Raw genomic sequence first — 56,306 nt, 5'->3', positions numbered from 1 at the left:
TCGGCGTCGGCCAGCACCGCGAGGCAGGCGCCCCTTCCGGCCGCCGTCACGAACAGGAACGCCGACTCCATCTCCACGATGGTCTGCCGGACGGCGCCGCCGCCGAACGACTCGCCGGCGCCCCGCGCCAGGCTCTGGAAGCTCGCGGCCACCGCCGACAGGTGGTCCGACTCCTCCCTGGCCAGGCCCCGGGACGCGGCGATGCGCAGCCCATCGCTGGACAGCACGGCGGCGTTCTGTACCTGGGCCACCCGCTGCACCATGCTGTCGAGCAACCAGTTCAGATCGCCGCCCGTTCCTGTGGCGTCTCCGGCTGCCTGCTGAGCTTCGGTCATGCGGTGTCGTCCTCCTCGGCTGTGGACTTCCCGGCGTCGGCCTGCGCGGCCTCCGCCTGTCCTGATTCCATCCGGCCGCGCTCCCAGCCACGTTGCATCGAGGACATGAGGGAGCGCAGTTCTTCGGGTCTGCGCGGGCTCGGCTCCGGCCCCGCCGCGTCGGGCGCGGCGGTCTCGGGCGCGGCCGGATCGGGCGCGGCCGGATCGGAGGCGACCGTGCCGGGCGCGGCCGGCTCCGGTGGCGGTCCCGGATCCACAGCGCCCTGGGCGTGCCCGGGCGGGTTCAGGTCCGCCGGGTCCCAGCCTCTGGGGTTCGTGACCGTGGGGGCGGCGTGCGGGCCTGTGGCGCCGGGTACGGGGCGCCCCTCGGCGGCCAGGTCGGCGTCCACGCGTTCGCGGAGCTGCGGCGCCAGATGCGTCTGCCGCCTGCGCTTCGGAAGCCCGGCGTCGGACAGCGGCGGATCCGCCTCCGCCTGCGAACCGCTCTCAGCCTCGGGCTCCGGCTCCCGTACGGGCTCCGGCTCTCGTACGGGCTGAGCGGCCTGTGGTGGCGCCGGCTCGGGTGGGGGCTCCGGGGCGTCGGTACGCCGGTGCGCGCCGCCGCGCGGTTCCCTCCGTTCCGGCTCGCCGGGTACGGCGTCGTTCCGGCGCGGGAGGCCGGGCAGCCCCGGATCGGACGGCCGCTCAGGCTCGGGCTCGGCCACCAGCCGGACCGGCCCGGAACCGTTCCCCCGCGCCGCGACACCGGCGGGCTGGCCCACGGCGGCCATCGCCCCGGTGGAACGCCGGCCGACCTGGTCGGGCTCGGGCATGTCCACGATGAGCGAGCCGGGGATCAGCGCGATCGCCGTCGTACCGCCGTACGGGGACTGGCGCAGCGTGACCGTGATGCCGTGCCGGCGCGCGAGCCGCGCGACGACGAACAGGCCCAGCCGCGCGCTGTCGGCCGGGTCGAAGTCGGGCGGGTCGGCCAGCCGCTCGTTCGCCGACCGCAGCTCCTCGGCGGTCATCCCGAGCCCGCGATCCTCCACCTCGACGACGAAGCCGTTGGCCACGCCGTGGCCGCTGACCCGTACCGGTGCCTGCGGCGGCGAGTACGTGGTCGCGTTCTCCACGATCTCGGCCAGCAGGTGGATCGTGTCCGCGACCGCGATGCCCCGCAGCGCGAGCCGGGGCAGCGGCTGCACCCGGACCCGCGGATAGTCCTCGACCTCGGCCACCGCGCCGCGGACCACGTCGACCAGCGGCACCGGCCGGCGCCAGCCGCGGCCGGCCGACTTGCCCGCCAGGATGACCAGGCCCTCGGCGTGCCGGCGCATCCGGGTCGCCAGGTGGTCGAGCCGGAACAGGTCCGACAGCTCGGCCGGGTCCTCGGTACGGCGCTCCATGGTGTCCAGCAGGCTGAGCTGGCGGTGCAGCAGCGCCTGGTTGCGCCGGGCCAGGTTGACGAAGACCTCGCTGAGCCCGCCGCGGATCGCCATCTCGCGCGCGGCGCCGGTCAGCACCGCCTCGCGGGCGCGGACGAACGACTCCGAGATCTGCCGGATCTCGCGGATCCGGTACTCCCGGTCGGGGACGTCCACGAGGTCGTCGATCCGGTTCCCGTCGCGGACCTGCTCGGCCAGCGCGGGCAGCGCCCGCTGGGTGAAGTGGACGACGCCGTTGGCCAGCGTGCGGCACTCGTCCAGCAGCCGGCGCGACACCCGGACCGCGACCACGATCGAGACGATGATCGCCAGCAGGCCGAGCCCGCCGGCCAGCGCCAGCCGCCGCACCACGCCGAGCGCGATGCCCTCGGCGCGCGTCGTCAGGTCGTCCAGGGCCGTGTTCTCGAACTCGAAGAGCCGCCCGGTGACGGTGTCGATGCTCGCCCGCCAGTCGGCGGGGGTCACGTGGAGCGTCTTGGCCGTGCTCGCGGTCTCCCCCGCCGCCGGCCGCTCGCCCGGCTCGGCGCCCCGGATCAGCAGGTCCTCCAGCTTGCGCAGCCGGCCGTGCTCGGGCGTCGCGCCCAGCCGCGTCAGCTGGTCGCGCTGCGCGGTGCGCAGGCCGAAGGAGTTGTCGGAGTACAGGTGCCGCTGCGCGCCGACGAGCTGCGCGAACTGCGCGCGCTCGGCGGCCGTGAACCGGCCGCCCGGCGCGGCGCCGCTGAACAGCGCGTCCTCCCGGGACAGGAACTCCCGGGCCCGGCCCATGGTGATGAGCGTGCGCCCCTGGACCGCGATCTCCCCGTCCGCCGGGGCCACCGATGCGTAGATCGTGAACGCCGAGTCGATGAGCCCGGAGTACTCCTCCAGGACCCCGCCGCGGTCGGCGGCCTGGCCGTCCACGCTGCGGCGCACCAGCTCCAGCGAGCCGAGCCGGCTCACGAACGCGTCGATGCGCTCGCGCACCGGTGGGTCGATCGCCCCGCGCAGCCGCTTGTCCTTGCTGTGCCGCCGCACCACCGTGCGCGCCTCGTCGGTGTCCCGCCGCTGCGCGGTCAGCGCGGCGGTGCCGGCCGTACGGTCGCCGCCGAGCCGGCCCATCGACAGCCGGCGCTCCTTCTGCAGCGCCGCGATCAGCCGCTGGGTGGGCAGCAGCGACTTCTCCTGGAACTGGTTGCTCTGCTGCAGCTGCCGGGCGTCGCCGTACGTGATGTCGGTGGCGAAGCCCCACAGGGCGGCGAGAGAGATGAGCGGGACCAGGATCAGCAGGATGATCCTCGTCCGGATCGAGGAGAAGCGCCGGGACATCACCGTGGGTGAACCCTCCACCCGTCCGATGCGCTGGTTCGCCGGAGGCGCGACATGCGGGGAAAACCTCTCGATATAGGGGGTCGTGGACTGCCGGAGCCTACTACGCCGCCTCGTGGTCGCCCACTCAACCGGTCGGTGCGGGGGCCTCCGGCGGCGCGCCGGAGGCCGTTTCCTGCCAGCTCAGCACGTGCTCGACCAGGCGGATCAGGACCTCCTTGGCGGAGTCCCGCCGACGGACGTCGCACAGCACCACCGGCACGCCCGGATCGAGGTCGAGCGCCTTCGCGATGGCGTCCGCGTCGTGCCGCCGGGCACCGTCGAAACAGTTGACCGCGACGACGAAGGGCGTGCCGCGCTGCTCGAAGTAGTCGATGGACGGGAAGCACCCGGCGAGCCGCCGGGTGTCGGCCAGCACCACCGCGCCGAGCGCGCCGAACGCCAGCTCGTCCCACATGAACCAGAACCGGTCCTGCCCGGGCGTGCCGAACAGGTAGAGCACCAGCCGCTCGGTCAGCGTGATGCGGCCGAAGTCCATGGCCACGGTCGTGCTGACCTTGCGCTCCACCCCGGCGACGTCGTCCACGCCGATGCCGCGGTCGGTCAGCAACTCCTCGGTGTGCAGCGGACGGATCTCGCTGACCGCCCCGACCATCGTGGTCTTGCCGGCACCGAAGCCGCCCGCGACCAGGATCTTGGTGGTGACCAGCGGGCCGCCGGGCACGCTCATGCCCGGTCAGCTCCCGTCGAAGCCCGTACCGGCGAACCGGGGGCTGGCCTGCAGGTGCTGACCCACCCGCTTGACGAGGACCGCCATCTCGTACGCGATCAGGCCGGCGTCGGCGTCCGCCGTGGCCAGCACGGCCAGGCAGGTGCCGTTCCCGGCCGCGGTCACGAACAGCAGCATGGAGTCCATCTCGATGATGGTCTGCCGTACGTTGCCGCCGCCGAAGTGCCGGCCGGCACCGCGCGCCAGGCTCTGCACGCCGGCCGCCAGAGCGGACAGGTGCTCGGCGTCCTCGCGGCCCAGCTCCTGCGACGCGGCGACGGCGAGCCCGTCGCGCGAGAGGATCACGGCCTGCCGGACCGTCGGGACGCGCCCGGCGAAGTCGTTCAGCAGCCAGTTCAGTTCACCGGTCGCGGTGTTGTGCATCATCGGCCTTCCCCATCACCCTGATCCGGCGCTCGTCCGCGCCGCCATCCTTGCTGTATCGACGCCATCATCGAACGGGCCTCCTCGGGCGACCGGACGACGATGCCGCCCTGCCGCTGTCGCACCGCCGGTGCCGACGGTGTTCCGTTCCTCCCCTGCTGTTGGCGCAGCCGCGGCGCCAGGCCGGCCCTGCGCCGCCGCCGGGGCAGACCGTCGTACGTTCCGGCGGGTCCGCTCCGCTCGACGGCGTCACCGCCCGCACCCGAACCGGTCGCGGGAGTGATGACGTCATCGAACCAAGGATTGCCCGCCGGCACGACATTCGCAGCCGGAATACCACTTTCAGGAGCATGTTGGTCGTTCTTGGGCATCGTCCCACCCACCGGGACCGCCTCGTCCCGTCCGGGCTCTCCCGTCTCCTCCGCCTCCTCCGGCACTCGTTCCTCGGGTACGTCCGGCGCTTCCGGCTCGTCCGGCGCGGGGGCTTCGAGCGCGGGCTCGTCCAGCATCTCGGGTGGCAGCAGCACGATCGCGGTGGTGCCGCCGTACGGGGAGGGACGCAGCGAGACCGCGATGCCGTGCCGGGCCGCCAGCCGCGCGACCACCAGGAGCCCGAGCCGGTCGGTGTCGACCAGATCGGGCGGCGGCGGCCCGGCCAGCAGCTCGTTCAGCGCGGCCAGTTCCGCCGGGGCCACGCCGAGCCCGCGGTCCTCGACCTCGATCACGAATCCGGTGCCCACCCGGCCGGCCATCACGCGGACGGCGGTGTGGGGCGGCGAGTACGCGGCCGCGTTCTCCAGCAGCTCGGCGACCAGGTGGATCACGTCCGTCGCCACGGCGCCGGACAGCCGCTCCCCTGCCAGGGTCTGGACCTCCACCCGGGTCTGGTCCTCGATCTCCGTCACGGCGCCATGCAGCACGTCGACCACCGGTACCGGGTGGCGCGCGCCGCGCCCGCCGGCCGCGCCGGACAGCACGATCAGGCTCTCGGCGTGCCGCCGCATCCGGGTGGTCAGGAGGTCCACTCGCGCCAGCCGATCGCGTTCCGCCGGCGAGGCGCCGTCGGCCAGCTCGCCGAGCATGTCCAGCTGGCGGTGCAGCAGCGACTGGTTGCGGCGCGCCACGTTCAGGAAGATGCGGCGCACACCGGAGCGCAGGTCGGCCCGGCCGGCGGACGCCTCGATCGCCGACCGCTGCACCACACCGAACGCCTCGGCGACCTCCTGGATCTCGGTGGTGCCGCTGGCGGGCGGGCGGGTCGCCTCGGCGTCTGCGTCGATGGGCTCGCCGTCCGCCAGCCGTGCGAGCACGCGCGGCAGGCGCCGGTCGGCCAGGTCGCGTGCCGAGGTACGCAGGGCGACCACCTCGTGGACGAGCCCCCGGCCGTACCGCAGCGACGTCCCGAGGGAGAACAGCACGGCGAGCATGCCGAGTCCGCCGGCCAGGCCCAGCCGCAGCAGGAGCCCTCGCCCATGGGCGTCCTGCTCCTCGCCCAGCATCCGCGCGCCGCTCACGTGCGCCGAGTTCAGTGAGCTGAGGACGGGCTGAACGGTCGCGTCCCACCGGACGGCGTCGACCCTCGCCTCGCCGGGCTCGTCCCCGGCGGCGTCCTCCTCCAGGGTGCGCAGCTCGGCGAAGCCGGACGACTGGAGCAGGGGGCGGATCGCGCGGTCGTGGACGCCGGGGTCCATCCCCGCGCGCTGCTGGTCCCATAGCCGCCGCTGTACGCCGACCAGCTCGACGAACGCGCGGTGCTCGGCCCCGGTCAGCCGGCCGTCGCCGGCGGAGGCGCCCGCGATCAGCGCTCCCTCGCGCCCGACGACGTCCATCGCGCGCGCTCCCGCGATCAGCGCCAGGTCGGAGTGGTGCAGGGCCGGGTCGTCGGAGGGGACGAGCCGCTCGGCGTAGGCGTACATCGCGTCCACCGGGACGCTGTACGCGGTGATCGCGGCGAGCTGGTCCATGCCACGGGAGTCGACGGTGGCGCGGACGATCGGCAGCCGCTCCAGCTCTTTGAGCACCTGGTCGAGCTTGCGGATCTGGACCGGATCGTCGGCGCCGCCCAGGACGCCGGGCAGATCTGGAAGGCCGGGGATTCCGGTGGCGTCCAGCTCGTCCTGGGCACGATTCCGGAACGTTCCCGCAGCGGCGTCCGTACGGGCGCGGGCGGCGTCGACCTCCTGGCGCGGGGACGATTCAGGCCCGCGCAGGAACGCGGCGGTGGCGCGGCGCTCGGAGCCGAGGGCGAGGACCGCGCCCTGGACGGCGTCCCGCATCCGGTCGCCGGACTCCCCGGCCCGGTGGTGTTCCAGGGACCGGTCCATGGTGAGATTCGCGGCGTAGGCCCACAGCGCGGTCAGGGACAGCAGCGGAACCAGCAGCAACAGCGCGATCTTCGACCGGATCGATCGCGTTCGAGGAATCATGACACCTCGTGGCTGGTCGGGCGGCCCCCGGCGTGCGGATGCCGCCGATCATAGAGGGTGCGGGTTCGGCCCCCGCAAGTTCTCGACAAAACAGGACAAATGCCCTGGCCCGCCCGCTAAAGGCGATGCGTCGATCACGACTCGTTACAGGAACAAAGAGCCAGGGAATCACCGATGTGCCCGTTACGGCGTTACGATTCCCGCCGTGAGTCCCGAAAGCCAGGCATCCGAGGCACTTCCGTCACGGCGCCGCCGAACCCCCCGGGGCGGCCGGCACCGCGGCGACGAATCCTTCCTGCTGCCCCACGGCTCCCCCGTCCTCGTTCTCGCCGTTCCCGGTACCGTCCGGGACGCCGGCGGGGTCCCCGAGGAGCTCGCCAGGCTCATCGAGCTCGAGCACACCGGCCAGCCCACGCTGGTCGGTTACCTGGAGGGGGACGAGGGGAATCTGGGCGCGGTGCTCGCCGCGCTGGAGCAGCAGCGACCCGACGAACCAGGGGCGGTGGTCGTACCACTGGTCACCGGCCCCGATCCCGAGACCGAGGGGGCGATCGGCAAGTCGGTCGCCGACGCCCCGATCCGGGCGGTGGCGGCCGAGCCGCTGGGCCCGCACCCGCTGATCGCCGAGGCCCTGCACGACCGGCTGGCCGACGCCGGGCTGGCCCGCGCCGACCGGATCCGGATGATGACCATGGTGACCGCCGCCGGCGGCGTCATCGTCGTCACCCCGGGCGACGCGTTCGCGGTCCGGCAGGCGGAGGTGAGCAGCGTGCTGCTGGCCTCCCGGCTGGCCTCGCCGGTGTTCACCGCCCGGGTGGACGACCACGCCTCCGTCCAGGCGGCCGCCGCGCAGCTGCGCGGATCCGGCGTCGCCCGGCTGGCGGTGGCACCGCAGCTGATCGGCTTCGAACCCGGCGCACGGCAGATCGCCGCCGCGGCCGCGGCGGCGGGCGCGGAGCACTCCGCCCCGCTGGGAGCGCACAACGCGCTGGCCCGGCTGGCGTCCCTGCGCTACGTCGAAGCGCTTTCCAGCGCCCTGTCGGACTGACGGCGCCCCGCCGGGCCCGCGCAGGGCCCGGGCGGGGGCGCGGCGCGCTAGAGGGCGACCGGCTCGATCAGCGCCGCGCGCAGCCGGGCCAGGACGTCCGGGCCCGCGCCCAGGGAGTCCAGCAGGCCGGCCATGCCGCCGTGCCGCGCCCGCAGGTCGGCGATCAGCTCGCCCATCGTCGCGGCGTCGGCGGTCATCACGTCGCGCGGCACGTACGCGGCGGTCCGCCCGTACGCGGCGTTCCCGGCCAGCCGCGCCTCGATCCTGGCCAGGTTGCGCCCGGTCAGGGCGTAGTCGGCGATGACGTCCTCGTCGGCCACCCCGAGGACGCCGAGCACCACGGCGCTGACCATCCCGGTCCGGTCCTTGCCCGCGGCGCAGTGGAAGACCGCGGCGCCGGGCGCGGCGGCGATCGCGCGCACCGTGTCGGCCAGCGCCGTGCCGGAGCTCTCCATGATCCGCGCGTACCGCTGCGCCAGGCTCAGCGAGGTGTCGCCCATGACGACGCCGTTGTGGCGGTCGATGACGGGCGCCTCGATGATGTCGGCGATCCCGGCGAGCGGATGCGGGCCGCCGCCGTCGTGCGAGCGCTCGAAGTCCGAGCGCAGGTCGATGACCGTGCTGAGGCCGAGGTCGCGCAGCGCGGCCACGTCGGGCCCGGTCAGCTCGTGCAGCGCGTCGCTGCGGAACAGCCGCCGCCACCGGACCTGGCCGCCCTCGGCGATGTAGCCGCCGAGATCACGGAAGTTCACACAGCCGTCGAGGACGATCTCACGCCGCACGCTGGCCCCCTCTTTCTTCGACCGCGGCGCGCCGCCCGGGGGGACGGCACGCCGCAAGTCAACAGGACGGGTCAGCGATTCCTGAACTCGGGGGGACGCTTCTCCATCGTCGCGGCCATCCCCTCGACGAGGTCCTCGGTGAAGAACGCCATCGTCTGGACGCCGGTCTCCATCGCCAGCTGCTGCCGCAGGCCCGGTGCGTCCAGGGAGACGTTCAGCAGCTCCTTGGTACGCCGCAGCCCGTACGGCGACTTGGCGAGCAGCTCCCCGGCGAGCGCGAGCGCGCCCTCCAGGTCCTTGCCCTGCTCGGTGACCTCGGTGATGAGCCCGAGCTCGCGGACCTGCTCCAGGTCCAGCCGCTGCGCCCGGTAGAAGATCTCGGCCGCCTTGGCCGGTCCCACCAGCCGGGGCAGCAGCCACGACAGCCCGCAGTCGCCCGCCGACAGCCCGAGGTTGGTGAACGGGACCACGAACCGGGTCGTCGGGTCGGCGACCCGCAGATCGCAGGCCAGCGCCCAGGAGACGCCCATCCCGGCGACCGGGCCGTGCAGCGCCGCGATGACCGGCTGCGGGATCTCCCGCAGCCGGGCGGTCACCTCGCCGCCGCGCGCGATGCCCTGGTAGATCCGCTGGATCCGCCCCTGGCCCTCCGCGCCGCCGTCGCCGGCCGCGCCGCCCTGCAGGTCCATCCCCGAGCAGAACCCGCGCCCCTCGCCGGTGAGCACCACCACGTGCGTCGACGAGTCGCGCATCAGCTCGTTCAGGACGTCGAGCATCTCCTCGGTGAGCGCGTCGGTGACGGCGTTGAGCCGCTCCGGGCGGGTCAGGGTGATGGTGAGCACCCCGTCCAGCCGGTCGATCCGCAGGTCAGCCATCGAGAGCCTCCGTCACGAGCTCAGCTGCTGGATGAGCGGGCCCATCTGCTCCCCGACGTTGGCGGGCACGATCTGCGGCTCGGCCGCGTTGATCGCCGCCCAGTTGTCCCGGATGTCCTCGACCGACAGGGTCTCCTGCTGGCCGTACCCGGGGCCCTCGGCCACCAGGATCCGCGCCACCCGGCCGCCGCCGACCGTGTAGACCTCGCCGGACTCCTCGACGCTGTCGTGCACGAGGTAGGCCACCAGGGGGGTGACCTGCTCGACGCTCAGCTTCTCGGCGAAGTCGGCCGGCAGCAGGTCCTCGGTCATCCGGGTCCACGCGACCGGGGCGATCGCGTTGGCCTTGATGTTGTACTTCTTGCCCTCCTGGGCGAGGGTCTTGGTGAAGCCCACCAGGCCCATCTTGGCCGTGCTGTAGTTCGCCTGGCCGAAGTTGCCGAACAGGCCCGCCGGGGACGAGGTGTTGACGATCCGGCCGTAGCCCTGCTCGCGCAGGTGCGTCCAGGCGGCGTTGGCCACCAGGAAGGACCCGCGCAGGTGCACGGCGATGACCTGGTCGAAGTCCTGCGGCGCCATGTTCTTGAACGACTTGTCGCGCAGGATCCCGGCATTGTTGATCACGATGTCGACCTTGCCGAAGCTGTCCAGCGCGGTCTGGATGATCGCGGCGGCGCCCTCCGGGGTGGCGACGTTGTCGGGGTTGGCGACGGCCTCGCCGCCGTTCTTCGTGATCTCCTCGACCACGTCCTGGGCCGGTCCGGCCGAGGCCCCGCCGCCGGCGCGGTCGCCGCCGAGGTCGTTGACGACGACCTTGGCGCCACGGGCGGCCAGTTCCAGCGCGTGCTGCCGGCCGAGGCCGTGCCCGGCTCCGGTCACGACGGCGACGCGACCGTCGTAGCGCAGTTCCGACATCCTGTCTCCTAACATCGCAGCGGCTGCGGCCCGGGTGAGGCACCCGGGAGTCTTAGGTAATCACCCGAGGGTTACCCAGTGGTACCACCTAACCGAATCCCGCTCGGATTCGCCCCCCGAGCCCGCCCCCGCGGTCCCGATTCCTCCGCCAAAGGGCCGCTTCTCCGGAGAAACTTCAGCAAATAGGGCTTTCCGTGAACGATCGGCGTATGCTCCACCACCATCGAACGGCTTTCCCCGTCCCAGCGTTGAGCACGGAGGATCGTCCATGAGCACTCGCCCGTACCGCGTCGTGCAGTGGGCCACCGGGGCCCTCGGCCGCGCGGTCATCCGCGGGGTCCTGGAGCGCCCGGACCTCGAACTGGCCGGAGCGCTGGTGTACGACCCGGCCAAGGTCGGCATGGACGCCGGCACGCTGGCCGGCCGCCCCGCGACCGGGATCGGCGCGACCGCCGACCCGCAGGAGATCCTCGATCTGGACGCCGACTGCGTGGTGTACGCCCCCGGCCCCGACGGCGACCCGTTCAGCGGTATCGAGACCGTCTGCGCGCTGCTGGCGTCCGGCAAGAACGTGATCGCCACGCACGGCTACGTCTACCCCCGCGCGCACGGCCCGCACATGGTCGCCGAGCTGGAGGACGCCTGCAAGCGCGGCGGGACCTCCGTGCACGGCACCGGCGTCAGCCCCGGTTTCATGTCCGACCTCATGCCGCTGACGCTCACCCGGCTGACCCGAGGCATCAACCACGTGTACGTCCGGGAGTGCTCGGACTTCTCCGGCCATCCGTCCCGGCGGATGGTGCACCAGATGCTCGGGTTCGGCAAGAGCGAGGAGGCGTTCCTGCGGGCCATGCGCACGACGCGCGGCGCGATGCGGACGCTGGCCTCCGAGAGCCTGCACCTGGTGGCCGCCGGGCTCGGCCTGGAGCTGGACGAGATCGACACCGACATGGACCACCGGCTCGCCCCGGCCGACTTCACGATCGCCGCCGGACCCGTGGCGCGCGGCACCGTCGCCGCGTCCCGGTGGACGTTCAGCGCGATGGCCGGCGGCCGGCCGGTGATCACCATCGAGCAGATCCACAAGGCCGACGCCGCCCGGATCGCCGAGTGGGGCGCCCCCGGCTACTCGATCCGGGTGGACGGCCGCCCCTCGATCGCGCTGAGCACCGACGAGGACTGGGTCTCCAACGCCATCTCCGCCGCCGCGGCGCACGCCCTCAACGCCGTCCCGATCGTGTGCGCGGCCGAGCCGGGCATCCGCACGTTCCTGGACCTGCCGCCGATCTTCGGCCGGCTGTCCGCCCGGCACGCCCCCGGCGGCGCCGGGTAGATTCCGGATATGACCTCGGTCGAGAAGGAGATCGCCGGCGGGAGCTTCGTCCGGCAGCCCAACCGCTTCACCGCGAAGATCACCGCCGCCGGCACCGACCACCCGGCCGTGCCGGGCCGCTACCGGCTGCTGGTCTCCTACGCCTGCCCCTGGGCCCACCGGACGCTGATCGTCCGGAAGCTGCTGGGCCTGGAGGACGCCATCGGCGTCGGCGTGGTGGACCCGATCCGCGACGAGCGCGGCTGGCGCTTCCCCGAGCCCGACCCGGTGACCGGCGCGACGTTCCTCTCCGAGCTCTACAAGGCCACCGACCCCACGTTCGACGGCCGCTACACGGTCCCCTGCATCTGGGACACCGAGACCCGGCAACTGGTCACCAACGACTACCCGGCCATCACGATCACGATGGAAACCGAGTTCGCCCACGCCCCGGATGCCCCCGACCTGTACCCCGAACGCCTCCGCCCCGAGATCGACGCCCTGAACGAGCGGATCTACGAGACCGTCAACAACGGCGTCTACAAGGCCGGGTTCGCCACCGCCCAAGCCCCGTACGACGAGGCGGTGGAAGCCCTCTTCACCACACTGGACACCCTCGAAGAGCGCCTGGCGGCCAGCCGCTACCTCTTCGGCGACGACCTCACCGAGGCCGACATCCGCCTCTACCCCACGCTGGCGCGCTTCGACGCGGTCTACCACGGCCACTTCAAGTGCAATCTGAAGCGCCTGGTCGACTACCCCAACCTGTGGGGGTACGCGCGCGATCTCTACTCCCTGCCCGCGTTCCGCGAGACCACGGACTTCGACCACATCAAGCGGCACTACTACGTGACGCAGCGCATGATCAACCCGTCCGGCGTCGTCCCGCGCGGCCCGCTGCTCGACTGGGACGCCCCGCACGGCCGGGAGGCCGTCCGGATTGCCCCAACCGAGCGATAGCTACGAGACTGGCCGCGACCTGTCGTTATGCTGGCGGGTCGCATGGGGAGGTCACACCTCCACGACGCACGCAGCGTCACCCCCGAAGCGAAGAAAGGCCCGACCGCAATGCGCAGCAGCTTCTTCAACAACATGGACCAGGGCCAGCAGTTGCCCGGTCACTTCGCCCTGCAGAACTCCAAGATGCTCCGGATCCACCTCAACGGTGACGTCCTGGCCCGGCAGGGCTCCATGGTCGCCTTCCAGGGCCAGATGGAGTTCGACTACGAGGGCTCCGGCGGCATGGGCAAGTTCCTCAAGAAGGCCCTGACGGGCGAGGGCGTCCCCACGATGCGCGTCAAGGGCCAGGGCCTGCTGTTCGTCGCCAACAACGCCGACGACATCCACCTGTTCTACCTGGAGAACGAGGGCCTGACGGTCAACGGCGCCAACATCCTGGGCTACGACGCCCACCTGCAGTCCGACATCCAGCGGGTGCAGGGCGCGGGCATCGCCGCGGGCGGCCTGTTCAACACCACCCTGACCGGCACCGGCTGGGTGGCGCTCACCACCCACGGCACCCCCGTCATGCTGGACTGCAGCCGCGCCGCGACGTTCGTCGACGGCCAGTCCGCGGTGGCGTGGAGCACCAGCCTGCACGTGGGCGTCAACAAGACGTTCAAGGCCGGAGCCCTCATCGGCCGCGGCAGCGGCGAGGCCATGCAGCTCGCCTTCCAGGGCCAGGGCTTCGTCCTGGTCCAGGCCAGCGAAGGCCCCACAGTCGCTCCCCACACCCACTGAATTTATTGCAATGCCCTTGGCGTCAGGCGTAGAACGCCTTCCTTCGGCGGGCACTGCGGCGATCGCTGCATCGCTTCGTCTCGCCTGGCGGCTCGCTGCGCGATCAGGTTCTCGCTTCGCTCGAACCTGGCTTCGCACGCGATCGCAACGCCTGGGGTATCTGATGGCTTAGGCCGATGGTTGAGGTTGGTGACCGTCGGCCTGAGCCACCGCCCAACATCAACCACCATCGACCGAAACGTTGCGATCGCGTGCGAAGCCAGATCGAGCCTGCGAAGATCTGATCGCGAAGCGAGCCCCCCGGGCGAGCCGGAGCGATGCCAGCGATCGCCGAGTGCCCGCCGAAGGAGGGCCTTCAAGGCCCGACGCCAAGGGCACTCAAACAAAGCGAGTAGCCTTGTCTCGTCTCAGAACTCACCTGCGAGCTGCGGAAGAGGGCGATCTCCGCCGTGTCGACAGAGTCGTCGCAATCTAGTGCCGACCCCAAGATGACCGATTTCGGTGCCAACGAGTGGCTGGTCGACGAGCTGTACCAGAAGTACCTCGAAGACCCCAACTCCGTTGACGAGGCCTGGTGGAATTTCTTCGCGGACTACCAGCCGGACTCCCGGCCGTCCGCGACCCCGGCCTCGCCCGGGGCTCCCCAGGCCACCGACGGTGCGGCGAAGGCCGCCAACGGCACGGCGGCGGCTCCGCCGACACCTGCCGAACCGGTAGCACCGGCGACGCCGCCCAAGGCGGCTCCCGCCGCGAAGGCGGACGGCAAGGCCAAGCCCGCCGAGAAGGCGAGGCCGGCCCCGCCCGCGGTGCCCGCGGGCGCCGAGGAGGTACGGCTGCGCGGCGTGGCGGCCAAGACGGCCACCAACATGGAGGCCAGCCTGGGGGTGCCGACCGCGACGAGCGTGCGCGCGGTCGCCGCCAAGCTTCTGATCGACAACCGCATCGTCATCAACAACCATCTCAAGCGCGGGCGCGGCGGGAAGGTGTCGTTCACGCACCTGATCGGCTACGCGATCGTCCGGGCGCTGGCGTCGATGCCGGAGATGAACTCCTCGTTCACCGAGGTCGACGGCAAGCCGGTGCTGGTCAGGCCCGAGCACGTCAACTTCGGCCTGGCGATCGACCTGCAGAAGCCCGACGGCCAGCGGCAGCTGGTGGTGCCGAGCATCAAGGCGGCCGACTCCCTCGACTTCCGCCAGTTCTGGGCGGCCTACGAGGAGATCGTCCGCAAGGCGCGCAATAACAAGCTGACCCTTGAGGACCACCTCGGCGCCACGATCAGTTTGACCAACCCCGGCACGATCGGCACCGTGCACTCGGTGCCGCGGCTGATGCCCGGCCAGGGCACCATCATCGGCGTCGGCGCGATGGAGTACCCCGCCGAGTTCGCCGGCGCCTCCGCGGAGACGCTGTCGCGGATGGGGATCAGCAAGGTCATGACGCTGACCTCGACCTACGACCACCGGATCATCCAGGGCGCCCAGTCGGGCGACTTCCTGCGCCGGATCAACCAGCTGCTGCTGGGCGAGGACGGCTTCTACGACGAGATCTTCGAGGCGCTGCGGATCCCGTACGAGCCGGTCCGCTGGGTGAAGGACATCTCCGCCACCCACGAAGAGGACGTCGCCAAGGTCGCGCGGGTCCACGAGCTGATCCACGCCTACCGGGTCCGCGGCCACCTGATGGCCGACACCGACCCGCTGGAGTACAAGCAGCGCCGCCACCCCGACCTGGACATCCTGCAGCACGGCCTCACCCTGTGGGACCTGGAGCGCGAGTTCGCCACCGGCGGGTTCGGCGGCCGGCCGACGATGAAGCTGCGCGAGATCCTCGGTGTGCTGCGGATGGCGTACTGCCGTACGGTCGGCATCGAGTACATGCACATGCAGGACCCCGAGGAGCGCGCCTGGATCCAGGAGCGCGTCGAGGTCCCGCACGACAAGCCCTCGCGCGAGGAGCAGCTGCACGTGCTGCGGCGGCTCAACAGCGCCGAGGCGTTCGAGACGTTCCTGCAGACCAAGTTCGTGGGGCAGAAGCGGTTCTCGCTGGAGGGCGGCGAGTCGGTCATCCCGCTGCTCGACTCGGTGATCTCCGCGGCCGCCACCGCGCACTTGGACGAGGTCGTCATCGGGATGGCGCACCGCGGCCGGCTGAACGTGCTGGCCAACATCGTCGGCAAGTCGTACGCGCAGATCTTCGGCGAGTTCGAGGGCAACCTCGACCCGCGCAGCGCGCAGGGCTCCGGTGACGTCAAGTACCACCTGGGCGCCGAGGGCGACTTCGTGGCCGCCGACGGCTCCCGGATCCACACCGAGCTGGTCGCCAACCCGTCCCACCTGGAGACGGTCGACCCGGTGCTGGAGGGCGTCGTCCGCGCCAAGCAGGACCTGCTGGACGTCGGCGAGGCCGGCTTCAGCGTGCTGCCGGTGCTGCTGCACGGCGACGCCGCGTTCGCCGGGCAGGGCGTGGTCGCCGAGACCCTCAACCTGTCCCAGCTGCGCGGCTACCGCACCGGCGGCACCGTGCACGTGGTGATCAACAACCAGGTCGGGTTCACCACCGCGCCGGAGTACTCGCGCTCCAGCGTCTACTCCACCGACGTGGCCCGGATGATCCAGGCGCCGATCTTCCACGTCAACGGCGACGACCCCGAGGCCTGCGCCCGGGTCGCCCGGCTGGCCTTCGAGTACCGCCAGACGTTCAAGAAGGACGTCGTCATCGACATGGTCTGCTACCGGCGGCGGGGCCACAACGAGGGCGAGAACCCCTCGTTCACCCAGCCGCTGATGTACGACCTGATCGACGCCAAGCGCTCGGTGCGCAAGCTCTACACCGAGGCGCTGATCGGCCGCGGCGACATCACGGTCGAGGAGGCCGAGGCGTCGCTGCGCGACTACCAGCTGCAGCTGGAGCGGGCGTTCACCGAGACCCGCGAGGCGGTCAAGAAGCCGCAGGAGCCCGGCTCGGTGGTCAAGCCCGACGTCGAGGAGCGGATCCCGATCGACCACGGCTCGGCCGGGTCGGCGATCACCGGCGAGACGGTCAAGCGGATCATCGAGTCGCAGCTGAGCCTGCCGGAGGGCTTCAACGTCCATCCGCGGCTGCAGCCGATCCTGCAGCGCCGGGTGCAGTCGGTCGAGGACGACGCGATCGACTGGGCCACCGGCGAGCTGCTGGCGCTGGGCTCGCTGCTGATCGACGGCCGCCCGGTGCGGCTGGTCGGCCAGGACACCCGGCGCGGCACGTTCGGCCAGCGGCACGCGGTGCTGGTCGACCGCAAGACCGGCGAGGAGTACACCCCGCTCAAGCAGTTCGGGCAGGGCGTGTCGAAGTTCTACGCGCACGACTCGCTGCTCAGCGAGTACGCCGCGATGGGCTTCGAGTACGGCTACTCCATGACCCGCCCGGACGCGCTGGTGGCCTGGGAGGCCCAGTTCGGCGACTTCGCCAACGGCGCCCAGTCGATCGTGGACGAGTACATCTCCTCCGGCGAGCAGAAGTGGGGCCAGCACTCCAGCGTCGTGCTGCTGCTGCCGCACGGCTACGAGGGCCAGGGTCCCGACCACTCCTCCGCCCGCATCGAGCGCTTCCTGCAGATGTGCGCGCAGGACAACATGACGGTGGTCTACCCGACCACCCCGGCCAACTACTTCCACCTGCTGCGCTGGCAGGTGCTGTCGGGCCGGGGCAAGCCGCTCATCGTGTTCACGCCCAAGTCGCTGCTGCGGCTCAAGGCGGCCACGTCCGCGGTCGAGGAGTTCACCGGCGGCGCGTTCAAGCCGGTGATCCCGGACGCCGACCCGGCGATCGAGCCGGCCGGCGTGCGCCGGGTGCTGCTGACCACCGGCAAGATCTACTACGACGTGGTCAACGCCCGTAAGGCCGCCGGGGTCACCGACACCGCCGTGGTCCGGGTGGAGCGGCTCTACCCGCCGCCGGTCGACGAGATCAAGGCGGAGCTGGCCAGGTACCCGGCCGGCGCCGAGGTCGTGTGGGTCCAGGACGAGCCCGCCAACATGGGCGCCTGGCCGTTCATGGCGCTCAAGCTCTCGCACCACATCGAGGGCCTGGACATGAAGCGCGTCTCGCGTCCGGCGTCGTCGTCCCCGGCCGTGGGTTCCGGCAAGCTCCACCAGGCGGAGCAGGAGGCCCTGATGGCCCGCCTGTTCGGCGAGCGGAAGTAGGACGGAGAACGGCCCGAGGGCTCCGGCGCCACGGCGCGCCGGGGCCCTCGGCTTATCGCGAGGCAGAGGGAAGCGGCGGACATGTACTTCACCGACCGAGGGGTCGAGGAGCTGGCGGACCGGCGCGGCCGCGAGGACGTCAGCCTGGGCTGGCTGGCCGAGCGGCTGCGCGAGTTCGTGGATCTGAACCCCGAGTTCGAGGTTCCGGTCGAACGGCTGGCGACCTGGCTGGCCCGGCTGGACGATGAGGACGAGGACGACTGAAGCGTCCCGGCGACGGCCGGACCGCCCGGCCGGGACGCGATACATCTTGACTTTCCGATAACGCGACATATCGTGTGTATCGGGGCTCAGTGACTCAGGCGCTCGGAAAGGCAGGGCACGATGTCGCGCTGGACGATCGACGAACCCGCGACCCTCGACTTCGACGGCGTGGTCGCGTTCAAGGCCACCCTGATCGCCGGGAGCATCTCGGTGCTGGCCTCCGACGAGCGGCCGTCGGTGCTGATCGGGGAGGTCGAGGGGCCGCCGCTGGTGATCGGGCATGAGGCCGGGATGCTCACGATCACCCACGAGTCGCTGTGGGAGGGCATGCTGAGCTGGCTGCGTACCCACAAGTGCCGGGCCGCGATCACCGTGACGGTGCCGCGCGACTGCCCGGTCACGCTGAACCTGGTCTCGGCCGACGCGGTGGTGACCGGGATGACCGCGCGGACCTCGATCCGCAGCGCGGCCGGGGACGTGACGCTGGACGGGGTCACCGGAGACATCGACGCCAACACGGTGTCGGGGGCGATCGAGGCGCAGGGACTGGACGGCAAGGTCTCGTTCACGTCGGTGTCCGGCGATCTGGCCCTGGCGGGCGGGGCCGTGGAGACGCTGGGGGCCCGTACGGTCAGCGGCAGGATCGCGGCCGACGTGGACCTGGCGGCCAAGGGCCGGATCGACGTCAACACGGTCTCCGGGGAGGTCGCGCTGCGGATCCCGGAGTCGGTCGGCGCCGAGGTCTCGCTGCACTCGGCGGCCGGCCGGATCGAGACGTCGTTCGAGGAGCTGGGCCGCGCGGAGCGGGCCGTGACCAAGAGCGTGACCGGCTCGCTGGGCGACGGCTCCGGCCGGCTGTCGGTCAACACGGTGTCCGGAAGCGTCGCGCTGCTCGGCCGGGGCGACCCCTCCGAGATCACCACACCCCGAATGGAGAAGTGAGTTGAGCCCCGTCTTCGGCCACGGCCGCCTGCGGCTGTACCTGCTCAAGCTGCTGGAGGAGAGCCCGCGGCACGGCTACGAGGTCATCCGGCTGCTGCAGGACCGCTTCCTCGGGGTCTACTCGCCCTCCCCCGGCACGATCTACCCCCGGCTGGCGCGGCTGGAGGCCGAGGGCCTGGTCAGCCACGAGGTCGTCAAGGGCAAGAAGGTCTACTCCCTCACCGACAAGGGCCGGGAGGAACTAGAACGCCGGATGGACGAGCTGGCCGACCTGGAGGACGAGATCTCCGCCTCGGCCCAGGAGTTCGCGCGCGAGGTCCAGCAGGACGTCCGGCAGACCGTGCGGACGCTGCGCGAGGAGCTCACCCAGGCCGCCCGTACGATGCGCGACCAGTCCCGTACGGCGTCCAAGGACGCCTGGAAGGACACCACCGACCGGCAGAAGGACGAGTGGCGCCGGCAGCGCGACCACTGGCGCGAGCAGACCCAGGCCTGGAAGGAAGAGTGGCGCGGGACCTGGGAGGACGCCTGGAAGACCGCGACCGGCTCCCGGGAGGACCTCGCCCGGCTCAAGCTGGAGCGGCTGCTGCACTCCTTCGTCGACGACGTCCGTACCGGAGCCGAGGGCACCCGCCTGGACGACGACGACCTGGCCGCCGTCCAGGCCATCCTGGACGAGACCCGGGAACGGATCCGGGACCGCGCCACCGGCTGACCCGGGCCGGCCCGGGCTACGGGGTGAAGACGATCTTTCCGAAGAGGTCGCCCTCGTTCATCGCGGCGAAGCCCTTGGCGGCCTCGGCCAGCGGCAACTCGCGGTCGATCCGCGGCCGGACACCGCTCTTGACCAGGAAGCGGGCGAGCCGTTCCAGCTGGTCGCGGGTGCCCATCGTGGAACCGACCACCGACAGCTGCAGGAAGAAGACCCGGTTCAGCTCGGCCGGCGGCACCTGGCCGCTGGTGGCGCCGGAGACCACGATCCGGCCGCCGGGGCGCAGCGACTTCAGCGAGTGCGACCAGGTCGCCTCGCCGACCGTCTCCATCACCGCGTCGACCCGGTCCGGCAGCCGCGCGCCGGTCTCGAACGCCGCGTCCGCGCCCAGCTCCAGCGCCCGCTCGCGCTTGCCCTCGCTGCGGCTGGTCGCCCAGACCCGGTAGCCGGCGGCCGAGCCCAGCGCGATCAGCGCGGTGGCGACGCCGCCGCCCGCGCCCTGCACCAGGACGGTCGAGCCCGGCTGCAGGCCCGCCTTGTCGAAGAGCATCCGGTACGCGGTGAGCCAGGCGGTCGGCAGGCAGGCGGCCTCGGCGAACGACAGCTCGGCCGGCTTCGGTACGAGGTTGCGGCGCGGCACCGCGACCCGCTCGGCGAACGTGCCGTCGTGGGACTCCGACAGCAGCGAGCGCTTGGGGTCGAGCGTCTCGTCGCCGCCGCCCCGGTCCGGGTCGCCGATCACCGAGTGGACGATGACCTCGTTGCCGTCCTCGTCCACTCCGGCCGCGTCGCAGCCCAGGATGATCGGGAGCCGGTCCGCGCGCAGGCCCACGCCCTTCAGCGACCACAGGTCATGGTGGTTGAGCGCGGTCGCCTTCACCCTGACGGTGGTCCACCCGGCGGGGGCCTCGGGCTCGGGCCGTTCTCCGAGCGTCAGGCCGTTGAGCGGATTGTCTGCGTCGAATTGCGTAGCCGTGACTGCGAACATGTCCGCACCCTATTCCGCGCCACGTGAGCACGCTCACGTAGGGGCGGCGCAGAACGAGGGCCTGCGGGACACGGGCCTGCGGAACACCGGCCCATGAACACGGGCCCATGAACACGGGCCTATGGAACACGGGCCGCAGGACCTGGTCCGTCACAGGACCTTGGAGAGGAAGTCCTGCGTACGGGGATGCTGCGGGTTGCTCAGCACGTCGCGCGGCGTCCCCTGCTCGACGATCGCGCCGTCGTCCATGAAGACCAGCGAGTCGCCGACCTCGCGCGCGAAGCCGATCTCGTGTGTGACGACGACCATCGTCATGCCGTCCAGCGCCAGCTGCTTCATGACCTCCAGGACCTCGCCGACCAGCTCGGGGTCCAGCGCGGAGGTGGGCTCGTCGAACAGCATCAGCTTGGGCTGCATCGCCAGCGCGCGGGCGATCGCCACCCGCTGCTGCTGGCCGCCCGACAGCTGGACGGGATAGCTGTGCACCTTGTCGGCCAGCCCGACCCGTTCCATCATCTGCATCGCCCGCTCGCGGACCTGCGCCTTGGGCTCGCGCTTCACCCGGCACGGCGCCTCCATGACGTTCTCCAGCGCCGTCATGTGCGGGAACAGGTTGAACCGCTGGAAGACCATGCCGATCTCCCGGCGCTGCGCCGCCACCTCGCGGTCCCGCAGCTCGTAGAGCTTGTCGCCCTTCTGCCGGTAGCCGACCAGATGGCCGGCCACCCACAGCCGCCCCGCGTCGACCTTCTCCAGATGGTTGATGCAGCGCAGGAACGTCGACTTGCCGGAGCCGGACGGGCCGATGACGCACATCACCTCGCCGGGCCGTACCTCCAGGTCGATGCCCTTGAGCACCTCCAGCCGGCCGAAGCTCTTGTGCACCCGCTCGGCCCGGACCATGAAGTCGTCGGTGATCTCGATGGCGTCGGTGTCGTCCATGGACGGTTCCTTCACGGCCCCTCCCCCTTCTTCAGGTCGATGCCGGCGCCCACCGGTACCGGATCGGGATCCGGTCCCCGCCGCTGCCGCCGCGGCCGGCCGCCGGCCGAGCCGCGCGAGAAGTGGCGCTCGATGTAGTACTGCCCCACCAGCAGGAAGCTGGTCAGGATGAGGTACCAGATGCACGCGGCCACCAGCATCGGGAACACCTGGAACGTCCGGTTGCCGACCGCCTGGAGCTGGAAGAACAGCTCGTTGCTGACCGGCACGAAGGCCACCAGCGAGGTGTCCTTCAGCATCGCGATCGTCTCGTTGCCGGTCGGCGGGATGATCACCCGCATCGCCTGCGGCAGCACGATCCGGCGCAGCGTCTGGAAGCGGGACATCCCCAGCGCCGACGCGGCCTCGCTCTGGCCCGGGTCGACCGACAGGATCCCGGCCCGGACGATCTCGGCCATGTACGCGGCCTCCGACAGCGCCAGCGCCAGCAGGCCGGCCATGAAGCCGGTGAGCAGCGTCCGCGCGTCCAGGCTGAACAGCGTGCCGGTGATGTCGACGCCCAGCAGGTCGCTGAACTGCGCCGCGAACGGCACGCCGCCGATGTCGTACTGGGCGTACAGGATGCCCATGTTGCCGAACAGGATCGCCAGCACCAGCCGGGGCACGGCGCGGAAGAACCAGGTATAGAGCCAGGCCACCCCGCTGAGCACCGGATTGGGCGACAGCCGCATGATCGCCAGCCCGACGCCCATCAGCACGCCGATGATCATGGCCAGTACGGTCAGCGCGATGGTCGTGTAGACGCCACGGATGATGTTGGGCCGGAACGCGTTGTCGATGATGAACGACCACTGGAACTTCTCGTTCGTCACCAGCATGTGGACGAACATCGCGGTCAGCACCGCGATGACCCCCACCGTGACCCAGCGCCCCGGGTGCCGGACGGGCACGGCCGTGATGGTCTCCGGCCGTGCCCGTGCCGCCGAGGAGTCCTCGGTTGAATGCGTCATGGGATCAGGGGTTCACTGCCGAGTCGTTGATGGCGCCCGCCTGGACGTTCCACTTCTCCAGGATCTTCTTGTACGTGCCGTCGGCCATCAGCGCCTTGGTGGCCTCGGAGACGGCCTGGGCGAACTGGGCCTCCTCCTTCTTGACGAGGAACCCGTACGGCGCGGCCTCGTAGATCTCGCCCAGCAGCTCGAGCTGGCCGTTGGTCTGCTTGACCGCGTACGCGGTGATCGGCGAGTCGGCCAGGCCGGCGTCGTCCTTGCCGGACACGATCGCCGCCGTGGCCTGGTCCTGCCCCTGGTACTGGTCGATCTGGATCTTCGGCTTGCCGGCCTTCTCGCAGGCGTCGGACTTCTTCTCCACGTCCCCGACCTGGACGGTGCCCTTCTGCACGGCCACCTTCTTGCCGCAGGCGTTGTCCGGCTGGATCCCGGCCGGGTTGCCCTTCTTGGTGGTCCACTGGGTACCGGCGTTGAAGTAGCTCACCATCGAGACCTGCTGCTTGCGCTCAGGGTTGATGGTGAACGAGGACACGCCCGCCTCGTACTTGCCGGACTGCACGCCCGGGATGATGTCGTCGAACTTGGAGGTGACCCACTCACCCTTGAGGCCGAGCTTGGTCGCCACCGCGTCGAACAGTTCGCGGTCCCAGCCGACGACGGTCTTGCCGTCGGGGTCGAGGAACTCGTTCGGCGGGTAAGTGGAGTCCACGCCGACAAGGATCTTGCCGTCAGCCTTGATCGCGGCCGGCACCATGCCCGCCAGCCGGGCGTCGGCGCCACCGGTCGGGGTGATCTTCTCGCCCGCACCGGGGTCGTCCTTCTTCTCACCACACGCCGACAGGGCGAGGGCGCCCGTCAGCACAAGCGCACTCGCCGTGATGGCGCGTCGGCGCAGAGAACCAGTGATCACAGGTCCCCCTCCAAGTTGTATCGGTGGATCGCGTTGGATCCGAACGGTGTTGCACAGTGTCGCGTACACCAGGCGTGATCTGGATAAAGGCTCCGAAACAATCGCACAACAAGGCTATTCGGGCGGCGCGCACACCGATCAAGATCCTCTCACGCCCTGCCCTGACGTCCTTACCCTGTGTCACGAACGTGATGGCCACCACCCCTCCCGGCCCCTGGGCGGCGGCGCGGGCTGTGGCACAATCGGACAACGGGTGACCCCCGTACGTCGCGAGATGTCCTCCAGGTGACCGGCCACCACGCCACACCACCGCGGCGGCATCGCCCGAAATCCCACATTTCACTGACAGGGGTCGCTGTGGCTGCTGAGCCCAATTCCACCGAACCGCATTCTTACGACGACGACCCGGCGTTCCCGCTGCACCGCGGCGGCAAGCTGGAGGTCCGTTCGACCATCCCGGTGCGCAATGCGGACGACCTGTCCCTGGCCTACACCCCCGGCGTGGCGCGCGTCTGCATGGCGATCGCCGAGCGCCCGGAGCTGGCGTACGAGTACACCTGGACCTCCAAGGTCGTCGCCGTCGTCACCGACGGAACCGCCGTGCTCGGCCTGGGCGACATCGGCCCGGCCGCCTCCATGCCCGTGATGGAGGGCAAGTCCCTGCTGTTCAAGGAGTTCGCCGGCGTCGACTCGGTGCCGATCGCGCTCGCCTGCACCGGGGTCGACGAGATCGTCGAGACCGTGATCCGGCTGGCGCCGAGCTTCGGCGGCATCAACCTCGAGGACATCAGCGCCCCGCGCTGCTTCGAGATCGAGGACCGGCTGCGCGCCGCCCTGGACATCCCGGTCTTCCACGACGACCAGCACGGCACCGCGATCGTCGCGCTGGCGGCGCTCAAGAACGCCGCCCGGCTGACCGGCCGCCCGCTGTCGGACCTGCGCGCGGTGGTGGCCGGCGCCGGCGCGTCCGGCGTGGCCGTGACCCGGATGCTGCTGAACGCCGGCATCGGCGACATCGCGGTGTCCGACAGCAAGGGCCTGATCTACCAGGGCCGGGACGGGCTCAACCCGATCAAGGAGGCGCTGGCCGCCGACACCAACAAGGCCGGGCTCAAGGGCTCGACCGAGGAGGCGCTGCGCGGCGCCGACGTGTTCATCGGCCTGTCGGGCAGCACCGTCCAGGAGTCCTGCATCGCCACCATGGCCGACGACGCGATCGTCTTCGCGCTGTCGAACCCCACCCCCGAGGTGCAGCCGGACGTGGCGCGGCGGCACGCGCGCGTGGTCGCGACCGGCCGCAGCGACTACCCCAACCAGATCAACAACGTGCTCGCCTTCCCGGGCATCTTCAAGGGCGCGCTGCAGGTCCGGGCGCACACGATCACCGAGGGCATGAAGCTGGCGGCGGCCGACGCGCTGGCCGCCATCGTCGGCGACGACCTGTCGGCCGACTACGTGATCCCCGGCCCGTTCGACGAGCGGGTCGCCCCCGCCGTCACCGCGGCGGTGGCCGAGCAGGCCCGCGTCGAGGGCGTCAACCGGATCTGATCCGGAGCCGATTCAGGGATTTCGGCCCGTGTCCCCTCGTTCGAGGGGACACGGGCCGTCATCATGAGCGGGCCCCGGCCCGCCGCGGCAGGACCGCGAAACCTGCGGCCACCTGACGTTTCCACGTGGATTCTGGCGCATTGGCCCGGTCCCGGCCGGACGATGTTTCCTCTCGCGCCCAACTCGCGCCTGACCGATTCGACGTACAGGGTGTAATACTCGGGGCGGGGGAATGACCGTACGTCCGATCAGGGTCGACTCCATCAGGAGCGCACGTGGATCTCGCCTCTTATGCCGACCTGGCGATCGAGCTCGTGAACACCCGGGACCGCGGCGGGGACGCCCTGCGGGATCTCCAGGGACTGGACACGCTGCTCGCGGATCGCCCGCATCTGGGCGGCCGTATCGGTCACCGCGACCTCGACACCATGCGGAGCCTGCGCGACCAGTTCCGCGCGATCTTCGCCGCGGCCGGCGCGGGCGACGGCGACGAGGCCGTCGACCGCCTCAACACGCTGCTGATCCAGCATCCGGTCCATCCGCAGCTGTCCCGGCACGACGACCGGGACTGGCACGTGCACCTCAACGAGGGCGGCTCGATCCCCGACCGGTACGCCGCGCGCGCCGCGATGGGGCTGGCCGTCAGGATCGGCGAGCAGGGCGTCGACCGGCTCGGCCTCTGCGCCGCCGACGGCTGCGGCCGGGTCTTCTTCGACACGACCACCGGCCGCTCGCGCCGCTACTGCTCCGACCGCTGCGCGGCCGGTCGGCACGGCGTCGCCGCCGCCGACCGTCCCCCGCAGGCCCGGGTGACCGAGCCGCTGCTGCACCGGCACAACGGCCGCCCGAACGGCCAGAACAGCGGTCAGAACGGCGCTCAGGACGGCGCAGACCGTCCCGCCGGGAAGACCGCCAACCGCGACGGCGGCCAGTAGCGCGCCATCGCGCGCCCCACCACGAGCCGGTCCGGGACCGCGCCGAAGTCCCAGCTGTCCTGCCGGCCCGGCGCACGCTGGTTGTCGCTCTCCAGCCACCACCCGTCCTCGGCGCGATGCCCGGCCCGCTTGACGGTGAGCAGCCCGGGCCGTTCCGGGTGCAGGGCGACCACCAGATCACCGGCGCGCACCCGGGCGCCGATCCGTACCAGCAGCAGGTCTCCGGGCCGCAGCGCGGGCAGCATCGACTCCCCCGCGACCGCCATCGCCCGTACCGGGAACCGCACGCGCGCATACCTCGCCCTCGATCGGTGAAACACCTCACAGCAGCGGCCGGACCTAGGCCGAAATACCGAGTGCCCTGGCCGTACGGGGCCAAGGCCACAAGGGTAATGTCAGTGCCCTGAGCATGATCCGAAACGAGGGAAGGGAACGCAGGTGCTCGTCAACCTTCTGCGCCCGAAGACCACGGTCTCCGCGCACTGCGACCTGCCGTGCGGTGTCTACGACCCGGCGCAGGCCCGTATCGAAGCCGAGTCCGTCAAGGCGATCTGCGAGAAGTACGCCGGCAACGAGGACCCGGTCTTCCGCGCGCGTGCCATCAACATCAAGGAGCAGCGCTCGGAACTGGTCAAGGAGCACCTCTGGGTGCTGTGGACCGACTACTTCAAGCCGCCGCACTTCGAGAAGTACCCGCAGCTGCACGACCTGTTCAACCAGGCCACCAAGCTGGCCGGGGGCGGCGGCGGCACCAAGTCCAGCATGGACGTGTCCGTCGCCGAGGACCTGCTGGGCAAGATCGCGGAGATCGACAAGATCTTCTGGGAGACCAAGCAGGGCTGAGCATGCGCTGAATGAGCAGAGCAACGGGCCCGCACGCCTCACGTGCGGGCCCGGTCTCGTTCGACGCCCGCCTGCGCGGGTCAGCAGGTGCGATCGGTCCCCCCACTCGCGCGGGGACGATGTATTTCCAGGGTCACCAGCGCGGATAGCCTGGCTGGCATGATTCGCCCCGCCACTCCTGACGACGTACCCACGATCCTGCGGCTGGTCCGCGATCTGGCGGAGTACGAGCGCGCGCTGCACGAGGTGAAGGCCACCGAGGAGGACCTGCGCGCGAGCCTGTTCGGGGACGACCCCAAGGCGTTCGCGACCGTGGCCGAGCACGAGGGCGAGGTCGTGGGCTTCGCGCTGTGGTTCCTGACGTTCTCCACCTGGCTCGGCCGGCACGGGATCTATCTGGAGGACCTGTACGTGGACCCGGCCGTACGCGGGCACGGGCACGGCAAGGCCCTGCTGACGGAGCTGGCCAGGATCGCCGACGAGCGCGGGTACGGGCGTGTGGAGTGGGCCGTGCTCAACTGGAACACCCCGTCCATCGACTTCTACGAGGCGCTCGGTGCCCGGCCCCAGGAGGAGTGGACCACGTACCGGCTCACCGGTGACGCGCTCACCCGGCTGGCGCGCGGGTGATCTATTTCTCGCCGGTGCCGCGTTTGCCCGGCAATGAATCGGCTCCGGGGGACATTGGCGCCAAAGCCGCGCGCGCCGAAGTCTCCCGAAGGGCCGCGCAGGCGGTAGTTTCGAAGGAGCGGGGACCATCCTGCAAGGGAGTGACGTGACCGAGGAGACCGCGGCCATGCCGGCCGGTACGAAGTTGTCCGTGCGCGATGTGGTGACGGTGAAACTGCCCGCCGCCGGCGCGTATCTATCGGTTCTGAGAACCGCGACCGCGGGGCTCGCCGCCCGCCTCGACTTCACGCTGGACGAGATCGAGGATCTGCGGATCGCGGTCGACGAGGCCTGCGCGATGCTGCTGGCGCAGGCGGTTCCCGGGACCGACCTGACCTGCGAGTTCGAACTGACGGGAGAGGCGATGCGGATAGCGGTGTCGGTCCTCACCGTGGACGGCGCCGAGCCCAGCCGCGACACCTTCGCCTGGACGGTGCTGTCCTCACTGGCCGGCGAGGTCGACGCCCAGGCGGGCGTCGACGACCGGGTCACCGTGACGCTGCAGAAGCGCCGCGGTACGGCGGGGGCCCCGTGACAGAGAAGACGACCGTGGCCAACGAAGCCGCAAGCGAGCGTACCGAGGGTGCCGTGCCGGACCGTGCACGTGCCCGAGCCCTGTTCGTGCGCCTCGCCGAACTGCCCGAGGGCGACCCGGAGCGGCAGCGCATCCGCGACCAGCTGGTCGAGCTGCATCTGCCGCTGGTGGAGTACCTCGCCCGCCGGTTCCGCAACCGTGGCGAGTGGCTGGACGACCTGATCCAGGTCGCCACCATCGGCCTGATCAAGTCGATCGACCGGTTCGACCTCGGCCGCGGGGTGGAGTTCTCCACCTATGCCACCCCGACGATCGTCGGCGAGATCAAGCGGCACTTCCGCGACAAGGGCTGGGCCGTACGCGTCCCGCGCCGGTTGCAGGAGCTCAAGCTCTCCCTGACCAAGGCGATCAGCGACCTCGCGCAGCGCGAGGGGCGGGCGCCGACGGTCAGCGAGCTGGCCGCGCACCTGCAGATGACCGAGGAGGAGGTCCTGGAGGGACTGGAGTCGGCCAACGCCTACTCCACGGTCTCGCTGGACGCCCCCGACTCCGGCGACGAGGACGCGCCCGCGGTGGCCGACTCGCTCGGCATGGTGGACGAGTCGCTGGAGGGCGTGGAGTACCGCGAGTCCCTCAAGCCGCTGCTGGAGAAGCTGCCCGCCCGCGAGAAGAAGATCCTGCTGCTGCGGTTCTTCGGCAACATGACGCAGTCGCAGATCGCCGCCGAGCTGGGGATCTCGCAGATGCACGTCTCCCGGCTGCTGGCCCGCACGCTGGCCCAGCTCCGAGAGGGCCTGACCGCCGACGAGTGAGCCGAGCCGGTAACACGAGTGAGGCGGAGGGCGCGGTGGTGCCTGGCGCCCGGGCCGGTGGGCGGCTTCTCGCGTTACGTGGGCCGCTTGCCGGCCCCGTCCTGGCGAGGCTTGCCGGGCTTGTCCTTCGGCACGTCGTCCTTCGCCGCGTCCACTTCTTGCGCCGGGTCCACTTCGGGCTCCGGGTCGTCGTCGTCCCCGATCGTCTCGACCAGCCAGCCGGTGCTCGGCGGGCTGAGCACCAGCAGCAGCGTGAGCACGGCGGCCAGGCCGAGCGGGATCGCGACCAGCGCCTGCTCGCTCTGCCACAGTGACCAGGTGACCGGCAGCGCGAACAGCTGAGTGAGCACCGTCGGCGCCCTGCTCCAGGACTCGGCGCGCAGCAGCCCGCGGGCGCAGGCCAGCATTCCGGCGCCGCCGGCCAGAGCCAGCACGGTGACCCCGATCGCGCTGGCCGGATCGACCGCCCTGCCGATGATCGTCTCGATGCCGACGAAGAGCCCGAGCCCGAGCGCGGCGGCACCCTCGGCGGCTTCGAGTGCGGCGGCGGCGTTCACGGTCATGGGGCGCTTCGTCACAACCCGAAACCCTACTCGCCCCTGCCGTGCTCCCCGTACCGGGCGCGATGGATACGCTGACGCCGTGCGCGCCATGCTCATCGCCAATCCCAAGGCGACCTCGACGTCCCGGCGGGCCCGCGATCTGATGATGCGGGCCGTCTCCGGCGATCTCGACGTCGATCTCGCCGAGACCGGCCACCGCGGCCATGCCACCGAGCTGGCGCGCCGCGCCGCCGTGGAACGCTACGACGTCGTGGTGGCGGTGGGCGGCGACGGCACGGTGAACGAGACCGTCAACGGCCTGCTGGCGAAGGGGCCGTCCCCGGACCTGCCCGCGCTGGCCGTGCTGCCCTGTGGCAGCGCGAACGTGTTCGCGCGGGCGATCGGGCTGCCCAACGACCCGATCGGCGCGACCCGGGACGTCCTGGACGCGCTGCGGGCGGGCCGGCACCGTACGGTCGGGCTCGGTACGGCATGTCATCCGGGCGAGGCCGAGCGGTACTTCACGTTCTGTGCCGGCGTCGGGCTGGACGCGGAGGTCGTCCGGGAGGTCGAACGGCGGCGGCGGCTGGTCGGCATGCGGGCCGATCCCTCACTGTACGTAAGGGCGGCCTTCCGGCAATTCTTCGCCGGTACGGATCGGCGGCATCCGTCGCTGACCGTGGAAGTGCCGGGCCGCGCCTCGATATCGGGACTCTTTCTCGCGTTCGTCAGCAATACCTCGCCGTGGTCATTCCTCGGTCCCTATCCGGTGAATCCGAGCCCGCGCGCGCAGTTCAGCCGGGGGCTGGACGTGTTCGGCATGCGGTCGATGGACGTGGCGCCGGTGCTGGGGGCGCTGGCCGGAATGCTGACCGCGCGGTCATGGCCGGTACGCGGCCGGCAGGTCCTCAACCTGCACGATGCGGCGGAGATCACGTTGCGGGCGGACCGTCCGGTGGCCTTCCAGCTGGACGGCGAGTACCTGGGCGAACAGGAGACCATCACGTTCCGATCGGTGCCGAAGGCGATACGGATCGTCATATGAGTCCGATCCGGACGTTGTTTAACGGGAAAGCAACACCGCGGACCCACTGATGTGACACATGCGACATCCATACTTTGAGAAACCGTTCTCCAAGGTCTTGCGTCTGGTCGCGGCCCCCTGACACGCTCAAAGTGCGTCCGCCGACAGGAAGCCCCGTAGTCAGCCTCCTGATCACAGCGCCGCACCACCTCTGTTCCGCAGCCCCCACCCAATGGCTTCGGGCGGTCGTGACATGTGAACCCGTTCACAAGTGGAGTCGTCTTCCTCCACCTGACGAAGGAGTGGACCGCATGGACTGGCGCCACCGCGCAGCCTGCCGTGACGTGGATCCCGAGCTGTTCTTCCCGATCGGCAACACCGGGCCCGCGATCGTGCAGATCGAAGAGGCCAAGCAGGTATGCCGCCGATGCGACGTCACCGACGCCTGCCTGGTCTGGGCCCTGGAGTCCGGCCAGGACTCCGGCGTCTGGGGCGGCATGGGGGAGGACGAGCGCCGCGCGCTCAAGCGCCGCACCGCGCGCGCCCGGGCCCGCGCGAACCTGAACCCCACCATCTGACCCTCCACCCTCCGAGCCCCGACCCGCACCGGCTCCACGACCCGTACGGCCCTCCTTCGAAGACGCAGGAGCCCCATCGGTACGGCGCCGCTTCCGAACCCAGGTCGGAAAGCATCCGCGCCCCGGGCGACACTTCTCGCGACACCGGCGACATCGCGCCGCCCGTCGTGTCCCTTGATCATGGGCGCGGCGGGCCGGACCGTTCCTGAACGATCGGAACGTCCACCACGACCTCGGTCCCCCCGGACGGCCGCCGCCGGAAGTCCAGCCGCCCGCCCAGCTCGCCGACGATCAGCGTCCGGACGATCTGCAGCCCCAGACTCTCGGTGCTCTCGACATCGAAGTCCGCCGGCAGTCCCACCCCGTCATCGGACACGACCACCGTCAGCCGCTCCGCGTCCTGCTCGTACCGGTGCGCCACCACCTCCAGCGTGCCGAACCGGTTGGACAGGCCGTGCTCCAGCGCGTTCTGCAGCAGTTCGGTGAGCGCCATCGCCAGCGGCGTCGCGACCTCGGCGGGCAGCACCCCGAAGCTCCCGGTGCGCTTGGGGATCACCCGCGTCTCCGGGGTCGACACCTCCCCCGCCATCATGATCACGCGGTCCGCGATGTCATCGAAGTCGATCAGCTCGTCCGGGGTCATCGACAGGGTCTCGTGCACGATCGCGATCGAGCCGACCCGCCGTACCGCCTCGTCCAGCGCGGCCCGCCCCTCCGGGATCTGCAGCCGCCTGGCCTGCAGCCGCAGCAGCGCCGCGACCGTCTGCAGGTTGTTCTTCACCCGGTGGTGGATCTCCCGGATGGTGGCGTCCTTGGTCATCAGCTCCCGGTCCCGCCACCGCAGCTCGGTCACGTCCCGGCACAGCACGATCGCGCCGATCCGGGTCCCGCCCACCACCAGCGGGATCGTCCGCAGCTGCATCACCGAACCGCGCGTCTCGACCTCGACCTCGCGCGGCGCCCGCCCGCTCAGCACCGCGGTCAGCGCCTCCTCCAGCGGCTCGCCGGTATCGCACAGCCGGTTGGTCACCGCGCCCAGCGACTCCCCGACCAGGTCCGCCGGGAAGCCCAGGCGCCGGTACGCGGACTGCGCGTTCGGGCTGGCATAGGCGACCCGCCCCGCCCGGTCCAGCCGGATCAGCCCGTCCCCCACCCGCGGCGAACGGACCAGGTTGGGCTCCTCCCCCGGAATCGGGAACCGGCCCTCGGAGATCATCTGCGCCAGGTCGCTGGCACTCTGCAGGTAGGTCAGCTCCAGCCGGCTCGGCGTACGGGCGGAACTGAGGTTCGTACTGCGCTGGATGATCCCCAGCAGCTTCACGCCCCGCCGTACCGGGATCGACTCCTCCCGTACCGGAATGCCGCTCCCCCACTCCGGATCGCCCTCCCGGACGATCCGCCGCTCCCGCCACGCCACATCGATCAGCCCGCGCCGCCCGGTCCGGACGATCTTGCCGACCAGGTCCTCCGGATACGCCGTCGGCCCCGTCGTCGGCCGCATCTGCGCGATCGCCACCCAGCCGTGCACCGCCCCCGGAACGCCCGGATCCCGGCGGCGCGGACCCGCGTCGGCGGGCAGCGCGTCCGGCGACCGCAGCGGCACCCACAGCAGCAGGTCGGCGAAGGACAGGTCGGCCAGAAGCTGCCAGTCCGAGACCAGAGCGTGCAACCACTCCAGGTCGGCGTCGGTGAGGTCGGTGTAATCGCGGACCAGATCAGTCAACGTGGGCACTCGCTCATTATGGGGGAGTTCCCCCTATGCCCCCCCGGCGGCCCGCGCGCGCCCTTGCGCTCGCTGGCGCTCGCTCCAGGACGCACCCGGACCTTGGCAGGGGGCTCCGCCCTCCGCACCCCCCGCTGGGGCTTCGCCCCTCGTCCCCCTTTCTAAGGGGCTACGCCCCTTGGGTCTCCTGGGGTTGCTGCCGTTGGGGGGCTGCTGGTCGTGGGGGTTGGACGGCCTGGCAGGATTCGGTGATGAGTCTTGGACGGGACCCCCTCTCCCCTGTGGATCCGCTCAAACGGCTTCGGGCGGCTGCGGCGCGGCGTGAGCGGGCGGGGCTTCGGCGCCGGTTGCGGGTTCGTACCGGCGACCATGACGGGCTCATCGACCTGGCCTCCAACGACTACCTCGGGCTGTCGCGGGATCCTCGGCTGATCGAGGGCGCTGCGGCGGCGGCGCGGGAGTGGGGAACGGGGTCGACCGGGTCACGGCTGGTGACGGGTACCACCGGGTTGCACGCCGAGCTGGACCGGCGGCTGGCCGGGCTCACCGGGAGCGCGGCCGGGCTGGTGTTCTCCTCCGGGTTCCTGGCCAATCTGGGCGCGGTGGCGGGGCTGGCCGGGCCGGCGGATCTGGTGATCTCCGACCAGGTCAACCATGCCTCGATCGTGGACGCCTGCCGGCTGTCGCGGTCGCGGGTGGTGATCGTGCCGCATCGCGACGTGGGTACGGTCGAGCGGGCGCTGGCCGAACGGGACGAGGAGCACGCCGTGGTCGTCACCGACTCGGTGTTCTCCGTGGACGGCGACCTGGCGCCGCTGGCCGAGCTGCACCGGGTCGTGCGGGCCCATGGGGCGCTGCTGGTGATCGACGAGGCGCACGCGCTGGGTGTGGTCGGTGAGCGCGGGCAGGGCGCGGCGTACGCGGCGGGCCTGGCCGGGGAGCCGGACGTGGTGCTGACGCTGACGCTGTCCAAGTCGCTGGGGTCGCAGGGCGGCGCGGTCCTCGGGGCGCCCGAAGTGATCGACACACTGGTCGACACGGGACGCTCGTTCATCTTCGACACGGGGCTGAACCCGCCGGCCGTCGGTGCCGCGCTGGCCGCACTGGACGTTCTGGAGCAGGAACTCGATCTGCCCGGCCGCGCGCGCGACCGCGCCCGCCGGATGGCCGCGATCGCCGCCGAGATCGGCCTGGAGACCACCGAGCATCCGGCGGCCGCGGTCGTACCGGTGATATTGGGCGAACCCGAAGCGGCGGTCCGGGGGGCCGAGATCTGCGCGGAGGCCGGCGTCCGGGTCGGCTGCTTCCGGCCACCCTCGGTGCCCAAGGGCCGTGCCTGCCTGCGGCTCACCGCCCGCGCCACGGTCGGCGAGGCGGACCTCACAACACTCAGGCGGGCCCTGACGGAGGTCGCGCGCTCTACCGGCCGTAGTCTTCACAGTTAACATCGGGGACAACCGATGGTGAACGTGAGGAGAGACCGTGACGGAGGTCAGGGGCGGGCCCCGGCACGGGGGTGGGTACGAGCGCGGCGCGCTCGGCGAGATCGGCAAGCACCACTCGGTCCAGGCCCCTCGCATTCCCAAGTACTACAAGCTCAAAGAGCTGCTGGTGGAGCTGATCCAGTCGCTCGCGCCCGGCAGCCCGCTTCCTCCTGAACGCACCCTGGCCGAGAAGTACGAGACGTCCCGTACCACCGTCCGGCAGGCCCTGGCCGAGCTGGTCATCGAGGGCCGGCTCCAGCGCATCCAGGGCAAGGGCACCTTCGTCGCCAAGCCGAAGGTCGCCCAGGAGCTCCAGCTGGTCAGCTACACCGAGGACATGCGCCACCACGGCCTGCGGCCCGAGACCCGCATCCTGGAGATCGGCTACGTCTCCGCCGACGAGCGGCTGGCCACCCTGCTCGGCATCCGCCCCGGCGGCCGGGTGCTGCGGATCCACCGGCTCCGGCTGGCCGACGGCGAGGCCATGTCGATCGACACCTCGCACCTTCCGGCCCGCCGCTTCCCCGGCCTGCGCCGCGAGCTGCCCCGGCACCGTTCCCTGTACGAGACGCTGGCCACCGCGTACGACGTCCACCTCACCGAGGCCGAGGAGACGATCGAGACCGTACTGGCCACCCCGCACGACGCCCAGCTCCTCGCCGTCGACGTCGGACTGCCCCTCCTGCTGCTGTCCCGGCACGCCTTCGACGCCACCGGCCAGCCCGTCGAATGGGCCCAGTCCCTGTACCGCGGTGACCGCTACAAGTTCATCACGCGCCTCCGCCGCAACTGACCCTGCGGTTCTCTACACCCCCTTGCTGCGGTTCCCCGCACTTCGGCCACGACTTCGAACATCCTGGCTACTCTGGGTGCATCCCTTCTCTACGCTGACTGGAGCAGATCGTGAGGGAGGAGTCACGAAAAGTGAGCATCATGTCAGAAGTCCAGGTGTCGGATTTGCCCGACACTCCCTACAACCTGTGGGAACGCGACGAACTGGATGATCTCCTCGAACTTCCGCACGACGGAATACGGGTCGAGATCATCGGGGGTCGGGTCGTCTTGTCACCAGTGCCAGTCGTCGTGCACGGGGTCATCGTCAACAATATTTCCAGGGTGTTCGGGAGGGCGGCGGACTCGAGCCCTGACTTCCCTTGGGAAGCCATGCAGCTCACCAGGATCAGCCAGGAGTCGGTCCACCAGGGTTACGTTCCCGACCTGCTCGTACTGGACAGGAACGCACTCGATGCGGCCTATGACGCCGATGCTCGCGGGCTGGTTCCCGACGAAATCGAGATGGCGATAGAAGTCACTTCTCCCGGCAATTCTGGGCAAGATCGGCCGCCAACGGATCGACGCCGGCCGGCGAAGCACACCAAGTGGACGGGTTACGCCAGGGTCGAGATCCCCTACTACCTGCTGGTGGACCGATCGCCTAAGGCCGCGAAAACGATCCTCTACTCCATCCCCGATCATTCGACTGGGGCCTACCTCCACCAGGAGTCGTGGGAGTTCGGGGAGACGGTCCGGTTGCCGGAGCCGTTCAACATCGAGATCGAGACCACGCGGTGGAAGCCGTGGAAGCCGTGACCGAGGAAGCGGCCGACAGGCCGCCCATGGCGACGACCATCGACCTGCGGAACAACATCGTCATTCATGGCGTGGTCTATCCCAAGGATCCACGGGAGATGACGGTCGAGGAGATCCGCGAACACCTCTTCCTCCCCGAGCAGGCCGCCATCGAGGTCGTCGATCCCGAGGATCTGGACGGGCAGGCCGAGGTCGGCATCGCCTGGGCGAAGGAGTACAAGGGCAAGGTCGTCCTCGACCACGTGCGGCGGATCATCCGGGAGCGGATGGCGGAGGTCGTGTGAACGTGCGGCCGACAGGCCGCACGTTTCCGTCCGCTCAGAGGGTCTTTGAGAGGGCCTTGATGGGCATCTGGAGGTCGATGAGCAGGTCGAGGTCCTTGGCGGCGGGGCGGCCCAGGGTGGTCAGGTAATTACCGACGATGATGGCGTTGATGCCGCCGAGCATGCCGTCGCGGGTGCCGAGGTCGCCGAGGGTGAGTTCGCGGCCGCCGGCGTAGCGCAGGATCGTCCGGGGCAGGGCGAGGCGGAACGCGGCGATGGTCTTGAGGGCTTCGGGGCCCTCGACCAGCGGGTGGTCTTCGAGCGGGGTGCCCGGACGCGGGGCCAGGAAGTTCAGCGGGACCTCGTGCGGCTCCAGTTCGGCCAGCTGGCCGGCGAACTCGGCGCGCTGCTCGATGGTCTCGCCCATGCCGATGATGCCGCCACAGCACACCTCCATGCCGGCCTCCTTGACCATGCGGAGGGTGTCCCAGCGCTCCTCCCAGCTGTGGGTGGTGACCACGTTGGGGAAGTGGGAGCGGGCGGTCTCCAGGTTGTGGTTGTAGCGGTGCACGCCCATCGCGGTGAGCTCGTCCACCTGCTCCTGGGTGAGCATGCCGAGCGAGCAGGCGATGTTGATCTCGACGGCCTCGTTGATGGCCTTGATCCCGTCGCGGACCTGCGACATCAGCCGCTCGTCGGGGCCGCGGACGGCGGCGACGATGCAGAACTCGGTCGCGCCGGTCTTGGCGGTCTCCTTGGCGGCCTCGACCAGCTCGGGGATGTTCAGCCAGACGGCGCGGACCGGCGAGGTGAACTGGCCCGACTGCGAGCAGAAGTGGCAGTCCTCGGGGCAGCCACCGGTCTTGAGGGAGATGATGCCCTCCACCTCGACCTCGGGGCCGCACCAGCGCATCCGGACGTCGTGGGCGAGGGCGAGCAGCTCCTCGAGCCGGTCGTCGGGCAGGGTCAGGCACTCCAGCACCTGCTCGCCGGACAGGCCGCGGCCTTCTTCCAGGACCTGCTGCCGGGCCACGTCGAGGATGTCGCTCACGAATTCTCCTTTGTGCGGTGGGTTCACGTTAGGGGGCGTGCTCGGCGCGGAAGACGGCGGGGTCGAACGTTCCGCCGAACGGGGGTGCCAGCGCGGTGTGGGCGGCCAGCAGGAACTCGGCCGGGTCGAGGGAGCCGGCCCCGGCGGGAAGCGCGCCGGCGAGCGGGCGGGCCGCGATGGTCTCCAGGTCGCGGATGTTGCTGCGCATGGCCAGGTCGGGGTCGTCGGGCCACTCGCCCAGGACCACTCCGGCGGGCTGCACGCCGCGGTGCGCCATCGCCTCGAGGGTGAGCGCGGTGTGGTTGAGGGTGCCGAGGTCGGGACGGGCCACGACGACCACGGCGGCGCCGAGCCAGCGTGCCAGGTCGGCGACCGTGGCGCCCTCCTCGTCGTAGCGGACGAGCAGGCCGCCGGCGCCTTCCACCAGGACGAGTTCGCGGGTCTCGGCGAGCTCGCGGACGCGTTCGGCCACGTCGGCGAGCCGCAGCGGCGGGACGCCCGCGTGCCGGGCGGCCGCGGCGGGCGACAGCGGGTCGGGGAAGCGGGCGAACTCGTGCAGGTCGTCGATGCCGGCCAGCCGCCGCACGTCGTCGAGGTCGCCGGGCTCGCCCGGCGTCACCCCGGTCTGGCCGGGCTTCACGACGGCCACGGCGGTACCGCGGGCCGCCGCCAGGGCCGCCAGGGCGGCGGTGACGATCGTCTTGCCGACCCCGGTACAGGTCCCGGTCACCACGAGCACGCTCACGAGCGGCACACTAGCGCGGGCCCGCCGGAACGGGCCTCGCCGGATCCCACAGTGTTCACGGTCCCGTTTTGTACGGGCCTGGAACCCGCCATCGGCGCGTGGCGTCCAAGCCTCATGGCCGTTCCGTCCGTACGCTTCGCAATCGTGATGAGCCGGGGGAGCGCCGTTCTGCTGGCCGGGGTCCTGGCCCTGGGCGGGTGCGGCGGGCGGACGCAGGGGCCCGAGACCGGGGAGTCTTCGCCGTCGAGGGTGGACCCTCAGGACGGCGGGCTCGTGCTGCGCTGGCGGATGACCGGCGGCATCGCGGGGCTGGGCGGGCCGGGGAGCCTGCCCGAGTTCTCCTTGTACGGGGACGGCCGCGCGATCGTGAAGTCCGAGAGCAGCGCACCGGTCACGGCGCATCGCGAGTACCAACTCAAGCCCGGGGCGCTGCGCAGGCTGCTGGACGAGGCGCGCGCGGCGGGCCTGGACCGGTCGCGGACGATCGGGTCCGATGAGAACATCGCCGACGCGATGACCCTGGTGATCACCATGGGCGAGGCACGGACGCGGGTCGTCCAGCCGGAGGCCCAGAACGTTCCGGCGGTGCGGTTCTGGAAGCGGCTGGACCCGAAGGGCTGGCCGCAGGGCGACCAGGCGGCACCCGCGAAGGAGTACAGGTCCACGCGGGTGGCGGCGCTGGCCGGGGAGAGCCCCGCGAGCGGCGGGCAGCGCGTGTCGGACTGGCCGGTCGACCGTTCACTCGGCGAGGGCGAGCGGGTGGCCGGCGGGCTGTGCACCGTCTACACCGGCGAGGACCGGGACACGGTGGTGAAGCACGCCGCGACGGGCGACGGCGACCATCGCTGGCGCAGCGGCGGCAAGGTCTACTCGGTACGGCTGCGTCCGATGCTGCCCGAGGAGAGGACCTGCGAGGACGTCGCCAGAACCTGATCGGCGTTCACTCCCCCGCGTCGAGTTCGGCGGCGACCTCGCGGGCGAGCGCGGCGAGGTCGGGATCGAGCTGGTCGAGGCGCGCGTCGAGGTCGTCGGCGAAGCGCAGCCGGTCGTGGCCGGACGGTGCCGGTACGGCCTCGGGCATCCAGGCGGAGTGGATCAGGAACGGAAGCGTCGTGCCCCGGGGCGGGGCCAGGACCGCGACGGGGCCGCGGGCGACGTCGGCGGCGTCGAACAGCTCGATCCGGAAGCGGTCGTCGTTGTGCACGGCCACGACCAGGTAGCCCTCGTGGCCGCCCGGTTCGGTGCCCGCGTAGCGGCTCCGGCCGCCGGTGCCGGGGGCGCGCGGGACGAAGGAGGGCGAGGTCGGGTAGTCGTCCAGCGCGAACGTCCACTCGGCGAGGGGCTTGAGGTCGTCGCGGTCGAGGGTGACCAGGACGGCGGGCGTCTCCTCGCGTGGGAAGAGCGAGGGGTCGACGCGGCCGGCGTAGTTGGCCAGGGCACGCTGGTTGATCGCTTCGGGGTGGAACCCGATGTGGACGAGGTGGTGCCGGGTGGGGGCGTTCTGGCCCTCCAGGCTCCAGTCGATCGCCGACAGCTCGGCCTGCCACCAGCGTTCGGGGTCGTGCGCGCGGGCGCGTTCGGTCACCCGGCCGGTGCCGGGGTCGAAGCGCAGGAGCGTGGTGAGGGCGGGTGTCATGCCGTGGCAGTACATGCCGCGCAGGGCGGGGTCGATCGGGCGGCCGAACGCGTCCACGTCGTCCTCGCGCAGATACATGCCGATGTCCACGCCGGGGGTGTGCTCCATGACGACCTCGATGCCGTCGGAGTCGTCGTAGCGGGCGTAGAAGTGGTTGACCTCGGGCGCGATCCGGAACTCGGTGCACGGGACGGTGTCGCGGGACGGGCCGAGGTCGTCCTTGCGGATCAGCAGGACGGGCCCGTCCGGGTTGTTGGCGACGGTACGGTCCGCGCCGAAGACCTCGTCGGGGTCGATCTTGTACGCGGTGTCGGCCAGCACCAGCCAGTCGCGGGTCTGGGTGATCGTGTGGGTGGCCTGCGGGAGCGTCGCCCCTTCCACCAGCCAGCGCTGGACGTTCTTGCCGGATCCGTCGTACCGGATCACCGAGACGGCACCGCTCATCACGTCCCGGCTGACCGTCCAGAGGCAGCCCCGGTCGGGGTCCACGACCGGATGGGCGGAGGACGAGACCAGTGGTAGGACGGCCTGGTCGATCGAGGGTTTCCAGTCGTCGCGGTGGCCGACCTCGGCGACGAACCGGAGCGTGACGGGGTCGACCTCGACCGGGCGCCCGGCGTCCCAGGTCGCGAAGAGACGGTCGCCCCAGGGCAGCGGCGCGGTGTTGGCGCAGTTGACGAACCCCCAGGGCGAACTCGCCCCGACCGGGCCGGCGGTGAACAGGTCCGGGCGCTTGCGGCGCAGCCGTACGGAGGGGGTGTCGATCACGCGCGCCCGCCAGGCGAAGCGGCCGGCGGGGGCACCGTCGGTGCCGGGGCGCAGCGCGAGCCTGGCCATGATCCCGTCGCCGAAGAACGCGTGCAGCGGATGCGTGCGCTGGTCGGACGTGCTGACCACGAACTGGCCCCGGACGTCCTCGGGCCAGGCCCCGGCGACGACCTCCAGATCGAGATCGGTGACGTCGTCCTTGGTGAGGATGGAACGGGGAATCGGCATGACGACCTCCAGGGGAACCGTGCGTCCCTGCCCATCATGCGAATCCCGCGAGCGTCGTCAAGGGCCTAACGACTATTGATCGCGCCGATGGCACCGTCCGGTTTCTGTTGTTACGTTTCGTTCATGGAGCTTCGGCACGGCGGCGACGCCGTCATCTCGGCAGTACGGCGGCGCGGCGTGGAGACGATGTTCACGCTCTCCGGTGGGCATGTCTTCCCGATCTACGACGGTGCGGTGGGCAACGGGGCGACGCAGGAGCAGCCATCGCCGCGCATTCTCGACGTCCGGCACGAGCAGACGGCCGTGTTCGCCGCCGAGGCGACCGCGCGGCTGACCCGGAACCCCGGCCTCGCGGTCCTGACCGCCGGTCCCGGCATCACCAACGGGATCAGCGGCATCGCGACCGCCCACTTCAACGCCTCGCCCGTGGTGGTGCTGGGCGGGCGCGCGCCGCAGGGGCGCTGGGGTACCGGAGCCCTGCAGGAGCTCGACCATCCCCCGCTGGTCGCGCCGATCACCAAGTGGGCCGCGACGGCCGCGAACCCCGGCACGCTGCTGGACGACGTGGAGCGGGCCTTCCAGGTCGCCACATCACCGCATCGCGGGCCGGTGTTCCTCGACTTCCACATGGACCACCTGTTCGGTCCCGTGCCTGACGGTGCTGCGCCCGATGGTGAGGCTGCGGAGCCGGTCGCCGTCGAACGGGCCGAAGCCGATCCCGAAGCGCTCGCGGGCATCGCGGCCCTGCTGGCCGAGGCTCGGCATCCCGTCCTGGTCCTCGGCTCGGACGTCTGGATGGACCGTGCGGAAGAGGCGGCCCTGGCGTTCGCCGAGGAACTGCGGCTTCCGGTGGTCACCAACGGCCAGGGACGCGGCATCCTGCCCTCGGGACACGACCTGCTGGTCACCCGGGCTCGCGGCCGGGCGTTCGGCGAGGCCGATCTGGTGATCGTCGCCGGGACGCCGCTGGACTTCCGGCTCGGGTACGGGGCGTTCGGCGGCGGCGCGGCCAAGGTCGTCCATCTGGCCGACGCCCCGTCCCATCTCGCCGGGCACGTGGCGACGGCCGGCGCGGCCTCCGGCGATCTCTCGGCGGTGTTCGGCGGGCTCGCGGCGGCCTGCGCCAAGGCGGGCGTCTCCGCCGCCTCGTACGCGGCCTGGACGGAGGGCCTGCGCGACACGGCACGCGCGGCGGTCGAGGCGGACGCCGGGCTGCTGGCCTCGGCCGCCGACCCGATCCACCCGCTGCGCGTGTACGGCGAGCTGGCCAAGGTCCTGGACGACGACGCCGTGGTGATCGGCGACGGCGGCGACTTCGTCTCGTACGCGGGCAAGTACGTCGAGCCGAAGCGGCCCGGCGGCTGGCTCGACCCCGGCCCGTACGGCTGCCTGGGCACCGGCCCCGGGTACGCGGTGGCGGCCCGGCTGGCCCGGCCCACGGCCCAGATCGCGCTGCTGCTCGGCGACGGCGCGGCCGGGTTCTCGCTGATGGACGTGGACACGCTCGTCCGGCACCGGCTGCCCGTGGTGATGATCGTGGGGAACAACGGGGCCTGGGGCCTGGAGAAGCACCCGATGCGGGCGCTGTACGGTTACGACGTGGCCGCCGATCTGCAACCCGAGTGCCGGTACGACGATGTCGTCCGGGCGCTGGGCGGCGCCGGTGAGCTGGTCACCCGTCCCGACGGGATCGCGCCCGCGCTGCGCCGCGCGTTCGACTCCGGCGTCCCGTACATGGTCAACATCGCCACCGACCCCGAGGTCTCCTACCCCCGGAGCACGACCGGTGTCTGAGTCGAACCTGCTGGGGACGGCGGTCGTCCGCCCGGCCCGTCCCGGCGAGTACGCGCGCGTCGGCGAGCTGACCGTGGAGGTGTACGTGCGGGGCGGTCTGGTCTCCGCCGAGTCCACGTACGTGCGCATGCTGGCCGACGCCGCCGACCGGGCCGCCAAGGCCGAGCTGCTGGTGGCCGAGGTCGGCGGCGAGATCGCCGGGGCCGTCGCCTACTGCCCGCCCGACAGCCCGTACGCGGAGCTGGCCGGGCCGGACGAGGCCGAGTTCCGGATGCTGGCCGTCCTGGAACGGGCCCGCGGCACCGGGGTCGGCCGCGCGCTCGTCCAGGCGTGCGTCCAGCGGGCCCGCGAGGCGGGGCTGGCCGCGCTGCGCCTGTCGACGCAGTCGAACATGCACACGGCGCATCGGATGTACGAGCGGATGGGCTTCACCCGTACCCCCGAACGGGACTGGTCCCCGGTGCCCGGCCTCGGCCTGATGACGTACGAGCTGGTGCTCAGACCGAGCTGACGGCGCCGTGCTGGGAGCAGCGGGCGTTCCAGCCCACCGGCGTCACCTGGACGACCATGCGCCGCCGGCACTGCGCGCAGTAGCGCGGCGGCTCCATCCGCCGGGCCGTCCGGCACGCCTCGTGGTCTCCGTCGCCGGCCGGCTCGCCGCAGCGGTCACAGTAGGTCTCCACGGCCGGAATCGTACTCCCGGCGGGTACGCATGCGCTCCACCAGGCCGGTGTCGTACGAGCCGTCCGCGAAGGCGGGGTCGTCCAGTACCTCGGCCAGGAAGGACAGGTTGGTCTTGAGCCCGTCGATCCGGAACGCGGCGACGGCGGCCCTGGCCCGTGCCAGCGCCCCGGCCCGGTCCTCGCCGTGCACGCACAGCTTGGCGAGCAAGGGGTCGTAGAACGACGTGACGGTGTTGCCCTCGGCGTAACCGGCGTCGATCCGGATCCCGGTACCGACCGGCTCCTCCCAGATCTTGATCTCGCCGGAGGCCGGCAGGAAGCGCGCCGGGTCCTCGGCGTACACGCGCAGCTCGACGGCGTGCCCGCGCGGCCGGACATCGGTGAACGAGGGCGGCTCGCCCGCCGCGATCCGCAGCTGCTGCTCGACCAGGTCGATGCCGGTGGCCAGCTCGGTGATCGGGTGCTCCACCTGGAGGCGGGTGCTCATCTCCAGGAAGAAGAAGTCCTGCGTGGCCGGATCGACGAGGAACTCGACCGTACCGGCGCTGCGATATCCGACCGCCTCGCCCGCCCGTACGGCCGCGTCCGTCATCCGTTCGCGCAGCTCAGGGGTGATGCCCGGGGACGGTGTCTCCTCGATGACCTTCTGGTGCCGACGCTGCACCGAGCAGTCGCGCTCGCCCAGCGCGAGCACGGTGCCGTCGGCCAGGCCGAGGATCTGGATCTCGACATGCCGGGCGCCTTCCACGTAGCGCTCCAGCATGATGTCGTCCCTCCCGAAGTACCTCGCGGCGGCTTCGCGGGCGGTGTCGTACGCCTGAGGCAGGCCCGCCTCGTCGTACGCGACGGCCATGCCCACACCGCCCCCGCCACCGGCGGCCTTCACCATCACCGGGTAACCGATCCGCTCGGCCTCCTCGGCGGCCGTGGCGGCGTCGGGCACCGGCTCCCAGACGCCGGGGGCGACCGGAACGCCGGCCTCCTTCATCAGGTTGCGCGCGTTGATCTTGTCGGCCAGCCGGGCGATCGCCAGCGGCGGCGGGCCGATCCAGCCGAGGCCCGCGTCCAGCACCTCGCGGGCGAACGCGGCGTTCTCGGCGAGGAACCCGTACCCGGGATGGACGGCCCGCGCGTTCGTCCGCCGTGCCGCCTCCATGATCCGGGCGATGTCGAGGTAACTCCGCGCGGGCTCGGCGGGCCCGATGAGGATCGCCTCATCGGCCTCGGCGACGAACGGCAGCTCGGCATCGGCCTCGGAGTACACCGCGATCGCCTTGAGGCCCAGGCCGCGCACGGTGTGGATGATCCGGCTGGCGATCTCACCCCTGTTCGCCACAAGCACGGACTCGTACACCGGGAGCACTCTCCATTCCTAGTCCCGGCCTACGGCACTCGCCCGGGGGGCTCGCACCTAACCGGGCCTTTGCGAGCGCGGCATCGCTTCGCGATCTGCCCGATGACGCTCGCCTCCGGCGTCGCATCACCGGGCAGGTGACGCGCTCGCGCGGTGGTCGAGGCCACTGTCGAGACAGACCCTAGCCCCCATTGGGACTGGCCTGCTGGATTTGTCCTACCGCCGTTCCCGGCGGCGCCGGGCTTACACCGGCGCACGGGTCCTCAGGCGCGGGGGCGGCGGTCGACGACTCGGCTGAGGGCCTCGACGACCGCCGGGTCGTACTCGGCGGCGGAGTCCAGGCGGAGGCGTTCCAGTACGGCGGCGCCGCGGTCGCGGTCGGAGGAGTCGCCGACCAGGTCGTCGTAGGCGTTGGCCACCTTGATGATCCGGCTGGCCAGCGGCGGGCCCGAGCCGCCGGAGCCGCCGGCGGCCAGCCGGGGCGTTGCCGGTGCGGTACGGGTGGGACGACTGCTGGACGATCGCGGCGACCCGGTCCAGGACGCCGGTCTCCTTGATGACCTCGGCGCCCAGCTCCGCGATCCGGCGCTGCTCGGGGGGCGAGGCCAGCACGGTCGCGCCGCCCGGAATCGGGTCGCCCAGCGACAGCTGGCCGATGTCGTGCATAAGCGCCGCGTACTCCAGCTCCAGCAGCTCCCCCTCGGACATCCCGAGCTCGCGCCCCATCGACACCGACAGGCCGGAGACGCGGCGCGAGTGCCCGGTCTCCACGTAGCCGCCGACCTCGGTGACCCGCGACAGGGCCCGCACGGTCTGCAGGTACGTGGCGCGGATCCCGGCGTACCGGCGGAACGCGAACTGCGTGACCAGGATCGGCGCGGTGAACACCAGCAGCGCGGCCGGGCCCATCACGGTCGTGGCGACCGCGATCAGCATCGCGGTCGCGCTGGTGGCCGCGCAGAGCGCCAGCTTGGCGCTGATCTCGTCGCGCATCACGATCCCGAACCGGGCCCGGACCGCCTCGGCCCGGATCAGCGCGGCGATCAGCACGTCGCAGAAGCACGACAGGACCACCACCACGCCCATCATGGCGAGCAGGACCTGCCAGTCGAGCCGCAGCTCCAGCAGCGGCCGGAAGCACAGCGCCACGGTGGCGACGGTGAACAGCCGGCGGGACATGGCGTCCAGCCGGGCCGGGCGGCCCACCGCGACGTGCGGCAGCGAGCCGATCAGCATGCCGACCGCGGTCACCGCCACCACCTGCAGCGGCGAGTGGCCGGCGGGGACCACGCCGAGCGGCGCGTCCGGCGCGGCGCCCTCGGGGCCGATCCCGACCAGCAGGGCGTAGCCGATCCCGGCGGCTCCGGCGATCGGGGCGACCTCCCGGTTACCGGGCATCACCATCCGGAACAGCTCGCCGAGCGCGATCAGCACGCCGAAGATGATCGCGACCTCCGGCTGCACGAGCCCGGCCGCCGCCACCTGGGTGACCGCGACCAGCGCGAACAGCCCGGCGATGGCGATCAGCAGCAGCTGGCCCGAGTCGATGGTCTGCCAGGCCGCCCGCTCCCGGCCGCGCATCTGGGTGCTCATCGGTTCCCGTTTCCCTCGATCCTCGAAGTGCGGGCCTCGAATGCGGACCCGCGGTACCCGGACGCCTACTGGCGAACGCCGTCGCCCGTGACCTTGCCCGCGGGGCCGCCGGCACCACCGGCACCCTCGGCCGGAGCCTCGGATGGCACGCCGGCCGCGCCCGGCTCCGGGATGTCGTCGCCGTCGACCCGGATGGGCGCGCTGGGGTCGTCGTGGTCCTGCTGGGTGGTCTCGGCGATGTCGTCCTCGGGCAGCACGACGGGCTGCGGCGGCACCCACGGGTCACGGTCGAGGGCGTTCAGGAACGCCTCCACCATGTCGGGGTCGAAGTGATCGCCGGCGCAGCGGCGCAGCTCCTCGACGGCCTCCTCGACGGTACGGGCCGCGCGGTAGGACCGGGTCGAGGTCATGCAGTCGAACGCGTCCGCGATGGAGATGGCCCGGGCGAACTCGGGGATCTCGTCGCCCGCCAGGCCCATCGGGTAGCCGCGGCCGTTCATCTTCTCGTGGTGGTGCATGATCCCGGCCAGCGCCTCGTCCAGGAAGCCGATCTCCCGGACGATCTCCAGCCCGCGCATCGGATGCAGCTGGATCGCCGCGAACTCCTCCTCGGTCAGGGAGCCCGACTTCTGGAGCGTCTTGGTGGGGACGCCGAGCTTGCCGACGTCGTGCAGCATCCCGGCGTACCGGATGGCCTCCACCCGGTCCGAGCGCATCCCGATCTCACGAGCGATCATGACCGAGCCGCGCGATACCCGTTCCGAGTGCCCCCGCGTGTAGTAGTCCTTGGTCTCGACCGCCTGGCAGAGCGCCGCCAGCGTCGCCGCGTGCGCCTGCTGCTGCGCGCGGGTCTGCTCCAGCGCCCAGCGCGCGATGAACAGCGGCAGCAGGACCAGGACGGCGGCGAACGGTCCGACGCCGACCCGCGACCACAGGCCCGCGATCAGCAGGCCGAACATGCCGTACCCCAGGCAGCCGAACGCCAGCTGCCCGCTGGCGCTGAGCAGCTCGCGCGCGGTCGCCTGCTTGCTCAGCAGCAGGATCCCCGCCACCAGCAGCAGATTGACCAGCACGAACGTCACCAGCGCACCCAGGAACGGGCCGATCACGTGCTCGACCCAGTCGACCTGGCCCGGCTCGAAGCGCTGCCCGCCGAGCGCGATGAACACGACGCCCGACGCGTACCCGCACAGGGCGAACTGCGCGCCGTTGAACACCCGCTTGACCGGGGCGAAGAGCCGCTGCCCGGTGACGATGGCGCAGACGCCGAGCAGCGCCGCGCCCGCCGGGCCCAGCAGCACCACCGTGGCCAGGCTCGCCGCGAAGCTCAGCGAGACCCGGGCCCGTTCCACGTTGAGCAGCGCCGGGGCCGAGTCGCAGATGAGGAAGAGCACGGCGAGCACGGCCAGCGTGCGCCATTCGAGGTCGTCGAACGACGCCGTGGCGATGAGCCCGGCCGCCAGCGCGACCACTCCGCAGACATACGCCCAGGCAGCGGGAGGTAGTCCACGCATGCCGCCACCTCGCATCTCAGACCCAGGACACGCCCTTGGACATCATCAGCGACACCGGCGCCATCGCGTGCCCGCTCCGGCCGAGAACGGCGCTCACCACACGCATGAGCATGGCTCGTTGCCTCCCCCGCATCCGGGCCCGCCGGACCCCCGCGGCCCGGCCACCCAGGCGGAGCCTTCCCCGCCGCCCGGGCACGCATGTGTCCCGTCGCTGAATTCGGCCCAAGCCTAACGCGGGAGGCGCAGGTCACACAGGCAAGCGGGGAATCGCGAGCAAAGCGTGAAGCAATCGTCACCTTGGGTGATCGAACGCACACATACGCCCATCCGTCACAGCGCGGGACGTCCAGTGCGGGACCTGCGGCGCAGGAGGCACAGCGCGGGAGGCACAGCGCGGGAGGTTCAGCCGGTGCCGCGCTCGCGGGCCCAGGCGACGGTCTCGGCCAGCCCTTCGCTCAGGCCCATCCGGGGCGTCCAGCCGAACTCCTCGCGGGTGGCCGCCGGATCGATCGCCATCGCCGGAAGGTCGCCCAGCCGGGGCGGGGCGAACTCGGGCTCGTCGGCCGTCCCGGCCGCCCGCGCGACCAGCGTGTGCAGCTCGCGGTCGGTCGTCTGGAGGCCGGTGCCGACGTTGAACCGGCGTCCGCCGCCCCGCTCGCCGGTCGCGCGCGCGAACGCGTCCACGACGTCGAGCACGTAGACGTAGTCGCGGGTCTGCCCGCCGTCGCCGAACACCGTGGTGGGACGGCCCGCGAGCAGCGCGTCGGTGAAGATCGAGATCACCCCGGCCTCGCCCTCCGGGGTCTGCCGCGGCCCGTACACGTTGGCCAGCGTGAGCGTGGTGAAGTCCAGGCCGTGCAGCGCGCGGTACGTACCGGCGTAGACCTCGCCGGTGACCTTGGACGCGGCGTACGGGGAGGCGGGGCGCAGCTCGGCGTCCGGCGGTACGGGCAGCGCGTCGGGGACCCCGTACACGGCGCAGCTGGAGGTGAAGACGACCTTGCGGGTGCCGGCCTTGCGGGCCGCCTCCAGCACGTTGGCCGTGCCGATCACGTTGGTACGGGCGTCGCCCAGCGGGTCGGCCACGCTGACCCGCACGCTGACCTGCGCGGCGAGATGGCAGATCACCTCGGGCGGGCGGGCGGCGACCCGGTCGGCGAGAAGGGGGTCGGCCACGTCCAGCCGCCACAGCTCGATGTCGGACCGGAGGTGGGAGCCCGACGACAGGTCGTCGGCCCCGATCACCTCATGGCCGTCGGCGAGCAGGCGGTCGACGAGATGGGAGCCGATGAAACCGGCCGCGCCGGTGACGAGTACGCGCACCCCAGCACGATATCGGGGCGCGGCCGCCGGGTTCGGCGGCCGCCGCTCCGGGATCCCGCCGGCTCGCGAGCCGGCGGGGGTCGCTAACCCGTGGCCGGCGAACCGGTGCCGGACGGTTTGGCGGCCTCGGCGGATCTGATCTCGCCGCAGACCTCCTCGATCCGTCCGAGCACCTTCGCGCGCAGATCGTCGGGGACCGGCTCGCAGCCGCACGACTTGCCGACGAGCTTCTTGACGGCCTCCTCGAGGCCGTACTCGCGCAGGCACGGGCCGCACTCGTCGAGGTGCTGCTTCACCTCGCTGCAGCCGCCCTGGTCGAGCTCGTCGTCCAGGTACGTGTAGACACGGGCCAGAACCTCGTCACACGGTGTCTCGTGGTGGTTGCCACAGCTCATGGCTCACTCACCCTTCCCGCTCGCCCGGGACAGCCCACGGTCCTGGGCGTAGTGCTCCAGCATGCCCCGAAGCTGCCGCCGTCCGCGATGCAGACGCGACATCACGGTGCCGATCGGCGTGCCCATGATCTCGGCGATCTCCTTGTAGGCGAAGCCCTCGACATCGGCGAGATAGACCGCGATCCGGAACTCCTCCGGCAGGTCCTGCAGCGCCCGCTTGACGTCGGTGTCGGGCAGATGCTCCAGCGCCTCGGCCTCGGCCGACTTCAGGCCGCTGGAGGTATGCGACTCCGCCCGCGCGAGCTGCCAGTCCTCGATCTCCTCGGTGGCCGACTGCTGCGGCTGCCGCTGCTTCTTGCGGTAGGAGTTGATGAACGTGTTGGTCAGGATCCGGTAGAGCCACGCCTTGAGGTTCGTGCCTTCCCTGAACTGGTGGAAGGACGCGAACGCCTTGGCGAAGGTCTCCTGAACGAGATCCTCGGCGTCCGCCGGGTTGCGCGTCATGCGCAACGCGGCCGAATACAGCTGGTCCAAGAACGGGAGCACGTCGCGCTGGAACCGCTCCTGGCGCTGCTCCACGGTCTCCGTGGTGCCCGGTACCTGACCCACCCCCTCCGCTGCGGTGACGCCGGTGGCGTCGTACCACACAGACGATAGCGGTCCATGCTGCCTCACCACGCCGCCGGGGGCGTGGGCACCGCCGAGGGCCGGTGGCGCCGCGGACGCTCCCGCGTGCTCGGCAAGGGCTGTGGTCATCGGGCGCACCTCCGCTGAACGATTCGTTCCCGCCCCGTGCGACGGGCGCGCCGGTACGGAACCGGTCACCCGTTTTCCGTGTCGTTCGGCGCATCGCGCATGGGCGTTATGAGACGGTGCAACGCCGCTAGGGCCCGGTCGATTCCCCGGACCGGGGTACGTGTCGAGGGGGAGCCGGAACCCGTCCCTCCGGATCCGGGTTCATCCGGATCTGTACGGAGGGTGATGTCCGGGCTCCGAGGGGGAAGAAGTGACATACACGGCGAGAACAGGAGCAAACGTTGCTACCGGTGCCGGCGCCACCTCCCGAGCCCTCCGTCGCCTCACTGCGGGACCACTCTCCGGGCGACGATGAGTCGCTCGCGCTCTACTGGAGGTTCTACTGGGCCGTCGCCGCGGCCCAGCTCACGCGCTGGCTGCCGCGGCGGCCGTCCCGGATCCTCGACCTGGCCGGCGGCACGGCGGGCAGCGGTGCCCAGGCCGCGGCGGCCGGTCACCAGGTGCTGGAGGTCGTCGATCCGCATCTGAACCCGCTGCGCGCCGGCGTGCCCGATCCCGGGCTGGACGGATTCCGCCCAGGCGAGGGCAACGGCGCCCGGCAAGGCGACGGTGCCCCGGAGGGTGACGGGGCCGCCCGTACGAGGGAAAGCGGCCTGGCGAGGAACGGACCGGCCGGCCGTGGGCCCGCAAGGAACAGCGCGCTCCCCACCGGGTACGGGCCGCCGCCACCCCGCTCGGGCGAGAACGGCCGTGTCTCTCGTACCGGTCCCGTCGCCGCTCCCCCGGCTCCGGCGCGGCGGGTGATCGCCGACTCCGGCGCGCTGGGCTTCCTCGCCGACGGCTGCCTGGACGCCGTGATCGCGGAGAACCGGGTGCTGTCGCGGCATCTGGTGACCGAGGCGTCGGTCGCCGAGATCGCCCGGGTGCTGCGGCCCGGCGGGCGGATCCTGCTGTCGGTCGACTCGCTGACGCTCGGCATGGCGCTGCTGGCCGAGCAGAACTGCTGGGCCCATCTGTCGGACGTGCCCAGCGCCGAGGTCGTGCTCGTCCCCTGGCCGGACGGCACCATCACCCGCTGCTTCTGGGCCGACCAGCTGCGCGAGCTGCTCACCGACGCCGGCCTCGAGGTGGAGTGGATCCGGCCGCGCACGGTGCTCTCACCCTCGACGGTGGAGCACGTGCTGGCCGCCTCACCGCGTGCCCTGCCCCGGCTCGTACGGACGGAACTGAACGCGCCGCTCAACGACGACTCGCTAGGCGTCCATCTGCTGGCCAGCGCCCGGCGTGTTTCCTAGCGGCCGTGGGCGGTCAGCGCATGGCGCGGTCGTGCTTGGTCTGGCAGACGACGCAGCGCGCGGCGTCGGGACGGGCCTCCAGGCGGCCCTCAGGCACCGGCTGGCCGCAGCCCAGGCAGTGGCCGTACGTGCCGTCGAGGAGCCGTTCCAGCGCCGCGCTCACCGCCGTACGGTGCCGCTCCATCGAGTCCAGCGCCGCCTCGACGCGGTCGCTGTCGGAAAGTCCTGACCCGGCGTCTGCGGCCGAGCTCTCGCGTCCGGGGTGCTCGCCTTTGAGGATCGCGATCGAGCGGTCCAGATCGGTGAGCATCGCCTCCAGCCGGCTGCGGGCGATGGCGGTGTCCACGGTGCCGGAACTCCTCCCGGTACGCCCCGGACGGGGCTCGCCTCCGACCGCCGGCGGGGGCGGCGGTCAGAACAAGCTGTCGGAATGGTTGCCAGAACTATCCCCATCCGCCAAAGGTTTTATGAGTTCTGGACCGTTGTTTCTTACGTTGTTGACCGCCTTTGATACGGGTTGGGCGGTCATGGTGCCGCTCATCGCGGGAACCAGCAGGCCACGGACCTGATCGGGGTCGGTCAGGGCCGGATCCAGCCAGGCGTCCCAGCGCTCCCGCTCGACGATCATCGGCATCCGGTCATGGATCCGGCCGAGGTCGTCCGGGGCGTCGGTGGTGATCACCGTGCACGTCCAGACCCACTCCCCTTCCGGGGATTTCCACAACTCGTAGAGGCCCGCCATGGCCATCACCGAGCCGTCCATGGGACGGATGTAGAACGGCTGCTTCTGCGGCTTCTTCTTCTTGGCCTTCTTCTGCTCCACGGCCGGGTCGTCCGGCGGCTCGTCGCCCTGGTCCTGGACGGCGTACCACTCGAAGTAGCCGTCGGCGGGCAGCAGGCAGCGGCGCCGCGCGAAGGGCCGCTTGTACGAGGCCTTCTCGTGCACCGTCTCCATCCGGGCGTTGATCATCCGGCTGCCGATCGAGAGGTCCTTGGCCCAGGACGGCACCAGCCCCCAGCGCAGGGTGCGCAGCTGCCGTACCGCCTCGGCCTCTTCCTCTCCGGTGTCCTTCCCGGCCTCTTTCGCGGCGGCTGTCGCTGCGTCTGAGGCGGGCTTGGGCACCCGGGTGAGGATGGCCGGGACCTGCTTGGTGGGAGCGACGTTGTAGTCGGGCTCCAGATCATCCTCCGTGGCGTCGAGCTGCACCTGGAACTCGTCGAGCAGTTCCTGGCGCGCCCGGGCCGTGGCATATCGACCGCACATGGGTACATCCTGCCTTGCCTGCCGCGATGTGTACCGGAACGCGCCGCGCGGGACCGGTTCCGGCCCGGTGTGGCCGCCCGGGCGGTGCTTGACCCGGCACGCGGTGGGCATGTAGCCGTGCATGCGACCCATCACGACCCTCGCCCGCCCGTTCGTGGCGGCGCCGTACATCATGACCGGCCTGGAGACGCTGCGCGATCCCCGCCCGCGCGCGGAGCAGGTGGCTCCCTCGGTCAAGCCGATCGCCGACCGGCTGGAGTGGCTGCCCACCAAGGACCCGGAGGCCCTGGTACGGATCCAGGGCGCGGTGAGCCTCGGTACCGGCGTCCTGCTGCTCACCGGGAGGTTCCGGCGGCTGACCACCTTCCTGCTCGCCGCGCAGCTCGTCCCCGCGCTGGCCACCGAGCACCGTTACTGGACCGAGGACGACCCGGAACGGCGCAACAGCGAGCGCTCGCACCTGCTGAAGAACGCGGGGCTGTTCGGCGCGCTGCTCATGGTCGCCACCGAGCCGCGCCGCTCGCCGCGCGTCGCCGAGCTGCGGCGGCAGGCCCGCGAGGCGCAGCTCGGCGCCGCCGCCGAGTCCAAGGTGCTGCGCAAGGAGGCCGCCGCGGAGATCAGGAACGCCCGCCGCGAGGCCGCCCGCCAGCTCCGCGACGCCCGCCGCGGTGCGCGGTCGGCGGCCGGTGCCGGTGCCGGAGCCCGTGCCGGAGCTCGGGCGGGCGCCGCCGGGACCCGTACGGCGGCCAAGGCGGCCAAGGTCTCCAAGGCCGCGGGCGCCAGGACGGCCGGTGCCCGCAAGGCCGCCGGCGCCAAGGCCGCGAGCGCGCGCAAGACCGGCGCGAAGCGGATCAAGGCCGCCCGGCGCTGACCGCGCGGGGCGCCCCCGGCCGCCGCGTTCCCGAAGAGAACCTTAAGAAAGCCTCAAAGGCGTTGAACCCGGGGCCGGATCGGGCCCGTACTGCCTGCTGACCGCCCGTCCCTCCAGGGCTCCCCGGCAGTACGGGAACCCCCGACCCATGGAGACGCCCGGCCATGGCCGCACCAGGAACGGCCGGCCCCGCGACCGGGGAGCTGCGGAGACTCGTCCGCCGCCCCCGGCCGGTGCCGGACGCAGGCGACGAACGGCTCGTCGCCGAGCTGTACCGCGAGTACCACCGCCCCCTGCTGGCCTTCGTCCTGCGCCTGACCGGCGGCGACCGGCAGTGGGCCGAGGACGTCGTCCAGGAGACGATGATCCGGGCCTGGCGCAGCGCGGACCGGCTGGACGCCCGGTCCGCCTCGCTGATGCCCTGGCTGGCCACGGTCGCCCGCCGTATCGTCATCGACAACCGGCGGCACCGCGAGGTCCGGCCGCCCGAGGTCGGCGACGCCGCACTGGAGAACCTGCCGATGGCGGACGAGATGGACGGGCTGCTGCGCAAGGTGGTGGTCGCCGAGGCGCTCGGCGCCCTGTCCCCGCCGCACCGGGAGGTCCTCACCGAGACGGTGCTGCGCGACCGTACGGTCAACCAGGCCGCGCAGGTGCTCGGAATCCCGGTGGGAACGGTCAAGTCCCGCGTCTATTACGCGCTGCGCGCGCTGCGTGTCGCATTGGAAGAGAGAGGGGTGACGGCATGACCTCCCAGGTCGAGCACACCGATGTCGGCGCCTACGCCCTGGGCCTGCTCGAAGAGGACGACCGGAGGGCCTTCGAGGCACATCTTCGCGAATGCGCTCCCTGCGTCGCCGAGCTCGGGGAAATGGCCGGGACGGCCGGCGCCCTTTCCGATATCCGGGATTTTCGTGAGGCGCTCGAACTGACCGGGGGCGATCCGGCCGGCGGGACGGCCGGTGGGACGGCCGGTGGCGAACCGCCTTCCGAGTCCGGGCCGGAGGGGCCGCCGGGCGCGGTGGTCGATCTGCTCCGCGAGCGGCAGCGGCGCGCCCGCCGGGCCCGGCGCGGCACGTACGTGATCGGTACGGCCGCCGCCGCGGTGCTGCTGGCGACCGGGGTCACGGTCGGCTCGGCGCTGTCCGGCGACAACTCCACACAGCCCGGCCATGACCACAGCCCGGCGCGGGCCCTGGTCATCTGGGGTGAACGGAAGGCCGGCGCGGACGCGAGCACCGGCGCGTCCGGCGTGCTGGGCCTGGAGAACAAGGGCTGGGGCACGCATGTGGGGCTGGAGCTGCGCGGCGTGCGCGGCCCGCTGAAGTGCCGCCTGGAGGCCGTGTCCATCACCGGTGAACGGTCCATCGTCGGCAGCTGGTCGGTGCCGCCGAAGGGCTACGGCGTCCCGGGGTCGGAGGCACCGCTGATCACCCATGGCGGTACCGCGATCCCGCGCAACCAGATCGACAGGTTCGAGGTCGTGCAGGAGGACGGCGGGAAGCTGCTGACCATTCCCGTCTGATCCGCCAGATCCGTTCCCCTATTCGCACCGTTCCCTATTCGCGCCGTCCGGCCCAGTGAAAGCAACTGTGCCGGACGGCTTTTTCATGCCCGAAAAGGAAATCTGAAACGCCGTTGAACCCTTTGCGACGGCCGTCCCGTGCGAAGAGGTAGGAGAGCTGCGGGGCCCTCCTTCGATCAGGAACCGAAAGCCGATCAGGAACCGAGAGCAGGGACAGATCATGTCCGTTCGCAAGTTCGTGCTGCCCGGCGTCGCCGTGGCCACGCTCGTCGCCACCGGGGCGGGCGTCGCCACCGCCACCGTCAGCGACTTCACCGGTGCGTTCGCCGGTGCCACGACTGGCACCGCCACCACCGGCACACCCGGCACGCCTGGCAAGCCGGCCAAGGGCGGGATCACCTACCTGGCGGCGAGCCTGCTGGGCCGCAACGAGGTACCGGCCGCCGACGGCAAGGCCACCAACGATCGGGACGGCCGCGCGCAGGCGCTGCTGCGGATCCAGGGCGACCGGCTCTGGTACGCGATCCGCTGGCAGGACGTGGCGGCGCCGACCGCGGGCCACCTCCACCTCGGGTCCGCGGGCGTGAACGGTGCGATCAAGGTCCCGTTCTTCGCCGGAACGCTGCCGGACTCGTCCCGGGCCATCGCGGGGGCGGTCCGGGTCACCGACAGGACGGCGCTGGCGCAACTGAAGGCCGCTCCTCACGACTTCTACGCGAATCTGCACACGGGAGAGTTCCCGGGCGGGGCCGTACGCGGCCAGTTCCACAAGCTGAACCGTCCGGCCGACCTCAACGGGATCATGAACGGTGCCGCGCCCCCGACCCTCCAGGCGGTCTCCGACGGCGCCCAGGAGGTTCCGGCCGGGGACGGCAAGCCCACCGGCGACCCGAACGGCCGCGCGACCGCGTTCGCGCGCAGCCACGACGCGATGGTGTCGTGGAGCTTCACCTGGTCGGGCATCGCTTCGCCGACGGTCGGCCACATCCATCGGGGCACCAAGGGAGTGAACGGGCCGGTCGCGGCCGACCTGTTCAGCGCCCCGGGCGGACTGCCTACGGGCATCACCGGCCTGGCCGGAATGTCGCAGGTGGGACCGGTCACCGCGCAGCGGATCATGAACGATCCGGGCGGCTACTACACCAACCTGCACACGGCCGAGTTCCCCGGCGGCGCCGTGCGCGGGCAGCTGGCCCCGGTCAGCGGAACCCAGCCCCGGGCGTTCACCAAGCCGGTCCTGCGAGGCGAGCAGATCTACCGCTGCACGCTGCAGCCCGACAGCAGCCACGCGTACACGCAGGACAACGTGAACGCGACGCTGCGCGACGGCATCGACCACACCTTCGTCAAGCCCGGCCCGTCCGGTCCGCCGCAGTGGGTCGCGCCCGACGGCAGCGCCGTCACCGGCAAGGCCGTGACGAAGACCTTCACCGGCGACCGCGACATCCCTGAGCTCGTCCTGGACGCGACCCAGACCGGCGCCAAGGGCGGCCTGCTCTCCGGTACGAGCCAGATCCTCCGGCTGAACACCATCGGCGGCGTCGCCCCCAAGGGACCCTGCGACCCGGAGACCCGGCCCCTCGCCCACGTCCCGTACCGCGCCGACTACCTCTTCCTCGACTAGCGGTTGACCCGTGGCGTGTTCCATACCCTGGCTCTTATCCACATCTCCGAGCCCCCGAGACTGGTAGTCAG

The 56,306-nt window shown here is 71.5% G+C and carries 55 protein-coding genes (1 of these 55 running past the window's edge); 28 read left to right on the top strand and 27 right to left on the bottom strand.

The genetic code is table 11. The features are described from left to right. From ACH34Q_RS34075 to ACH34Q_RS34055, 5 genes are all read right to left on the bottom strand, one after another. On the bottom strand, window positions 1-335 hold the 5' portion of the coding sequence (locus tag ACH34Q_RS34075) for a roadblock/LC7 domain-containing protein (protein ID WP_395987252.1). Its footprint begins 109 nt before the window's first position; the window shows 335 of its 444 coding nt (coding positions 1-335); the start codon lies at window positions 333-335; its stop codon lies off the left edge, out of view. Further along, window positions 332-3,088, bottom strand: coding sequence for a nitrate- and nitrite sensing domain-containing protein (locus ACH34Q_RS34070; protein ID WP_395987251.1), 2,757 nt, complete (start codon window positions 3,086-3,088; stop codon window positions 332-334). The genes ACH34Q_RS34075 and ACH34Q_RS34070 overlap by 4 nt, the downstream gene beginning before the upstream one ends. Window positions 3,089-3,194: 106 nt before the next feature. Beyond that, window positions 3,195-3,797 (bottom strand): GTP-binding protein, encoded by a 603-nt coding sequence (locus ACH34Q_RS34065; protein WP_395987250.1) that lies wholly within the window; start codon window positions 3,795-3,797, stop codon window positions 3,195-3,197. 6 nt (window positions 3,798-3,803) lie between these two features. Next, window positions 3,804-4,220: a roadblock/LC7 domain-containing protein gene (locus ACH34Q_RS34060; protein ID WP_395987335.1), complete on the bottom strand. Its 417-nt coding sequence runs from the start codon at window positions 4,218-4,220 to the stop codon at window positions 3,804-3,806. Next, complete coding sequence (locus tag ACH34Q_RS34055; RefSeq protein ID WP_395987249.1) at window positions 4,220-6,604, bottom strand: nitrate- and nitrite sensing domain-containing protein; 2,385 nt, start codon at window positions 6,602-6,604, stop codon at window positions 4,220-4,222. The genes ACH34Q_RS34060 and ACH34Q_RS34055 overlap by 1 nt, the downstream gene beginning before the upstream one ends. 247 nt (window positions 6,605-6,851) lie before the next feature. Here ACH34Q_RS34055 and ACH34Q_RS34050 point away from each other — a divergent pair, with 247 nt between their 5' ends. After that, window positions 6,852-7,694 carry a sirohydrochlorin chelatase gene (locus ACH34Q_RS34050; RefSeq protein WP_395987248.1) on the top strand — a complete coding sequence of 281 codons (843 nt, stop codon included), beginning with the start codon at window positions 6,852-6,854 and terminating at the stop codon, window positions 7,692-7,694. A 47-nt stretch (window positions 7,695-7,741) separates the two neighbouring features. Here ACH34Q_RS34050 and ACH34Q_RS34045 read toward each other — a convergent pair whose 3' ends face one another. The 3 genes from ACH34Q_RS34045 to ACH34Q_RS34035 all read right to left on the bottom strand — a co-directional run bounded on the left by ACH34Q_RS34045 (window position 7,742) and on the right by ACH34Q_RS34035 (window position 10,266). Beyond that, window positions 7,742-8,476 (bottom strand): tyrosine-protein phosphatase, encoded by a 735-nt coding sequence (locus ACH34Q_RS34045; RefSeq protein WP_395987247.1) that lies wholly within the window; start codon window positions 8,474-8,476, stop codon window positions 7,742-7,744. Between the two features lie 71 nt (window positions 8,477-8,547). Next, the gene (locus ACH34Q_RS34040; protein ID WP_395987246.1) at window positions 8,548-9,351 is read right to left on the bottom strand and encodes an enoyl-CoA hydratase/isomerase family protein; all 804 of its coding nucleotides are present in this window, start codon (window positions 9,349-9,351) and stop codon (window positions 8,548-8,550) included. Window positions 9,352-9,363: 12 nt separating this feature from the next. Beyond that, entirely contained in the window at window positions 9,364-10,266 is a 903-nt protein-coding gene (locus ACH34Q_RS34035; RefSeq protein ID WP_395987245.1) for an SDR family oxidoreductase, read from the bottom strand. Between the two features lie 268 nt (window positions 10,267-10,534). On the opposite strand from ACH34Q_RS34035, the gene ACH34Q_RS34030 reads away from it, so the two are divergent. From ACH34Q_RS34030 to ACH34Q_RS34000, 7 genes are all read left to right on the top strand, one after another. Further along, complete coding sequence (locus ACH34Q_RS34030) at window positions 10,535-11,599, top strand: dihydrodipicolinate reductase (RefSeq protein ID WP_395987244.1); 1,065 nt, start codon at window positions 10,535-10,537, stop codon at window positions 11,597-11,599. Window positions 11,600-11,608: 9 nt separating this feature from the next. Continuing rightward, window positions 11,609-12,538 (top strand): glutathione S-transferase family protein, encoded by a 930-nt coding sequence (locus ACH34Q_RS34025; RefSeq protein WP_395987243.1) that lies wholly within the window; start codon window positions 11,609-11,611, stop codon window positions 12,536-12,538. Between the two features lie 108 nt (window positions 12,539-12,646). Then, on the top strand, window positions 12,647-13,318 hold the full coding sequence (locus ACH34Q_RS34020; protein ID WP_395987242.1) for an AIM24 family protein: 672 nt from the start codon (window positions 12,647-12,649) through the stop codon (window positions 13,316-13,318). Between the two features lie 449 nt (window positions 13,319-13,767). Then, window positions 13,768-17,502, top strand: coding sequence for a multifunctional oxoglutarate decarboxylase/oxoglutarate dehydrogenase thiamine pyrophosphate-binding subunit/dihydrolipoyllysine-residue succinyltransferase subunit (locus ACH34Q_RS34015; RefSeq protein WP_395987241.1), 3,735 nt, complete (start codon window positions 13,768-13,770; stop codon window positions 17,500-17,502). 81 nt (window positions 17,503-17,583) lie between these two features. Then, window positions 17,584-17,766, top strand: a complete 183-nt coding sequence (locus ACH34Q_RS34010; RefSeq protein WP_395987240.1) for a DUF6104 family protein — start codon at window positions 17,584-17,586, stop codon at window positions 17,764-17,766. A gap of 120 nt (window positions 17,767-17,886) precedes the next feature. Beyond that, window positions 17,887-18,708 carry a DUF4097 family beta strand repeat-containing protein gene (locus ACH34Q_RS34005; RefSeq protein ID WP_395987239.1) on the top strand — a complete coding sequence of 274 codons (822 nt, stop codon included), beginning with the start codon at window positions 17,887-17,889 and terminating at the stop codon, window positions 18,706-18,708. A 1-nt stretch (window position 18,709) separates the two neighbouring features. Continuing rightward, entirely contained in the window at window positions 18,710-19,423 is a 714-nt protein-coding gene (locus ACH34Q_RS34000; RefSeq protein ID WP_395987238.1) for a helix-turn-helix transcriptional regulator, read from the top strand. Window positions 19,424-19,439: 16 nt separating this feature from the next. Here ACH34Q_RS34000 and ACH34Q_RS33995 read toward each other — a convergent pair whose 3' ends face one another. The 4 genes from ACH34Q_RS33995 to ACH34Q_RS33980 form a co-directional block, all read right to left on the bottom strand. Next, window positions 19,440-20,408 carry a zinc-binding dehydrogenase gene (locus ACH34Q_RS33995; protein ID WP_395987237.1) on the bottom strand — a complete coding sequence of 323 codons (969 nt, stop codon included), beginning with the start codon at window positions 20,406-20,408 and terminating at the stop codon, window positions 19,440-19,442. 150 nt (window positions 20,409-20,558) lie between these two features. Then, a complete protein-coding gene (locus tag ACH34Q_RS33990; RefSeq protein ID WP_395987236.1) occupies window positions 20,559-21,350 on the bottom strand; it encodes an amino acid ABC transporter ATP-binding protein in 792 nt (263 codons plus the stop codon). A gap of 11 nt (window positions 21,351-21,361) precedes the next feature. Beyond that, window positions 21,362-22,360, bottom strand: coding sequence for an amino acid ABC transporter permease (locus ACH34Q_RS33985; protein WP_395987235.1), 999 nt, complete (start codon window positions 22,358-22,360; stop codon window positions 21,362-21,364). A gap of 4 nt (window positions 22,361-22,364) precedes the next feature. Further along, a complete protein-coding gene (locus ACH34Q_RS33980; RefSeq protein WP_395987234.1) occupies window positions 22,365-23,270 on the bottom strand; it encodes an ABC transporter substrate-binding protein in 906 nt (301 codons plus the stop codon). Between the two features lie 357 nt (window positions 23,271-23,627). Between ACH34Q_RS33980 and ACH34Q_RS33975 the strand changes: the two genes are divergently transcribed. Together ACH34Q_RS33975 and ACH34Q_RS33970 are read left to right on the top strand one after the other, a co-directional pair. Then, window positions 23,628-24,818: an NADP-dependent malic enzyme gene (locus ACH34Q_RS33975; protein ID WP_395987233.1), complete on the top strand. Its 1,191-nt coding sequence runs from the start codon at window positions 23,628-23,630 to the stop codon at window positions 24,816-24,818. A 275-nt stretch (window positions 24,819-25,093) separates the two neighbouring features. After that, on the top strand, window positions 25,094-25,753 hold the full coding sequence (locus tag ACH34Q_RS33970) for a CGNR zinc finger domain-containing protein (RefSeq protein ID WP_395987232.1): 660 nt from the start codon (window positions 25,094-25,096) through the stop codon (window positions 25,751-25,753). Here ACH34Q_RS33970 and sodX read toward each other — a convergent pair. Beyond that, the gene (gene sodX / locus ACH34Q_RS33965; protein WP_395987231.1) at window positions 25,696-26,040 is read right to left on the bottom strand and encodes a nickel-type superoxide dismutase maturation protease; all 345 of its coding nucleotides are present in this window, start codon (window positions 26,038-26,040) and stop codon (window positions 25,696-25,698) included. The two genes, ACH34Q_RS33970 and sodX, sit on opposite strands and share 58 nt — an antisense overlap. Window positions 26,041-26,191: 151 nt before the next feature. On the opposite strand from sodX, the gene sodN reads away from it, so the two are divergent. The 4 genes from sodN to ACH34Q_RS33945 all read left to right on the top strand — a co-directional run bounded on the left by sodN (window position 26,192) and on the right by ACH34Q_RS33945 (window position 28,612). Further along, window positions 26,192-26,596 carry a superoxide dismutase, Ni gene (gene sodN, locus ACH34Q_RS33960; RefSeq protein ID WP_395987230.1) on the top strand — a complete coding sequence of 135 codons (405 nt, stop codon included), beginning with the start codon at window positions 26,192-26,194 and terminating at the stop codon, window positions 26,594-26,596. A 159-nt stretch (window positions 26,597-26,755) separates the two neighbouring features. Further along, the gene (locus tag ACH34Q_RS33955; RefSeq protein WP_395987229.1) at window positions 26,756-27,226 is read left to right on the top strand and encodes a GNAT family N-acetyltransferase; all 471 of its coding nucleotides are present in this window, start codon (window positions 26,756-26,758) and stop codon (window positions 27,224-27,226) included. Window positions 27,227-27,371: 145 nt separating this feature from the next. Continuing rightward, the gene (locus tag ACH34Q_RS33950; protein ID WP_395987228.1) at window positions 27,372-27,800 is read left to right on the top strand and encodes an anti-sigma factor; all 429 of its coding nucleotides are present in this window, start codon (window positions 27,372-27,374) and stop codon (window positions 27,798-27,800) included. Between the two features lie 53 nt (window positions 27,801-27,853). Further along, a complete protein-coding gene (locus ACH34Q_RS33945; protein ID WP_395987334.1) occupies window positions 27,854-28,612 on the top strand; it encodes an RNA polymerase sigma factor SigF in 759 nt (252 codons plus the stop codon). A 74-nt stretch (window positions 28,613-28,686) separates the two neighbouring features. Here ACH34Q_RS33945 and ACH34Q_RS33940 read toward each other — a convergent pair whose 3' ends face one another. Continuing rightward, entirely contained in the window at window positions 28,687-29,190 is a 504-nt protein-coding gene (locus ACH34Q_RS33940) for a hypothetical protein (RefSeq protein ID WP_395987227.1), read from the bottom strand. Window positions 29,191-29,254: 64 nt separating this feature from the next. Between ACH34Q_RS33940 and ACH34Q_RS33935 the strand changes: the two genes are divergently transcribed. Next, window positions 29,255-30,199 (top strand): diacylglycerol/lipid kinase family protein, encoded by a 945-nt coding sequence (locus ACH34Q_RS33935; protein WP_395987226.1) that lies wholly within the window; start codon window positions 29,255-29,257, stop codon window positions 30,197-30,199. Window positions 30,200-30,489: 290 nt separating this feature from the next. Next, window positions 30,490-30,756, top strand: a complete 267-nt coding sequence (locus tag ACH34Q_RS33930) for a WhiB family transcriptional regulator (RefSeq protein WP_395987225.1) — start codon at window positions 30,490-30,492, stop codon at window positions 30,754-30,756. A 178-nt stretch (window positions 30,757-30,934) separates the two neighbouring features. Here ACH34Q_RS33930 and ACH34Q_RS33925 read toward each other — a convergent pair whose 3' ends face one another. Continuing rightward, a complete protein-coding gene (locus tag ACH34Q_RS33925) occupies window positions 30,935-32,488 on the bottom strand; it encodes a sensor histidine kinase (protein ID WP_395987224.1) in 1,554 nt (517 codons plus the stop codon). A gap of 242 nt (window positions 32,489-32,730) precedes the next feature. Between ACH34Q_RS33925 and ACH34Q_RS33920 the strand changes: the two genes are divergently transcribed. The 4 genes from ACH34Q_RS33920 (at window position 32,731) to ACH34Q_RS33905 (ending at window position 35,837) form a co-directional block, all read left to right on the top strand. After that, window positions 32,731-33,924, top strand: a complete 1,194-nt coding sequence (locus ACH34Q_RS33920; RefSeq protein ID WP_395987223.1) for an 8-amino-7-oxononanoate synthase — start codon at window positions 32,731-32,733, stop codon at window positions 33,922-33,924. A gap of 37 nt (window positions 33,925-33,961) precedes the next feature. Beyond that, entirely contained in the window at window positions 33,962-34,756 is a 795-nt protein-coding gene (locus ACH34Q_RS33915; RefSeq protein WP_395987222.1) for a GntR family transcriptional regulator, read from the top strand. 110 nt (window positions 34,757-34,866) lie between these two features. Then, entirely contained in the window at window positions 34,867-35,553 is a 687-nt protein-coding gene (locus ACH34Q_RS33910) for a Uma2 family endonuclease (RefSeq protein ID WP_395987221.1), read from the top strand. Next, window positions 35,541-35,837, top strand: a complete 297-nt coding sequence (locus ACH34Q_RS33905; RefSeq protein ID WP_395987220.1) for a hypothetical protein — start codon at window positions 35,541-35,543, stop codon at window positions 35,835-35,837. Before ACH34Q_RS33910 ends, ACH34Q_RS33905 begins: the two co-directional genes overlap by 13 nt. A gap of 34 nt (window positions 35,838-35,871) precedes the next feature. Here the strand turns inward: ACH34Q_RS33905 and bioB are convergent, their stop codons facing one another. After that, window positions 35,872-36,867 carry a biotin synthase BioB gene (gene bioB / locus ACH34Q_RS33900; protein WP_395987219.1) on the bottom strand — a complete coding sequence of 332 codons (996 nt, stop codon included), beginning with the start codon at window positions 36,865-36,867 and terminating at the stop codon, window positions 35,872-35,874. Window positions 36,868-36,895: 28 nt separating this feature from the next. Beyond that, window positions 36,896-37,612, bottom strand: a complete 717-nt coding sequence (gene bioD / locus ACH34Q_RS33895; protein ID WP_395987218.1) for a dethiobiotin synthase — start codon at window positions 37,610-37,612, stop codon at window positions 36,896-36,898. 147 nt (window positions 37,613-37,759) lie between these two features. Between bioD and ACH34Q_RS33890 the strand changes: the two genes are divergently transcribed. Next, window positions 37,760-38,545, top strand: a complete 786-nt coding sequence (locus ACH34Q_RS33890) for a hypothetical protein (protein WP_395987217.1) — start codon at window positions 37,760-37,762, stop codon at window positions 38,543-38,545. Between the two features lie 7 nt (window positions 38,546-38,552). Here the strand turns inward: ACH34Q_RS33890 and ACH34Q_RS33885 are convergent, their stop codons facing one another. After that, a complete protein-coding gene (locus tag ACH34Q_RS33885; protein WP_395987216.1) occupies window positions 38,553-40,244 on the bottom strand; it encodes a carotenoid oxygenase family protein in 1,692 nt (563 codons plus the stop codon). A gap of 123 nt (window positions 40,245-40,367) precedes the next feature. Between ACH34Q_RS33885 and ACH34Q_RS33880 the strand changes: the two genes are divergently transcribed. Then, complete coding sequence (locus tag ACH34Q_RS33880; RefSeq protein ID WP_395987215.1) at window positions 40,368-42,038, top strand: acetolactate synthase; 1,671 nt, start codon at window positions 40,368-40,370, stop codon at window positions 42,036-42,038. After that, entirely contained in the window at window positions 42,031-42,549 is a 519-nt protein-coding gene (locus ACH34Q_RS33875; protein ID WP_395987214.1) for a GNAT family N-acetyltransferase, read from the top strand. The genes ACH34Q_RS33880 and ACH34Q_RS33875 overlap by 8 nt, the downstream gene beginning before the upstream one ends. Here ACH34Q_RS33875 and ACH34Q_RS33870 read toward each other — a convergent pair. The 7 genes from ACH34Q_RS33870 to ACH34Q_RS33840 all read right to left on the bottom strand — a co-directional run bounded on the left by ACH34Q_RS33870 (window position 42,536) and on the right by ACH34Q_RS33840 (window position 49,509). Continuing rightward, window positions 42,536-42,721, bottom strand: coding sequence for a hypothetical protein (locus tag ACH34Q_RS33870; RefSeq protein ID WP_395987213.1), 186 nt, complete (start codon window positions 42,719-42,721; stop codon window positions 42,536-42,538). The two genes, ACH34Q_RS33875 and ACH34Q_RS33870, sit on opposite strands and share 14 nt — an antisense overlap. After that, window positions 42,705-44,075 carry an acetyl/propionyl/methylcrotonyl-CoA carboxylase subunit alpha gene (locus ACH34Q_RS33865; protein WP_395987212.1) on the bottom strand — a complete coding sequence of 457 codons (1,371 nt, stop codon included), beginning with the start codon at window positions 44,073-44,075 and terminating at the stop codon, window positions 42,705-42,707. Before ACH34Q_RS33865 ends, ACH34Q_RS33870 begins: the two co-directional genes overlap by 17 nt. A 243-nt stretch (window positions 44,076-44,318) precedes the next feature. After that, window positions 44,319-45,668 carry an HD-GYP domain-containing protein gene (locus ACH34Q_RS33860; protein WP_395987211.1) on the bottom strand — a complete coding sequence of 450 codons (1,350 nt, stop codon included), beginning with the start codon at window positions 45,666-45,668 and terminating at the stop codon, window positions 44,319-44,321. Between the two features lie 65 nt (window positions 45,669-45,733). Further along, a complete protein-coding gene (locus ACH34Q_RS33855) occupies window positions 45,734-47,182 on the bottom strand; it encodes an HD-GYP domain-containing protein (RefSeq protein ID WP_395987210.1) in 1,449 nt (482 codons plus the stop codon). A gap of 402 nt (window positions 47,183-47,584) precedes the next feature. Continuing rightward, window positions 47,585-48,505, bottom strand: a complete 921-nt coding sequence (locus tag ACH34Q_RS33850) for an NAD-dependent epimerase/dehydratase family protein (RefSeq protein WP_395987209.1) — start codon at window positions 48,503-48,505, stop codon at window positions 47,585-47,587. 83 nt (window positions 48,506-48,588) lie between these two features. Further along, window positions 48,589-48,900: a mycothiol system anti-sigma-R factor gene (gene rsrA, locus ACH34Q_RS33845; RefSeq protein ID WP_395987208.1), complete on the bottom strand. Its 312-nt coding sequence runs from the start codon at window positions 48,898-48,900 to the stop codon at window positions 48,589-48,591. 3 nt (window positions 48,901-48,903) lie between these two features. Continuing rightward, window positions 48,904-49,509, bottom strand: a complete 606-nt coding sequence (locus tag ACH34Q_RS33840; RefSeq protein ID WP_395987333.1) for a sigma-70 family RNA polymerase sigma factor — start codon at window positions 49,507-49,509, stop codon at window positions 48,904-48,906. 437 nt (window positions 49,510-49,946) lie between these two features. On the opposite strand from ACH34Q_RS33840, the gene ACH34Q_RS33835 reads away from it, so the two are divergent. Continuing rightward, on the top strand, window positions 49,947-50,951 hold the full coding sequence (locus ACH34Q_RS33835) for a methyltransferase (protein WP_395987207.1): 1,005 nt from the start codon (window positions 49,947-49,949) through the stop codon (window positions 50,949-50,951). Window positions 50,952-50,964: 13 nt separating this feature from the next. Here ACH34Q_RS33835 and ACH34Q_RS33830 read toward each other — a convergent pair whose 3' ends face one another. Together ACH34Q_RS33830 and ACH34Q_RS33825 are read right to left on the bottom strand one after the other, a co-directional pair. Then, window positions 50,965-51,297 (bottom strand): TraR/DksA family transcriptional regulator, encoded by a 333-nt coding sequence (locus ACH34Q_RS33830; RefSeq protein ID WP_395987206.1) that lies wholly within the window; start codon window positions 51,295-51,297, stop codon window positions 50,965-50,967. Between the two features lie 66 nt (window positions 51,298-51,363). Further along, complete coding sequence (locus ACH34Q_RS33825; protein WP_395987205.1) at window positions 51,364-52,215, bottom strand: SOS response-associated peptidase; 852 nt, start codon at window positions 52,213-52,215, stop codon at window positions 51,364-51,366. A 121-nt stretch (window positions 52,216-52,336) separates the two neighbouring features. Here ACH34Q_RS33825 and ACH34Q_RS33820 point away from each other — a divergent pair, with 121 nt between their 5' ends. From ACH34Q_RS33820 to ACH34Q_RS33805, 4 genes are all read left to right on the top strand, one after another. Continuing rightward, on the top strand, window positions 52,337-53,086 hold the full coding sequence (locus tag ACH34Q_RS33820) for a DoxX family protein (RefSeq protein ID WP_395987204.1): 750 nt from the start codon (window positions 52,337-52,339) through the stop codon (window positions 53,084-53,086). A 164-nt stretch (window positions 53,087-53,250) separates the two neighbouring features. Further along, window positions 53,251-53,835, top strand: coding sequence for a sigma-70 family RNA polymerase sigma factor (locus ACH34Q_RS33815; protein WP_395987203.1), 585 nt, complete (start codon window positions 53,251-53,253; stop codon window positions 53,833-53,835). Further along, window positions 53,832-54,611 (top strand): anti-sigma factor family protein, encoded by a 780-nt coding sequence (locus tag ACH34Q_RS33810; protein ID WP_395987202.1) that lies wholly within the window; start codon window positions 53,832-53,834, stop codon window positions 54,609-54,611. Before ACH34Q_RS33815 ends, ACH34Q_RS33810 begins: the two co-directional genes overlap by 4 nt. Window positions 54,612-54,831: 220 nt before the next feature. After that, a complete protein-coding gene (locus ACH34Q_RS33805; protein WP_395987201.1) occupies window positions 54,832-56,235 on the top strand; it encodes a CHRD domain-containing protein in 1,404 nt (467 codons plus the stop codon). Window positions 56,236-56,306: the final 71 nt, after the last annotated feature.

This window comes from Actinomadura sp. 9N407 (assembly GCF_044326315.1).
Classification (GTDB): domain Bacteria; phylum Actinomycetota; class Actinomycetes; order Streptosporangiales; family Streptosporangiaceae; genus Spirillospora.
The sequence above is the reverse complement of the archived record's forward strand: the minus strand, read 5'-3'. Positions and strand labels throughout refer to the sequence as shown.

Excerpts from the sequence above, each read along its gene's own strand:
- ACH34Q_RS34065 (WP_395987250.1), bottom strand. The coding sequence starts at position 3,797 with ATGAGCGTGCCCGGCGGCCCGCTGGTCACCACCAAGATCCTGGTCGCG.
- ACH34Q_RS34060 (WP_395987335.1), bottom strand. The coding sequence starts at position 4,220 with ATGCACAACACCGCGACCGGTGAACTGAACTGGCTGCTGAACGACTTC.
- ACH34Q_RS34040 (WP_395987246.1), bottom strand. The coding sequence starts at position 9,351 with ATGGCTGACCTGCGGATCGACCGGCTGGACGGGGTGCTCACCATCACC.
- ACH34Q_RS34035 (WP_395987245.1), bottom strand. The coding sequence starts at position 10,266 with ATGTCGGAACTGCGCTACGACGGTCGCGTCGCCGTCGTGACCGGAGCC.
- ACH34Q_RS34030 (WP_395987244.1), top strand. The coding sequence starts at position 10,535 with ATGAGCACTCGCCCGTACCGCGTCGTGCAGTGGGCCACCGGGGCCCTC.
- ACH34Q_RS34025 (WP_395987243.1), top strand. The coding sequence starts at position 11,609 with ATGACCTCGGTCGAGAAGGAGATCGCCGGCGGGAGCTTCGTCCGGCAG.
- ACH34Q_RS34020 (WP_395987242.1), top strand. The coding sequence starts at position 12,647 with ATGCGCAGCAGCTTCTTCAACAACATGGACCAGGGCCAGCAGTTGCCC.
- ACH34Q_RS34010 (WP_395987240.1), top strand. The coding sequence starts at position 17,584 with ATGTACTTCACCGACCGAGGGGTCGAGGAGCTGGCGGACCGGCGCGGC.
- ACH34Q_RS34005 (WP_395987239.1), top strand. The coding sequence starts at position 17,887 with ATGTCGCGCTGGACGATCGACGAACCCGCGACCCTCGACTTCGACGGC.
- ACH34Q_RS33995 (WP_395987237.1), bottom strand. The coding sequence starts at position 20,408 with ATGTTCGCAGTCACGGCTACGCAATTCGACGCAGACAATCCGCTCAAC.
- ACH34Q_RS33990 (WP_395987236.1), bottom strand. The coding sequence starts at position 21,350 with ATGGACGACACCGACGCCATCGAGATCACCGACGACTTCATGGTCCGG.
- ACH34Q_RS33985 (WP_395987235.1), bottom strand. The coding sequence starts at position 22,360 with ATGACGCATTCAACCGAGGACTCCTCGGCGGCACGGGCACGGCCGGAG.
- ACH34Q_RS33955 (WP_395987229.1), top strand. The coding sequence starts at position 26,756 with ATGATTCGCCCCGCCACTCCTGACGACGTACCCACGATCCTGCGGCTG.
- ACH34Q_RS33930 (WP_395987225.1), top strand. The coding sequence starts at position 30,490 with ATGGACTGGCGCCACCGCGCAGCCTGCCGTGACGTGGATCCCGAGCTG.
- ACH34Q_RS33920 (WP_395987223.1), top strand. The coding sequence starts at position 32,731 with ATGAGTCTTGGACGGGACCCCCTCTCCCCTGTGGATCCGCTCAAACGG.
- ACH34Q_RS33890 (WP_395987217.1), top strand. The coding sequence starts at position 37,760 with ATGAGCCGGGGGAGCGCCGTTCTGCTGGCCGGGGTCCTGGCCCTGGGC.
- ACH34Q_RS33885 (WP_395987216.1), bottom strand. The coding sequence starts at position 40,244 with ATGCCGATTCCCCGTTCCATCCTCACCAAGGACGACGTCACCGATCTC.
- ACH34Q_RS33880 (WP_395987215.1), top strand. The coding sequence starts at position 40,368 with ATGGAGCTTCGGCACGGCGGCGACGCCGTCATCTCGGCAGTACGGCGG.
- ACH34Q_RS33860 (WP_395987211.1), bottom strand. The coding sequence starts at position 45,668 with ATGAGCACCCAGATGCGCGGCCGGGAGCGGGCGGCCTGGCAGACCATC.
- ACH34Q_RS33855 (WP_395987210.1), bottom strand. The coding sequence starts at position 47,182 with ATGCGTGGACTACCTCCCGCTGCCTGGGCGTATGTCTGCGGAGTGGTC.
- rsrA (WP_395987208.1), bottom strand. The coding sequence starts at position 48,900 with ATGAGCTGTGGCAACCACCACGAGACACCGTGTGACGAGGTTCTGGCC.
- ACH34Q_RS33825 (WP_395987205.1), bottom strand. The coding sequence starts at position 52,215 with ATGTGCGGTCGATATGCCACGGCCCGGGCGCGCCAGGAACTGCTCGAC.
- ACH34Q_RS33820 (WP_395987204.1), top strand. The coding sequence starts at position 52,337 with ATGCGACCCATCACGACCCTCGCCCGCCCGTTCGTGGCGGCGCCGTAC.
- ACH34Q_RS33815 (WP_395987203.1), top strand. The coding sequence starts at position 53,251 with ATGGCCGCACCAGGAACGGCCGGCCCCGCGACCGGGGAGCTGCGGAGA.
- ACH34Q_RS33810 (WP_395987202.1), top strand. The coding sequence starts at position 53,832 with ATGACCTCCCAGGTCGAGCACACCGATGTCGGCGCCTACGCCCTGGGC.
- ACH34Q_RS33805 (WP_395987201.1), top strand. The coding sequence starts at position 54,832 with ATGTCCGTTCGCAAGTTCGTGCTGCCCGGCGTCGCCGTGGCCACGCTC.